This window comes from Cupriavidus sp. D39 (assembly GCF_026627925.1).
In the GTDB taxonomy this organism is placed as follows: Bacteria; Pseudomonadota; Gammaproteobacteria; order Burkholderiales; family Burkholderiaceae; genus Cupriavidus; species Cupriavidus ulmosensis.
Genome location: NZ_JAPNLE010000007.1, coordinates 740,650 through 797,601 on the forward strand (window position 1 = coordinate 740,650; position 56,952 = coordinate 797,601).

A 56,952-nucleotide genomic window follows, 5' to 3' on the forward strand; every position below is an offset into this window, starting at 1 on the left:
CGGCGCTGTTTGCCGCATACATGAGCACCCGATAGGGTTGTGTCGCAGAAAGGGCCAGCTGCCGAAGTTGGCAATGGCCGTATTGGTTACGCTGCCGGACAGGACGACGTTCGCCACGCGAGATGGCGCTGGTTTCGCCGCCGCTTGCGCCGGAACCCGCAGCACCGATTGCACCGCGCCGGCGCGCCAGCAGATGGGATGGGCGTCCCGTGCAGGCGGAAGGCCTTAACGGCCCGCGCTTCACTTCTCCACGTCGCGCCCCTGGCAGGTGGCCCGGGTTGCCAAACCCGGTTTGAGTTGAGGCAAGAATTCTGGCGATTAATTGCATTTTGATAGTCAGTGAAAGGCACCTAAACGTGATGCGGTTGTTGCAGATCGCTAATTCTGCGAATGGTGCGCACTAATACTGCGAACGTGGCGTGCCAACGAGGCTTCGGAACGACTCGCGATCCCCCGCGCGTACTGTTTCCCTACCCAACGGATCACTGCATTGAGATTTTTGAGCTGGTGTAACCTGAACGATGAGATGGCCTGGAGGCGGTGATCGTGAATTTCACAGACAGTTGCCGCCGGATTCAGCCACTCACGTTTCCAGCGAGGCGAAAAGACATCGAGGGGATTCAGAGCGAGGCACTCGAAGCAGAATGAAAGGCCGCGTCGGTCGGACACCCACGCTGCTGGTGTTTGGATCGCCACTAGTCTGTCGATGTTAACGTGAGTCAGAGCTGCGAGACGGGCAAGCACCAGCTCATCAACCGGCGGAAACAGCAGCCATCCACAGCGGGGCAAGTAGGGGAATGCCCCAAGCTGCCCACTTGCCCATAACTGGTGGACGCTGATTCGATACGTGGCTGCCAAGCGCCCCAGCCAGCCGCCAAAGGCCTCGTCGTCAAACGGACGTGGCGCCACCGGCCAAGGTCTCACACGCTCAGCACAGGAGACCTCGCGCTGCATTCTCGATGTGGCCAAGTTCGATCACCTCTCTGCCGTCGCGAATGGCGAGTTCAGTCGCGACATTGAGTACCCGCGATACCTCCCCGGTTAGTCCGCCGCTCGCCGCCAGAATCGCCTGAACCATCTCTTGCCGCGCCAGGTTCGACGGCCGTCGAAGGGGCAGAATTCGTTCAAAGGCAGCAAGGAGGCATCGGAAGGCCTCTGATTCGTTCCACCTGGGAATTTCGAAGCGTGTGAACCGGCTCACCATCTGCGGATCCGTTTGCAACGCAATCACGGCGTCTTGGGTGCCAACGAGGACGATGGAGATTCTCAAATCATTCGCCAGAAACTTCAGCAGATTCAAGGATGCCCGCTGTTCCCGGTAGCTTCCTGCCAGCAAGTGATGGACCTCATCAACAATCAGCATCCGCGGCGCCACCTTCCGAAGAAGCTCTCGGGTCAGCTTCTCGAGCGCGGAAAGCCGGGCTGTAGCATTGAAAGGCGCCCCCAGCTCGAAAAGCAGTGACGCATAGAATCGCTGCTGATCAGGTGTCGGCGGCATCTGCATGGCGACAATCTTGCACATCTCAACGCCCTTTTCCTCGTCATACTCGGGCGGATGATGACGCCGAAACTTGGAGATGATCTGCGTCTTTCCGATATTGGAGTCTCCGTGCAGTAACAGGCATGGCATACGCTCGCGCTCAGGTGTCTGGATGAGTCGTTCAAGAATCTCCAGCGCCTGCGTGGCACGCGGGTAATCGATCCATCGGTTACGGGCCAGCCCTCGAATCCGGACATTGTCATCGCACTGAGCCAATGGTCTTGCAGCAGGCAGAAGATGTGTGAGTAGCGCGCCCATTACGGATCACCATTGCTCGATATCGTACGCTATGGCTGGCTTGCTGTAGTCGACGGACGCCTCAGTAGGTTTCACCGATGCGCTTTCGCTTTGCCGAACTTGAGAACTCTCTTGCCGAGCGTTCCTTGGCACCGGATCCTTCAAGACAGTGCCTCGACGGCTTGCGCCCAATGATTGCGTTCTTGCGCGCGCAACGATCCGTCGCTGTTCATCGATGGCCTCAAACAGCATCGCCTCGCTGACGTATTTCTGTCCCTGGGCGCGCAGATGCCGTAATGCGCTGCGCTGCTCCCATAACGAAACGCGCTCACGGTGCAAGTCGGCAAAGGTCGCCCCGAGGTACCGTTTGCCATCAACGCTGACAAAAATTTTGGAGAGATCTTCCGGGTGAAACCGTGTAATGACCTTCTGCTTGGTTGCCCGCCACGCAGTAAAGATTGGGTGCCAGTATCGAATGTAGAATAGCGTGAGACCATCCGCCTGGACCGTTCGATAGGTCATCGGCAGGAACTGGATCAGGAAGCGCAAAGCCTCGGACGCCGTATCGGGAAGCAACTTCGGTGGCGTCACGCCGCCAAGAGTGGCCCACATGGAGTAGGGAGTGGCTCCGCGCAACCCCGGTGCGCATTATGGTGATAGCGCTGCGCAATCTCCAGGACCAGCCACCGCTCGAACTCTCGGATAGTCAGGGATGCCTCTCGATCAGGCGCCCTAGCCTTGCGGCCCTTTGGAGAGGATCCAGTCGACCCCGGCAAGCTGTGGACGCGCTCCATGAGGGTCCGGTTCAATCGCTCGATATGTCCGCCAAAGTATGGGCGTCCGGCGGGACGATACATCAACTCCACCCCGTACTGGCTACACCCGGAACGCAGCGCCCTGCTCTTGAACTCGGCCGCATTGTCGAGGTGAAGAACCTTCGGGATGCCGTGCATCGGCCATTCGGCACTGACCTCGAGGCTGGCGAGCCAACTCACCTTGGCGAGCACGACGCGCGTCAACAGGAGAGCGACTGTGGCCGCACTCGGGCGGTCCATCCCCACATACACTCCCACGACACATCGTGTGGCAACGTCAACAGCGAGGCTAAGCCATGGCCTACCTATGGGACGCCGATATAACTCATCCACCAAGATCACATCGGCCAGAGTGTGATCGACCTGAACGATGTCCATCGGGTAACGCGCCACGAGACTGCCAGGCGGAATTGTTGCCGCCGGTAACGCCGCCTGCAGAAGCGCCTCTTCCTTCCGATGAGCGGCCCAGCGCCGTGAAATGGTTGACCTGGCTGGTGCGGTGATGCCGGCATCTGCACAACGTTTGCGGATTTCGATGGTCAGCTCAAACAGCGGATGCGCCAGATAACGCTGCTGCGGCAGCCATGTGGTTAGTACATCGTTCACGATGTTCTCGACTTGCGCCGGCAGTCGCCCCTTTCCGGATCTCGGACCGCGGTCATACGGGCTCAGCGCGCTCGCGACTGGATCAGCAAGAAACCGTTGCCGAAGACGATAGACCGTGGACCGATGCATTCCGAGCAATTTGCCAGCGTACTCTGCTTGCTTGCGCGAGAGCGGTCCCCTTCCAAGAGGACGCAGGACTCGCGCAATGGCAAGTTCACGCTCCGTAGGCTCAGTCATGGAGGTACGCAGAACACTAACCTTCAACCCACAGTAGTCGAATTACCGGTCCGCAGAGTCACAGTCGCGGAATTTGTGGTCCTGCGCCGGAAGGTCGTTGCCTCTGCGCAACGGCACCAATCGCCTTCCACCGACAGTTTTTCATTCAGAATCAATGCGTTAAGCCAGTGTGATTGCTCGCAGATATGTGGGCGCCGCTCGCGGAATTAACGATCTGCAACACCTACCTCCACACCGAAGACGATGCGCGGCATGAGGCCACGCAGGAGCGCCACCGGATCGGCTGGACGCGCGAAGGGTGATGGGCGCCCACCCGGGCCAGGATGTCTGGTATGTGGTTTTGCCAATGTCACGCCGCAAGTAAGCGCCAAAGCGAATTGCGACGGATTGCTCTAGAATTTTGTATGATTTTTTTATGGCTGGGCACGATGGGCTTCGAACAACTGGCGGCATTGAAGGAACAACTGGCAAAGCAAGCCAAGGCCGCGCCACCGGACAAGACGCGTCGCGCATCCCCGAAGGCTTCGGCCCGCCCAGCGAAACCCGTTAAGCCCGTCGATCCGGTGCTGCAAGCTATCGTGAAGTTGCAGAAACGGTTCCCACAAACCTTTCCGAAGAATCCTGCGCCCAAGGTACCGCTCAAGATCGGCACCTTTGAGGATCTCGTCCCGCACGCGCAGGAACTTGGCCTGACGGAGCCGGCATTGCGCGACGCGATCCGGACCTGGTGCCGCGGCTGTTGCAGATCGCTATTTCGGCTAATGGCGACCTCTAATTATGCAAATGTGGGTGCCAGCCAGGATAGATGAAGGAAAAACGCTCTTCTCCTGCCGATGCTCGCGAGCGCTTTCAATGGAGATCTCCCTGACGCGCAGGTCGTGGCGTGAATGCGGATCGCAAGAATTCCCCTATTTTTCCCATCTTTCGCGAGGTCATGCGCATGGCTCTACCGAACTATCACCCTCTCCGTCCGCCCTGCCCGGCCAGCAATAGAATTTCGCCGACACCGGCTCGGCGTAGCCCGCGCTAGCCGAATTAATGATCCGCCGCGCCGCATTAGCGGAATCGTTGGACATGGACGGAAAAAGGCGTTGCTCTTGCACAACGGCCAAAAAGCGCCACTGAACGGCTGTTTCTCTATATAGATCAATGGTTTACATCCATGTGATCGCTAGCGGATATAGCGGTCACCGCTAGCGGAATTAACGATCCTCAACACCAGGTCCGGGTCGCGGTTTTGAACGGGAATTCTCGCCCCGCCGCATCTCGGCGCTCGAGATCGCCGCGTCACGTCATAGCGAATGCATCGGACCTCATCGCCAAACCGGCACCGTCACCACAGCGTGGTAAGTAGACCCGGGGAACCGCCCCCGAGCCTCTCGCGGAACCGTACGTGACACTCTCGCGTCATGCGGCTCCCGTTATCCAGCCTGCGGCGCGACCACACGCCAGTGAGCAAACAGCATCTGGTTGGTACGGCGCATCCTGTCCAGCCATTCGGCACTTCGTGGCCTGCGCCGGTGCAGGCCCTTATACTTCCGTCGGGCCCAACGCTCCAGAGCACAGTCGATGTGCCGGAAGATGCGAAGCATCGCAATCTTGTTGAACTCGCCATAGTAATTCCACCACCCCTGTATCACCGGGTTGTACAGTCTCAGCCACGTCGGCAAGCGTTACATGGGTCTGGCGGGTAAGGCGCCACCCCGCACTGCCTGCCGCATCCGCTTCAAGGCACTCTCGCTGGCTCCCGGCAGGAAGTTGGTAAACGGCCCCCCTTTGCGGGCTGCGCGCCTTCCTCGGCCTGAACGTAAAACCGAGAAACGTAAAGCTCGCATGCGGATGGCGTTCGCTGCGGTTGCTGTCTCTGCAGAACACGATCTTCGATTTCTCCGGATGCATCGTCAGCCCACAAGCTGCCAGCCGTGTTGCAATGGACCGCATCACGTATTCCGCCTGCCTGCGGCTATGGCAGTGAACCACCGCGTCATCCGCGCAGCGGGCAAACGGACAGTTGGGGCTGGTGCGGTGCATCCATCGGTCGAATGGGTAATGCGGTTCATCAGGATCGGACTGACGACACCGCCCTGGGCTGTCCCCCACGTGCGGGGCACACGTACCCCGTCCGTTGTCTCGAACGGTGCAACCAGCCACCGTTCGATGTATAACAGCATCCAGTCTTCCCTGATGTGGGTGCGCACCGCTTTCATCGGATAACGCCGGCGTATACATCAGCGGTCCTAGCGATCTGCAGGTAGAGGACGGCGCGTCGCCTACGCTCCTGGCGTGGGCGCGGCTACACGCGGTTGAGATAACCGTAGATGTATATCTTGCGCAGCACCGCTCTATCATTAATAGACATTCCGGCATAGAAAAAACCCCGCCTGCCCTAAGGTACGGACGGAGACACGGAGGTAGAAATGGGCAGGCGGGGAGACAAAAATGCTGCTGGTCCCCCCCATGGAGTGGGCGCGATGCAAGTGAATTGAGATCAGGGGCAATGTGCCTGGCACATACCCTTGCAGATCACCATTACTCGGGCACCAGTTGTCCGGCGGGTTGCACACTCTCATGCCGATCTCGCTGCGCATCGGCCGCATTGCCGGGCCGAATCCTGAACCAGATCGAGTACATGGCCGGCAGGAACACCAGGGTCAAAATCGTCCCAGCAAATGTCCCGCCGATGAGCGTGTAAGCGAGTGCGCCCCAGAACACCGAATGGGTCAGCGGAATGAAGGCCAGGATGGCGGCCAACGCGGTGAGAATCACTGGCCGCGCACGCTGGACGGTGGCTTCTACAACGGCCCTGAACGGGTCCAACCCTTCGGCTTTGTTGTGCTGAATCTGCCCGATCAGGATCAGCGTGTTGCGCATCAAGATGCCCGACAACGCAATCAGGCCGACCAGCGCGTTGATGCCGAACGGCTGCCCGAACAGAATCAGCGTTGGCACCACACCAATCAAGCCGAGGGGCTGGTCAGGAACACCATGACCATCGCCGGAATGGACCGCACCTGGAAGATGAGGATCAACAGTGTGATGGCCAGCATGATCGGGAACAGCGGCAGCATGGCCTTCGTCGCCTTGCCCGATTCTTCGATGGAGCCCGCTTGTTCAATGCGGTATCCGCTGGGCAGCTTCTCGATGATCGGCTGAAGCTGCTTGCTGATGGCTGTCGACACGTCGGGCGGCTGCAGGCCATCGGCAATATCGCCGCGCACCGTGATGGTCGGCATGCGGTCGCGCCGGCGGATGATGGGTTCCTCCATGCGCACATCGATCTTGCCCACTTGCGAGAGCGGAATGCGTTGCCCGTTGGCGCCGGCTAGCGTGAAGTCGCCAATCTTGGCCGGATCCAGTCGGATGTCGCCGGCCGAGCGCGCGGTCACCTGCACGGTGCGGATGTCCTCGCGCACCGCCGTCACCGGAATGCCGTTGAGCAGGAACTGCAATTGTTGCGCGACGGCGCTGGAGGTCAGCCCAACGGCCTGCAAGCGGTCCTGCTGCAAGGTGAAGTGCAGCGTGGGTACGCGCATCCCCCAGTCAGTGTTGACCGAGCGCATCATCGGGCCGGCGTCCATCACCAGCCGGACATCGGCCGCGATGCGGCGCAACGTCTCCGCATCCGGGCCGGTCACGCGGTAAGCGACCGGAAACGGCGAATACGGGCCGAACACCAGTTGCGTGACACGCACGCGCGCCTCGGGGGCAAGACCGTCGGCAATGGCCTGGCGCAGGCGCTGCTTCAACGCGTCGCGCTCTTCCTGGCTATCGGTGCGGACTACGATCTTGGCGAACGACGGATCGGGTAGTTCCGGCCCCATCGCGAAATAGAAGCGCGGCGCACCCTGGCCAACATAAGCCGTCACGATCCTGGCTTCCTTCTGTTTGGCGAGCCAAGCTTCCAGCTTTGCAGTGGCCACGCTGGTCTGGTTGATCGACGTGCCATACGGCATCTGCACCTCGACCAGCACTTCGGGTCGATCCGAAATCGGGAAGAACTGTTTCTTGACTACCGCCATGCCCGCGATGGCCAAGGCGAAAAGGCCCACCACCGAACCCGCGACCAACCATTTGCGTGTAATCACGCGCCCGAGCAATTGACGGAAGCGGTTGTAGCGCGGCGTGTCGTAAATCGCATCGTGGCCGCCTTCGACCTTCTTGAAGTCGGGCAGCATCTTCACGCCTAGGTAAGGCGTGAACACCACCGCGACCACCCAGGATGCGATCAACGCAATGCCAACGATCCAGAACATGTTGCTGGTGTATTCACCGGCGGTGGATCGCGCAAAGCCATTGGGCATGAAACCGACGGCGGTCACCAGCGTGCCCGATAGCATGGGCGCCGCAGTATGGCTCCACGCATAGGCCGAAGCGGCGATGCGGCTGTAGCCCTCTTCCATCTTCACTACCATCATTTCGATGGCGATGATGGCGTCATCCACCAGCAGGCCCAGCGCCAGAATCAAGGATCCGAGAGTGATGCGGTCGAAGTTCCTGCCAGTGGCGACCATTACCACGAAGACCACCGCCAGTGTCAACGGCACAGCCGCGGCCACCACCAGGCCCGCGCGCCAGCCCATGCTGACGAAGCTCACCAGCATCACCACCAGTAGCGCGGCGAAAAACTTGAGCATGAACTCATCGACGGCAGCGCTGATGTTGACCGCCTGGTCCGTCACCTTGGTCAGGCTCATGCCGAGCGGCATGTCTGCGTTGATGGCGCCGACCTCCTTGTCAAGCGCCTTGCCTAGGGCCAGCCCGTTCCAGCCTTCGCGCATGACGATGCCCAGCAGCAAGGCCGGTTGACCGCCATTGCGCACCATGAACGTGGCGGGGTCTTCATAGCCACGTTTGACCGTGGCAATGTCCGACAGCTTCAACGTGCGGCCTTGCGATACAACCGGCGTATCGCGGATCTTCTGCAGTTCGTCGAACGCGCCGTCCAGACGGACGAATACCTGCGGCCCTTTCGTCTCTACCGAGCCGGCTGCCGTCAGGGCATTCTGGCTGTTGAGCGCGGCAAACACCTCTTGCGGACTCACGCCCAGCGTCGCCAGCCGGTCATGTGAAAACTCGACGTAGATGCGCTCCGACTGCTCGCCGGTGATGTTGACCTTCTTCACGCCGGGCACGTGCAGCAAGCGCTGGCGCAGCGTCTCCGCATCGCGCACAAGGGCACGTTGCGCCTCACCCTGCGCCTTCAGCGCAAACAGCGCAAAGGTCACGTCCGCATATTCGTCATTGACCATCGGCCCGATCACGCCGGGCGGCAGGTTGGCCACCTCGTCGCTGACCTTCTTGCGCGCTTGATAGAACTCCTCCTGGACTTCCGACGGCGGCGTGCTGTCGAGCAGGGTCAACGTGGTGAACGCCAGGCCCGGCCGCGTGTACGTTTCCGTACGGTCGTACCAGCGCAGCTCCTGCATGCGCTTTTCGAGCTTCTCGGCGACTTGATCCTGCATTTCCTGCGCGGTGGCGCCCGGCCACGCGGTGATGATCGTCATCACCTTGACCGTAAACGCCGGGTCTTCCGCGCGGCCCAGCTTGAAGAAGGAAATGAGCCCCGCCAGAGAGATCAAGCAGATGAGGAACAAAGTCACGGCGCGCTCGCGCACCGCGAGCGCCGACAGGTTGAAGCGGCCTTGGCTCACAGACGCACCCCCGCGATGGCAGTGCTGGCGCCCTGACCCGCCACGCGGACTTGCTGGCCCTCACGCAGCAGTTGTGCGCCAAGCGCGACGATCCGGTCCCCTTGCTTGACCTGGCCCGCGACCCGGGCACCTTCATCGCCCAGGCGCACGATGGTGACGGATCGCCACGACACCTTGGCAGGATCTCCCTGGATGACCCACACGCCCGAACCCTTGCCTGCATCGAACAGGGCACCCAGCGGCACCTGGAGATCGCCTTGGGCGGTGGTGAGCCCATCCGGAATCTGGATCGTCACGGTAGCGCCCAGCGGCGCATTGGCCAGTTCCCCATCCAGCACATAGCGCGCTTCGAAGGTGCGGGTAAGCCGATCGGCAGCATCCGACAGTTGCCGCAGTGTCGCCGGCACGCTGGTGCCGTCTTTTCCGAACATTGTGGCTTGTGCGACAGAGCCGATCGCCGGCCGCAACGTTTCCGGCAACTGAACGACCGCCTCGCGGTGGCCTGCGTGGGCCAGACGCACAACAGCCTGCCCCGCGTTGACGACCTGGCCGGGCTCGGCCAGCGTTTCCATGACTACGCCGTCGCCATCAGCGATCAGCTCTGCGTAGCGGCTGGCGTTGCGCGCAACATCGGCCTGCGCTTCCGCCGCGCTCAACTGGGCTTTGGCCGCGTCCGCCGCAGCCTTCGCCTGGTCATAGGCCGAGGCGGAAATTGCGCCCGTTCCGCGCAGATCGCGGTAGCGGGCTTCGTCCTCCGCCGTCTGTTGCGCACGCGCTCGCGCGGCGCTCACGGCTTCTCGCTGTGCATGTGCGGCGAGCTTCAGATCGACCGGGTCGACGCGCATGAGCGGCTGCCCGCGCTTGACGGTTTGCCCCGCATCGACAAGGCGTTCCAGCACCTTGCCGGGCACACGGAAGCCGAGGTCGCTCTGCACCCGGGCAGCGACGATCCCCGTGAATGAACGCGATGCGGAAGCGGCTGGCTGGACGACCGTGGCACGCACCAACGGTGCCTCGGTGCGCGGGTCTGCAGAGGCCTTTTCGCCGCAAGCGCTCAGCGCGAGCGGAAACGCAAGAACAACGGTAGAGGTAATAAAGCGACGCGAAAGCATGAAAGCCCCATCGACGAGATGATCTGGGCTTTCATTCTGGTTCTTGTGACCACTTTAGTCAATGGTCACAAAGAAAAATCTGCGCGTCACGGGGAAAGACTCCGAAGCACGAGGCTGGAGAGCAGCCCGGGCGCGCTTTCCGTGTAGTCAAAGCTGTGCTGCAAGAGCAACGGATTCACGTACGGGCGCATGACCAGGTAGATGGCCGTCGTGGCCTCATCCAACGGCGTCTTGCGCTCGAAGTCTCCGGTCTCCCGACCTTCCTGCAGCACATCGCGCAGCACCTTCTGGATGCGCTCTTCGTAGGCGATTACCGCTTGCCAGCGCTCAGTCGCTGCCGAGGCCGCGATCTCGTACAGCTTGCGGTCGTGGGAAAACAACCGAAGGCTGGCCTCAATCAAGGCTTTGAACATGCGCCGGAGCTTCTCCGGCGGGAGTTGGCACCGGCGAGGGCGGCACTCACGTCGGCCTCGATCTCGCGAAGGCAGTTGGCGCAGATCATCTCACCAATGGCCTGCTTGGACTCGAAGAACTTGTAGATGTAGGCCTTGGAGAAGCCGATGGTCTTGGCCAGATCGGAAACGGCGGTCTTCTCGTAGCCATAGCGGCTGAAGTGCTCGGTGGCGGCGGCAACGATCTGGTCTCGCACGTCATGGTCCGCCGGGCCACGGGCGGAAACGGGGTAGGGGTGGTCTTCATAGGCTCCAGCTTACGCGAGTCGCGATAGTTGAACAACTTGTGACCAATTTGTATTATAGTCACAAAAACCAGATGGAAGACGTCCATGTTGCCAAAACACTCCCTTATGGCCCTCTTCGTTGCCAGCCTGGCGACCGGTTGTGCCGTCGGCCCCGATTATGTGAAGCCCAATGTGCCGGTTTCGCAACAATTCCAGGGCCAGACGGCAGTCGAGCAGCGGACAGCCAATGCCGGAGCCGACCTGCCTGCGTGGTGGGCTGGCTTTGGCGATCCGCAACTCACGCGGTTCGTGCAGCTCGCGCTGGAACAAAACCTGGACCTTGCACAGGCCTTCGCCCGCGTCACGCAAGCCCGTGCGGGCCTTGGCGCTGCCAATGCCGCGCTGCTGCCCTCCGGCAATGTCTCGGGCCAGGCCGCGCGTGCGTACCAGTCCGTTGAAACCCCTTTGGGCCGCGTCTTGAATTCGCGGCCCGGCTTCGACCGCTACAGCGACGCTTTTGAGGCCAATGTCAATGCAAGCTGGGAGTTGGACGTATTCGGCGGCCTGCGCCGTGGCCGCGAGGCGGCGTTTGCCGACTACCAGGCCTCCCAGGCGGGTGCAGTCGCCACACGGCTGACCGTGGCTGCACAGACTGCCGACATCTACATCGCCATCCGCGGCTTACAGACGCGCTTGAAGGTGGCCCGCCAGCAAGTACAGACGCAAGAGGAATTGCTCTCCACCATCAACCTGCTGTACGGCAAGGGACTGGCGGCCGAGCTTCAAGTCCGGCAGGCCGAAGGCGCACTCGCTCAGGTTCGCGCTTCCATCCCACAGCTTGAGGCGGGTCTCGATGCGGCGATGAACGCGCTGGATGTGATGCTCGGCTCGCTGCCGGGCACCCACCGGGCGGAGCTTGCGCAAGGCGGCAACATCCCGGCGGCTCCGCAAATTGCGATCAGCGGATCGCCCGGCGAATTGCTGAGGCGCCGCCCTGACCTCATCGTTGCCGAGCGTCGCCTAGCGGCTTCCAACGCGCGCATCGGTGTCGCCATTGCGGAGTACTACCCGAAGTTCTCGCTCAGCGGCCTGCTGGGCAGCGCCACATCGGTGGGCGCCGGCAGTCTGTTCGGCAGCGGTGCCAGTCAATTCGCCGGCGTGCTCGGCCTGCGCTGGCGCCTGTTCGACTTCGGCCGTATCAACGCACAAATCGATCAGGCCAAGGGGCAAGAGGCGGAGATGCTCGCCGCGTACCGGCTCGCCATGCTGCGCGCCACGGAAGATGTGGAAGACGCCTTCTCGGCTCTGGTCAAGCGCGAGGAGCAAGCGGCCGTGCTCACGCAAGGCGTGGATTCGCTCGGCCGTGCGCGAAATGCTTCGTTTGCCGCCTACCAGAGGGGTGTCGTCAGCCTGATTGAAGTCCTGCAAGCCGACGAAAGCCTTTTACGGGCATCAGACGCGCGCGCCCAGGCGCAATCCGAATCCGCGCGCGCCGCCGTCGCGGCTTTCAAGGCGCTGGGCGGTGGGTGGCAGCCCAACGAATCGACCGCCGTTGCTAGCAAATAGTCACTCTGCGGATGAGGCTGCGCATTCAGCACGGCTCGTCGCTCGAACCTCTACCGCAGCACCGAACCACTCATATCGAAAGAAACTGCCATGTCGAATTCCAAAGTTGTCGTCATTACAGGCGTTTCCTCGGGCATCGGCCGTGCCACCGCGGCAAAGTTTGCGTTGCGGGGCTGCCAGGTATTCGGCACCGTGCGCAACCTCGCAAAAGCGCAGCCGCTACCGGGCGTTGAACTGGTTGAGATGGATATCCGCGATGAAGCCTCTGTTCAGCGGGGGATCCAGGCCATCATCGCGCAGGCCAAGCGCATCGACGTGCTGGTCAACAGTGCCGGCGTGACGCTGCTCGGAGCGACCGAAGAAACCTCGATCGCCGAAGGGCAGGCGCTGTTTGACACCAACGTGTTTGGCATCTTGCGCACCACACGAGCCGTATTGCCACACATGCGCGAGCAAGGTTCGGGAAGAATTGTCAACATCAGCTCGGTGCTCGGGCTTTGCGCGAACCTACGCATTTCCGCAGCGTCGCAGCGCGACAGACGCTTCAACCATCGATCGAACTGCCGCGGAATTCGCCCGTCCAAGCCCTGACTACCTGCGGCGGAGAGCTGCTGGCGGAACTCGAAACGATCTACAAGGACATCCACCAGCACCCAGAACTGTCGATGCAAGAGGTTCGCACCGCCAAGCTCGCGGCCGATTACATCGAAACGCTGGGCTACGAGGTGACGCGCGCGGTGGGCGTCACAGGCGTCGTTGGCGTGTTGCGCAATGGCGAAGGCCCTACCGCGATGTTGCGTGCCGACATGGATGCACTACCCATGGCGGAAAATACCGGCTTGCCCTATGCCAGTATCGTCAAGGCAAGAGATGAAGATGGTGTGTAGGTAGGCGTGGCCCACTCCTGCGGGCACGACCTGCACGTGACCTGGTTGATGGGGACATCGCGCACTTTTGCAGAGCATCGCGACGCCTGGAAAGGCACTGTCATGCTCGTGTTCCAGCCCGGCGAGGAAGTGGGCCGGGGTGCAACGAGCATGGTTCAGGATTGGGGGCAGGGGCGCTTCCCCAAGCCGGACATTATCTTGGGGCAGCACGTGATGGTAGGACTGAGTGGAACGGTCTGCTACCGCCCAGGTGTCATCCTGTCAGCCGGTGACAGCTTGAAGATCAAACTATTCGGTCGCGGGTCACATGGCTCACAGCCGCAGACCGCCATCGATCCGGTGATCATGGCCGCCGCCACCACATTGCGCCTGCAAACCATCGTTTCGCGTGAAATCTCGCCGCTGGACAATGCAGTGTTGACCATTGGCTCGCTGCAGGCCGGCACCAAGGAAAACATCATTCCTGACGAAGCCACGATCAAGCTCAATATGCGCACCTTCGACGAAGATGTGCGCGAGTACATGCTGTCGTCCGTCAAGCGAATTTGCTGCGCTGAGTGCGATGCCTCCAAGGCCGAGCGGCCGCCCGAGTTCACCACCCTCAGCAGTTACCCACTAACCGAAAACGACGATGCCTCGACCCAGAAGATCGCGGCAGCCGTCAAAGCGCAGTTTGGCGACCAGGCCTATGAGACAGCACCGGCGTCGGCCAGCGAAGACTTCAGCATCTTCGGGCGTACGTGGAATGTGCCATACGTTTTCTGGTTCATCGGCGGTACCGACCCCAGTGTGTATGCACAGGCCAGAGGGAAAAGCAAATCAATAAGATACCGAGCAATCATTCGCCCAAGTTCGCGCCGGTCATCCACCCGACGCTGGAAACGGGGCTGCAGGCCATGCTGACGGCGGCGTCTGCGTGGCTTTGCGGTCATCGAGCGGCATGATGGAACACAGTCTCTTTGTCCTGGTCGACCTGTTCGGTACCTTCGCTTTTGCAGTCAGCGGTGCTCTTGCCGCTGAACAGAAGCGCCTCGATCTGTTCGGTGTCGTCGCGATCAGCTATATGACGGCCTGTGGCGGAGGAATCGTTCGGGATCTCTGCCTAGGCTCGTTACCGCCGGTGGGCATTTCAGATTGGCGGTATCTCGCGACCTCGGTGTTTGCCTCGGCGATGGCAATCTGGGCGCGTCCAATCGTTGACCACCTTAAGCATCCTGTCGTTTTTTTTGATTCGCTTGGACTGGGCTTCTTTGCGGTCGTTGGTGCACATAAGGCGCTGCTGCTTGGCCACAACATCGAGGTTGCCATCGTTCTCGGCATGGTGACTGCTGTCGGCGGTGGCGTGGTGAGGGATGTGGTGCTCAATCGCGTACCGATCATCCTGCAGAAGGAAATCTATGCGCTCGCCGCACTGGTTGGCGCAGCCATACAAGTTCTTGGACAATTCATGGAATGGAGGGTAGCAGTCACGCCTTGGTTTGCGGCGTCGATCTGCTTCGCAATCCGCCTGCTTGCCCTGCGCTATTCCTGGAGCCTTCCTGTTGTCCATAAGACGGATGTGGCGTAGTCAGGGCACTGTCAACTTGCCGGTATTGAAGCGGGACGATCTTGCGAGGCACGGAACAGGAACGAAGCACCCCTAAGAAGAATCTGGCTGTGGCCTAGTCACACCGCTTCTGCAACAGGATGTCCCGTTCGGCGCCGTGCTCGTCGACCGCCCGCCACTGTGGCCTCGTGAGGCGGCGGTGGCGGACCCGACGGATGAGAGCCCGTTTGATAATTCAAGGATGGGCGATTCTGCGTAGCAGCAGCCTGCCCATTGCTATATAGACCATGGCCTCGGACACATCAGAACGCCGCTCGTAGTCCCTGTTGAGGACCGTTAATTCTGGTTCTCAACACCTGGATCGAGATGCGCGCGGAGGTTCTCCGATAGCCTCAGTACGCAATGCTCGCACTTTCTGCCGGATTTGCCCTCCCTGTTTTTTTGGCTACTCCCTTGAGGTGAACGAAGCCCATCTTGGTCTCCTTCCGAATGCCATGAAGGCGCTGTTCCACCCACGAGCCAAGCCATTTCCGCAGGCGTGCCTACCCGGATAGGTCGTTCAACTCATAGCTGGTGCTGCGCCCGCCCGCATCCGATTTCCGCAATACGCCACGCGCGAGCAACTCAGTGATGTCGCGCAGCGCGGTGTCTGGCGAGCATTTGGCGATCGCCGCCCACTTGGAGCTGGTGAGCTTGCCTTCGAAGCCATCGAGCAGTCGGTTGAGCAGTTTCACTTGCCGCTCGTTCAGTGGCGTGGTCGCCCAGCGCTGCCAGAACCGGGTCTTGACCAGCACAGCATCAAGGGTGTCCTGCGCCTGATCGACGGCGCGATGCAGCGTATCGAGGAACCAGGCCAGCCAATTGGTGACATCCATCGACCGCTTCTGGGTCCGCTCCAGGATATCGTAGTAGGCCTGGCGCTCCCGCTGGATCTGCGCCGACAGGCTGTAGAAACGCTGCGGGCTGCCATCGGCGCGCGCCAGCAGCAGGTCGCCGATCGCACGGGCTATACGGCCGTTGCCGTCGTCAAACGGATGCAAGGTGACGAGCCACAAATGGCCGAGGCCTGCCTTGAGCAGAGGCGGATCGTTCGACGCACCATTGACCCAGTCGAGAAATCGGCTCGTTTCAGCTTCCAGGCGATTGGCTGGCGGCGCTTCGAAATGCACACGTTGTCGGCCGATGGGGCCGGACACCACCTGCATCGGACCGCTGATGTCGTCACGCCAGCCTCCAATCTTGATCCGGGCAAGGCCGGAGTAGCCGGTGGGAAACAGCGCGGCATGCCAGCCAAACAATCGCTCCCGGGTGACCGGTGCAAGGCAATTGGTGGTCGCGTCGAGTACCATTTCAACCACGCCTTCGACGTGACGATCGACCGGGGCTAGTGCGCCGATGTCCACGCCCAAGCGGCGGGCGATGGACGAACGCACGGATGCGACGCTGAGCTGTTCGCCCTCGATCTCGCTGGTCTTTACCACATCCTCGGTGAGCGCCGCAAGACTCGCCTGATCGCGCAGAGCCATGCCAACATCAGCCAAGCGCCCCATCAGCAGTCCTTGGGCGCGACTAACCTCGGCCATAGGCACTGCCAGGGCCGCCAGATCGTAGTGCCAGCTTGGCCAGTCACTGGCCTGCCAGATGTATGTGTAATCTCCGCTTTCCATGCGGAGATTATGATCTACTTTCTCCGCAGACGCAAGTTATTCGCCGCACCTGGTGCGGTGATAGTCCTTGATATTCACTGCAAGAAGGCAACGCTGGCTGGTCGTGCTTGAAGGCCCTTCCGTTCGGCCCTCACTCCGCGGCGCTCCTCTGGCAGGTGGCCTGTGCTGCCAAACCCCTGTTTAGGGTTGGGGGAATCCTGGCGATTAATTGCATTTTGACGATCAAGGGATGCTCGCCAGGGACAGTGCACCAGCTGTTGCAGATCGCTAATTCTGCGAATGGTGCGCACTAATACTGCGAACGTGGCGTGCCAAGGAGGCTTCGGAACGACTCGCGATCCCCCGCGCGTACTGTTTCCCTACCCAACGGATCACTGCATTGAGATTTTTGAGCTGGTGTAATCTGAACGATGAGATGGCCTGGAGGCGGTGATCGTGAATTTCACAGACAGTTGCCGCCGGATTCAGCCACTCACGTTTCCCAGCGAGGCGAAAAGACATCGAGGGGATTCAGAGCGAGGCACTCGAAGCAGAATGAAAGGCCGCGCCGGTCGGACACCCACGCTGCTGGTGTTTGGATCGCCATGTTAACGTGAGTCAGAGCGCTGCGAGACGGGCAAGCACCAGCTCATCAACCGGCGGAAACAGCAGCCATCCACAGCGGGGCAAGTAGGGGAATGCCTCAAGCTGCCCACTTGCCCATAGCTGGGGGACGCTGATTCGATACGTGGCTGCCAAGCGCCCCAGCCAGCCGCCAAAGGCCTCGTCGTCAAACGGACGTGGCGCCACCGGCCAAGGTCTCACAGGCTCAGCACAGGAGACCTCGCGCTGCATTCTCGATGTGGCCAAGTTCGATCACCTCTCTGCCGTCGCGAATGGCGAGTTCAGTCGCGACATTGAGCACCCGCGATACCTCCCCGGTTAGTCCGCCGCTCGCCGCCAGAATCGCCTGAACCATCTCTTGCCGCGCCAGGTTCGACGGCCGTCGAAGGGGCAGAATTCGTTCAAAGGCAGCAAGGAGGCATCGGCGGCGGATTTCAAGCTAGTTGACGCCTAAAATTTTTACTTTAAGCGGCAAGTTTTGACTCAACATTAGACATGCGAATGGCTGCCTCACCGGCTGCGACGGTGGTCGTCAACGAGGCGATTTGGCAATGGAAACAGCGATGAGACGCCGTCAGAAGCGCGCGCGGGCAATCCTACGAGGTCGGTCGCGTGTCGTTGCGTGGCGTTGGCCACTGGAATTTCTGGGACTTGCGATTCAGGCCGTCGCGAAACGCAAGTCCGGTAAATTCCATGCGCAGCCACTGCGTGACCAGACCGGCCGTGACGGGCTGATTCATGCGCCATGGTGCGACCGCGTTCATCGGGAAGGTCTCGACAAGCACCAGACTCAGCAGTTGGTTCAAAGTCCAGGCCATCGAGCGAATTTGCATCCACAACTCCAGCACGGTGCGCGATTGCTGCCAGAGATTGCTCACGCCGAACCAGCGCTTGAGATTGTGAAACAGCGGTTCTATGCCCCAGCGGCGCGCGTACAACTGCACGATCTCCTGGGCGCTCAAGTCCGTTTCGCTCGCGAGCAGCAGACGGGGCTTGGTCCAGGCCTGTTTCTTCGCATCGAAGAACTGGCACCAGACGGCACGCACCAACGCGCCCTTGAGGAAGCGCGCGCGGGCCTCGGCAGAGCGCAGGCGAACCTGCTGGTCTTTGCCATAGAGCGGCATGCGCAGTTCGATCGCGGGCAGTGCTTCGATGGCCTCGGCGTTCAGGCGCTCGCCATAGATGCGCTTGCGACCACGTCTGGGTGTGGTTGGCGGTGGCGGCACGAGAAACAGCGCGGTGTCGATGCGCGCCTGTCCAATCACGTGCATTTGTCTGCGCAGCAAAGGCAATACCAGGCGGGCGCGCATGAACCACGAATCGAACAGTACGCGCACCGGCTTGTTGGCCACGCCCGCCAGAGAGCGGACCAGCACCAGCGCGATTTTCAGCTTGTTGCGGTTGCCGGTGTTTGGCACCAGCCGCGAGAGAATTGGCAGCACCAGGTTGACCCCGCCGTTGCCCAGCGCGCTCACGCCCAGCGTAACCCAGCACTGGGCCCGTATGAATTGCGGCCGATTGATCTTGCGGCTGTGGTCGTGGCGATACGCGCAACCGGGCGCCTGCTCCGAGGAGCGCGGCACCAGTGTATCGTCGATGACCAGTGTCAGCACATCGCATGGCAGCACTGTGAGCACCAGCAAGAACAATTGGCGGGCCAAACGCACGGTGCGCAAGCTGCCGCGCCCGAGAAGCTTGTAGTAGGTCGTCCAGTGCCTGCGTCGCGCGATGGCGCTGATAGCGCGCGTCACCCAGCCTTCTGGCGAAACCATACAGCCGCACAGCAGCTCGACAAAGCTCCCGCGAGAGCGAATTGGCACGGCCAGAAGCAGAAGGTTGATCCATTCGGACAGACACAGTCGTACACGGTTGGACAAAGACATGGGCAATCGCAAGAGGACCGAAAACGATCCTCATTGGCCGCCGCGCTGCTTGCGCTAAAACCCGCGCAAGCAGCGCGGCGGCCACACGATCATTGCCCCATGTCAAGCATTTTTCGATTTCTTGAATCCGTTTCCAACCCGCTCGTTGAGCGGGCCTGAATGTCTAAAGTTGAGAAGTTTTGAGTTTAAGCCCTCCAATGGTTGGCGTCGCTGTTCGGTGGCGTGGTGATCGGGGTTGAGATGGACGACGAGGACCGGCTGCCAGTTACGAATCGGGCCGCTCCAGCGATGCGGGTGCCGTGCTTTTGCAGCTTCGTAGACAGCAGCGCGTTGGATGAGCAGCGCAGTGTCCAGGCCGGCATGTCGCTCCGCGGGCGTGACGAAGTTGATTGCGCTATGACGATGCTCGTGGTTGTACCACTGTACAAATGTGTCGACCCAATGCCGGGCGGCGAACACAGTGGCGAACGGCCGACATGGATGGGTGGGCCGGTATTTCATCGTTCTAAAGAGCGATTCCGAGAACGGGTTGTCGTTGCTGACCGCGGGGCGGCTGAACGAGGGCGCGACGCCCAGCGCTTGCAGAGTAGCGAGCATCGTGGCCCCCTTCATTGGGCTGCCGTTGAGATGACCGAATTCGGCCGAGTTGGCCACTGCCAACACGCGCTGGCGCTCCAGGGCGCTGAGTCGGTTTTTAGGCAGTTGCACGCGCATAGACCGCTGATCGCCTCGTTGCGTATCGCGCCGCCAGCGTTGCAAGGTGCTCTCACTTAGATTGATCGCGGTACAAGCCCGATCCTGCCGTGCCCCCATCGTCATGGCCTCTTCCAGCAAACCAATGATCTGATTGCGCTCTGTCAGGGCGGTCATCTGACCTCGTCCTCCCAGAGCGCTCGGAACTTTTTTGCAGCACCAGCAATGCCGCCGCCTCCGCTAAGGCGCGGTCTTTGCGCTGCAGCGCTCGCTTGAGCTGCTCTACTTCTTCTTTCAGCCCACGCAACTCCGGACCGGCACCGGTCGCGACACCTTTGCCATGGAGACAAAACGCGGCTTTCCACTCCGCCAGGTGATGGGCAAACAAGCCTTTTTCCCGGCACCATGCATGCAAAGCTTCCTCCGACAGACCGTGCGTCTCCTGCAGCGCCAGCAATTGCTCTTCCGCCCGCCACTCCTGCGGGCGTCTCTCATGCTGCGCTAGCGCGCCAACCTGGCCTGCCGGTTTCTTTTTCATCCAGTTCTTTAAGGTGTGATAGCTGACATTCAGATCTTCCGCCACGGCATGTACTGTCCGCTCTCCGCGGGAATACGCCTTGACCCGCGCTTGCTCTATGAATGCCGAAGAATACTTTGCTTTCATCTATGCCTCTATCTTTCTCTTGAAAGGAATTTAGAGGCGTCAACTAGTCTGCCACGGGGGTATGCGCCCGCTCTCGCTCCGTGACAATTCTCACCGCCATGCTCAAGTCCGCGGTCTTACGCACCCGAGGCGATCTATTGAGCGGAGCAACCGGCTTGGCGGAATCAGTAGACGGGCGCGGTATCCACACTTTCGCTGGAGGTGACAGCGCAGCGGTGATGACTTTGCTCATGATGGGAATCAGGAATCTGCATCAGGTGGCCAGCTCCGCCCAACTGCTGCGATATTCAGATCTGAGCCTTACCACCGTCGACGAATAGTTCAATGCCGTTGACAAAGCTTGAATCGTTGGAGGCAAGAAAGACCGTCGCCTTGGCAATTTCGTCCGGATCGCCGACGCGGCCCATTGGGATCTGCGAGGCCAGAGCGTCGAGTACTCCCTGCTGCGGTGCGGCGTCGGGCCCGGCCAGGTTAAACAAGCCTGGCGTCTTGGTGGGTCCGGGGCTGAGCGTGTTGACCCGGATACCGCGACCCTTGAAATCGAGAATCCAGTTGCGGGCGAATGAGCGTACTGCGGTCTTTGAGGCGGCATAGACACTGAATGCCTTGGTGCCGCCACTGGCGGCGGTGGAGCCAGTCAAGATGACTGATGCACCGTCCGCTAGCAATGGTAGAGCCTTCTGTACAGTAAACAGTACGCCCTTGACGTTACGGCCAAAGATGTCGTCATACTGATCCTCGGTAATATTCCCGAGCGGCATCAGCGAGCCGCCGCCGGCGTTGACGAACAGTACGTCGATCCGACCCTTTTCCGATTTCACCCGATCAAACAGCGTGTCCAGTTCGGCCATGTTCAATGAGTCGACCCGGATGCCGGTAGCGTTACCGATCGCGGACACCGCGGCGTCGAGTTCGACCTGTCGGCGACCGGTGACAATGACATGCGCCCCTTCGCTAGCAAACCGCTTAGCGGTAGCGAGCCCGATACCGGTGGATCCACCGGTAACGATTGCGATCTTGCCTTCAAGTTTGCGGGACATGGAAGTTTCCTTGGTTGGTTGTGAGTCGGAGCGAGAACCTCGACTTCGTCCTCTGGCGCCTGGGTGCACGCGCTCGCCGCTTCCAGCAGGCAGGTCGGCGAAAGGGCTCTCCACCAGCTCGTACGCTCGCAACGGGTCGAGCATTAAGGCCGCTGCCCGACCGCGCTCGAGTCGTGGCTACGCGAAGAGGCCGAGGACTTGTGCTTGATCAGAGCAACCGCGACACCGCCGATCACCGCGGCCATTGCAATGGCAAGGAAGTTCTGCACCAGCGGAAGCTTCATCGAGACCAGCAGCCCGATCACGATTGGCGCCGCGATCGCGCCGATGCGCCCGACTCCCGAGGCAAAGCCAAGTCCCGTCGAACGGATCGACGTCGGGTAGAACTGCCCGGCATACGCGTACAGCAGGATTTGCGTGCCCAGCGTCGACGCGCCGACGACGGCAACGATCAGGAACAGCGGCTGCGCGCCGTAGCCGAGCTGCGTCAGCGAGACCGCGGCGACCCCGAAGAATGCGGTCGTCACCCACTTGATGTTCAGCTTGTCGGCGAGCCATCCGCCACCGACGGCGCCGACGACTGCACCGGCGTTGTAGGCGAGCAGGAAGTTCAGCGCGGAACCGAGGCTGTAGCCGGCCATGCCCATCAGCTTGACCAGCCACGAACTGAGCGCATAGAGCATGAACAGGCAGGTCATATAGGCGACCCAGAACATCACTGAGCTGAAGCCGCGGCCGTCCAGGAACAGCCTGCCTACGGTCGGACCTTCGGCCTTGTCCTCGGCCGGAACGAGGAACTCCTCGTGCGGCTCGAGCCGCATGTCCGGTCGGATCTTCCGGATCACTTCGCGCAGATGCGTGTGGTCCTGCTGCTTGATCAGGAATGGCAGCGACTCAGGCATGTACTTGAGGATGAACGGGATCAGCACCACTGCGGCGCCCGCGGCGATGAACACAGATTGCCAGCCATAGGTCTCGATGAACTGCTTGCCGAGCAGCGCGGCGAGGATGCTGCCGACCGCGTAGCCGCAGCACATCAGCGTGACCATCACGCTGCGCACCTTCTTCGGTGAGTATTCGGTCATCTGCGCGGCCGCATTCGGGATCGCGCCGCCGATGCCGAGCCCGGCGAGGAAGCGCATCACGCTGAAGGTGATAGGGTCGTTGGTGAACCCGGCGGCCGCGGTGAAGGCGCTGAACAGAAACACGCAGATCGAGATCGCCCAGCGGCGGCCGATCTTGTCGGCCAGCGCGCCGAGCGCGATCGCTCCGAACATCATGCCGAACAGCGCCGAACTGGCCATGAAGCCCGCGGTCGAGGCCTCGACATTCATCGCCTTCATGATCGACGGAAGCGCGGTGCCGGCGACCGCCAGGTCGTAGCCGTCGAGCACTAGGATCACGAAACACCAGATCAGCACGGACCAGTGAAAGCTGTTGAACTTGGCCTCGTCGGCCAGTTTGTGAACGTCTATCCGGTGCATGCTTGAATGTGCAGGTGCCAGGTCAGGGCGGATTGGTTTCATTGACTTGTCTCCTTTTATTATCGGTTTGAGGTTCGGTATGCGGCGCAGTAGCCACATTCTGGGCCGAGACCTCACAGCCAACGCCCGCCCTTGCATAGAAAAGGGCGGTCCCCTCAGTCCGAGCAGGCTGCATCACCCTCACACGCGAGGGGCTTCGGGCAGGCGTTCACCGCCGCGCACGACGTATTTGGCGGGATACAGTGTGACGAGAACCTCGACTTCGTCCTCCGTTGCCCCCGTGCACGCGCTCCAGATCGAGCTCACTTTTTTGGCCAGCGATAGTATGGCGCCGTCGCTGCGCCCATCACGTATGTGGCAGAAGATCAGCGTTTCGGAAGTGGGCTCTCCCGAACGGTAGAGGTTGTCGGGCGTGGCTTCATGGAATACGACGCTAATCAAGTCGAGCGGCGAAAGGATGATCTCCCTGATCGCGCTCGTGAACTCGCTGGCGATCTTGGCCTTGACGCCAGCTTCGATTCCGACCTTGCATTCGCAAACAATGATAGGCATGTTATGTCTCCGTGAAGTTAGGGCTGCTGAGGCCTCAGTCTCTCGGAACGTCGCCGCCGGTGATTGCAACGGGGCGCCACCACTTGCTTGGAAGTGCCATGACATGGCGTCGTGGCCCGCCAATCCAGGCCAAGCTCGTTATCGGTGGGCCGGTGCCCCTGTGCGACGTATGTAGTGTCGCAAACATTGCCCACTCGTTTGGCACCTGCCAGATTGCACGTTGAGAGAGTCGGGCGGAGTCAACCTCCACGGTCGAGCAACTCACAGGCCACGCGCCCGGTGCGCTGACGCAGTGGCTGAACATCGCGCTATTCATGGCGTAATAGACAGATGGCCCCACAACTGCGGCCGGCGACGTCAGGTCCTCAAGTCAGCCACAGTGACGCGCCGATCAGACGCGTGAAGGCCGGCGCCACCTTGAAGCAGTTCAGGTAAGGGGCGGTATCGGTGGAGACGTCAGGCCAGCGAAGTCATATCGGTCGACGAAAAAAGGGCTGCCTGCTCGGCAAGACATGCGCGGCCGATTTGGCCTTTCGTGCAGAAAAGTCTTTCAGCGAGCACTGCCTGACCCCGATCCCCGGGGTCGCGGAAAGCATCGACCGGAAAGCGCAGCGACTCACACTCAAGAATGGATGGAGGAAACCCTTGTTGACAGGGGGTTGACGATAACATACGCTTCTTTTACTAAACGTACGTTTATTAAACGCACCTCATGTGCGGCCCCGGGCCCTCTTACTCATCCATGGAGCAATTCACATGGCAGACAAGAAAGCCATTCTGGCGATTGGAGCCGGCGACGCTACCGGCGGCGCCATCGCCAAGTGCTTTGCCAAAGAGGGCTACATCGCATGCGTTACCCGCCTAACTGTTGACAAGCTCCAGCCCCTGGTGACGAGATCAGGGCCGAAGGCGGCGAGGCGCACGGCTTCGGCTCCAACACGCGCAAGGAGGACGACATGATCTCGCTGGTGCAGCAGATCGAGAAGGACATCGCGCCGATCGAAGTGGCGGTCTTCAACATCGGCGCCAATGTTCGCTTCGGCACCACCGAGACCGCCACTCGCGTCTACACCAAGGTCTGGGAGATGGCCTGCCTCGGCGGCTTCCTGATGGGTCGCGAAACGGCGAAGGTCATGCTGCCGCGGGGTCGCGGCACCATCATCTTTACGGGCGCGCCGGCCAGCTTGCGCGGACGCGAAGGTCTTGCTGCATTCGCCGGCGCCAAGCATGCGCTGCGCGCGCTCGCGCAAAGCATGGCCTGCGGACTGGGCCGCAAGGGAATCCACGTCGCGCATCCCGCAATCGACGCCGCGAACGACACGGCGTTCATCCGCGACAACTTCCCCGAGCGTTATGCGCTGAAGGACCAGGATGGAATCGTTCAACCCAGCTCGATGGCAAATGCTTACTGGAATTTGCATCAGCAGTCCGCGATGCCTGGACGACGAGATGGAACTGCGGCCCTGGATGGAAACGTTCTGAGACCCGGACGGTGCCAACCGCAGATTTCCAGCTGCGCTTCCGCTCCCTCTTTACTGACGGAGAAGCGTTCGTCTTCCCTTGCAACGCCAGCGGCCACGTCGTCCTGGACGCATTGGTCGAGCGTCCCCGTAGCAGCTACCTCTTTGCCCGCGCCACGGTCGGCCGGTTCTATGCCCCACCGCAAATCATTGTCGCGCCGCAGTGCGAATCGGAGCCAACTTGACGAGTGCGAGGCACTTGATGCGATGGCTCCCCAGACCTCCCACAACCGCTGGGCATGTATTTCGCGGCTCAAAACCCGGCCCGCGCGTACCCCTGTCAGCGCTTCGCCCACACCCTCACGAATTTGCACGCATGACTCGGGGCCGCCGTAGCTGGCTAAGCCTTCAACGTATCACTCTTTCTTTCACAACAATTTGCCGGTTTTGACCGGTGTACGGAGACAAACCTTGGCACAAGGTCGCAGCACATTTCTCAAGTCCTCCGTCGCGCTGGCAGCGTTGCCGGTCGCCGGTTGCCGCTCGTCGTCGGATGACACCGCCGCACTGAAAGCCAACGCCGATTCCGTGCTGACCCGTGCCGTCGCATCCGGCGACACAGCCGGCGTAGCCGCCGCGGTGATCACTCGCGATGAGACCCTCTACTCCGCGGCGCAGGGAGCGCGCGCGCTCGGCGCCTCCGCAGCGATGGACATGGACACGGTGATGCTCATCGCCTCCATGACCAAGCCGATCACCAGCGCCGCAGCCATGCAGCTGGTCGAGCAGGGCAAGTTGAGCCTGGACGGTCCAGCGTCCGCGGTGATCCCCGAGCTGGGCGTTCTCAAGGTTCTGGAGGGCTGGGACACGAATGGCGCGCCCGAACTGCGAGATGCCGAGGGCCAGCTCACCCTGCGGCATCTGCTCACCCATACGTCCGGCTTTACCTACGAGATCTGGAACGCGGACCTGGAGCGCTACTACCGCACGCAGAACGTCCCCGGCATCCTAACGGGGCAGAAAGCGGCGCTGCGGGTGCCTCTGTGCTTCGACCCCGGCACGCGCTGGAATTATGGCATCGGCATCGATTGGGTGGGCCAGCTGATCGAAGCCGCCAGCGGCCTGCGCCTGGGTGACTACTTCCAGCGCAACATCACAGGACCGCTGGGCATGGACAGCACGGCGTTTAAGATCACCACGGCCATGCGCACCCGACTGGCCGGCATGCATTTGCGCGGAGACGACGGAAAATTATCCGTGATCGATCTGGGAACAGTGCAGGATCCCGAGTTCGAGTCGGGCGGCGCAGGCCTGTACTCGACCGCCAACGACTACCTGAAGTTCATGCGCATGATCCTCAATGCGGGGCGGGGCAACGGCAACCAGATCCTCAAGCCGGAGACGGTGGCCCTGATGTCGCGCAATGCCATGGGGCCGCTTCGCGTGAGCAAGCTACCGACGCAGATTCCTTTTCTCTCGCGCGACGTGGAATTCTTCCCCGGTGTGCCCAAGACCTGGGGCCTGGGCTTCATGATCAACGAGAGTGCGGCGCCCACCGGCCGCAGTGCCGGCAGCTTGGCCTGGGCGGGGCTGGCCAATACGTACTTCTGGATCGACCCCACCCTGAACATCGCAGGCCTGGCCATGATGCAGTCGCTGCCGTCCGTGGACCCGAGAACCGTGGACGTGTTCTACGGTTTTGAAAAGAGCGTTTACGCCTCGCCGAACTGATGCCTGAAGGGCGGTCACCGCCCTTCAGGATCGAGGGCGCAGGGTCTATGACATGACTCCTTCCTTCACAACACTTTACCGGTTTGACCGGCGCACGGAGACAAACATGAAAACACTGACTCGCAGACTCTTTGATGCCGCTGTTGTAGTCGCGCTTTGCTGCGCCGCCGCCGCGACGGCGCAGCCCTATCCAAACAAATCCATCCTGATCAAGGTCGCTTACCCGCCCGGGTTCGGGGTGGACGCTTCAGTGCGTCCATCCGCACCCGTGCTGGAGCGCGCCCTTGGGCAGATTCTCGTGATCGACAATATGCCCGGTGCGAACGGCTCCATCGCGGCGATGAATGTGTTGAAGGCGTCGCCAGACGGATACACGCTGCTCGCGACGGCGGGTCCGGATTTACTGGTGGCGCCGCTCACGGTCGCTTCGGCTAAGTACACGTTCGACAGCTTCAAGCTCATCGGTTCGTTCGGGATTTCGGACATGGTCCTGGTCAGTCATCCCGACCGCCCTTTCAACAACCTCACCGCGCTCCTCGAACACATGCAAAAGCGTGGCGCGAAGGAGCTTTCCATTGCCCACTGGGGCCAGGGCACGCTCGCTCATCTCGCGGCCGCTGAATTCCAGGAGCGGGTCGGCGTCAAGTTGCTGGAGGTGCCGTACAAAGGCATCGCTCCCATGGCCACGGCCGTCGCAGGTGGCGAGGTGGACCTCGCGTTTGTTCCTCTTGCGGGGCCAATCCTAGGAATGGTTCAGACCGGGCGGATCAAGGCCATCGCCTTCGCGAGCGCCAAGCGACATCCGCTCATGCCGGATGTCGCGACGCTGAGCGAGCACACTCGATTCAAGAACTTCGAATTCGGCATCTGGACGGGCTTGTTCGCGCCCGCGCGCACAACCGATGCCGTTGTCGCGCGCCTGAGCAGGGCCTTCCAGCAGTGGAACGACAGCCCGGAATTCCTCGCGCTCGCTACTGCGCAGGGCTTTCGCAAGCTGGACTCAATGACGCCGCAGCAGGCAGCGGCCTTCTTGCGCGTAGAGAACGAAAAGTTTGTCAACATCGCAAAGACCCTTAATCTGGTGGCGCAATAACGCTGCCGCGCCGGAAAGGCCCATACTATGACCGTTCGAGACTTTCACTACTACGAGCCCGCCGAGGGCCACGGGCTGAGCCACAACCCGCTCAATGCGCTGGTGGCACCGCGACCCATCGGCTGGATCTCGTCACGCGACGCGCAGGGGCGGGTCAATCTCGCGCCCTACAGTTTCTTCAACGCGTTCAACTATGACCCACCGATCATCGGATTTTCTTCGATCGCCTGGAAGGATAGCGTTCAAAACGCATCGGAAACGCGTGAGTTCACCTGGAACCTGGTCACCCGCGAACTCGGTGATCAGATGAACCAGACCTCATCACCGCTTCCGCGCGGCGAGGACGAGTTCCGGTTCGCCGGCCTCACGGCCGTGGCGGGTCGCAAGGTCAACGTCCCGCGGGTGGGCGAAAGCCGCGCGGCTATGGAATGCAAGGTGATCGACATCGTGCAATTCCGAAACACCGAAGGCGAAAAGGTAGGTGGCTGGCTCGTCTTGGGCGAAGTCGTGGCCGTGTACATCGACAAGACACTCCTGAAAGACGGCGTGTATCAGACAGCCGAGGCATATCCGATCATGCGGTCCGGCGGACTGAATGACTATGTCCAGGTCTCGCCAGAGAATGTCTTTCAGATCGCGCGGCTCGCGGGCGCTAGCAGCCCGTCGTCGCACGGCAAGGGATAGCACCGTCCGCAAGACGTCACATGCCTAGGAGATGCAACACCCCCATGCCGGCCTAGTGCTGCCGCAACCGCCGGCCATGGACATGGTAGGCCATGCGGTATTCCACCGTGGGTGAATACTTGAAATTCATCCGAATGCCCGCGATACGCCTGAACCGCTGGGTGGTCGGACGCCGATACGCTGGTCTGCTGGACGCCGCCTGAGGGCGGTCCGGGCCTTACGAATGCAACTAGAGCTTTTTAGAGAAGTCTTGACACCTGGTGCGCAAGCACGTACTTTTACATAACGATCGTTTATCAAAGGAAAGGGAGTTCATGGAACCCACTAGCCTGAAAGTCGCGCTGGTCATCGGCGCAGGTGATTCGACCGGCGGAGCCATCGCATGCCGGTTTGCTCGTGAAGGGTTCGTTGTCTGCGCCACCCGCCGCGATGCCGAGAAGCTTACGCCGCTGCTCGAAAAGATCCGCGACCAGGAAGGCAAGGCCCACGGCTTTGGTTCCCATGCCCGCAAGGAAGAAGAAGTTGTCGCACTCATCGAGAAGATCGAGTCGGAGATCGGTCCCATCGAGGTGCTCGTGTTCAACATCGGCGCCAAATGTGCCGTGCAGCATCCTGGAAGAGACCGGGCGCAAGTACTTCAAGATCTGGGAGATGGCGTGTTTCTCGGGCTTCTTGAACGGCCGCGAAGTGGCTCGCAGAATGGTGGCACGCGGCCGCGGCACAATCCTGTTCACCGGCGCGACGGCCGGCATTCGCGGCTCCGCCAACTTCGCCGCCTTTGCAGGTGCCAAGCATGCGCTGCGCGCGCTGGCTCAAAGCATGGCTCGCGAACTGGGTCCGAAGAACATCCACGTGGCCCATGTTGTCGTCGACGGAGCCATCGACACCGAATTCATCCGCAACAATTTCCCCCAGCGCTATGCGCTCAAAGAACAGGACGGCATCCTCAATCCCGAGCAAATCGCGGACAACTACTGGTACCTGCACACGCAGCCGCGTGATGCCTGGACCCACGAACTCGATCTCAGGCCCTACATGGGACGCTTCTGAGACGGACCCACTCCACAACCAATATGACTCAATCCCATGAAGACACGGATCACCGAGCTGTTCGGCATTCGACACCCCATCGTGCAAGGCGGTATGCACTTCGTTGGCCTGGCCGATCTGGCGGCCGCAGTCTCGAACGCCGGCGGGCTGGGCGTCATCACCGCGCTGACGCAGCGCACACCAGAACTGCTGGCGAAGGAGATCGCCAGATGTCGCGAGATGACGGACCAGCCTTTCGGCGTCAACCTCACATTCCTGCCGACTTTTTCCGCCCCGCCCTATCCCGAGTACATCCAGGCGATCGTGGAGGGAGGCGTGCGCATCGTCGAAACAGCAGGGCGCAGCCCTGAGGAATACATGCCGGCGATGAAGGCGGCCGGAGTTAAGGTGATTCACAAGTGTACGTCAGTCCGGCATGCTCTGAAGGCCGAGAGGATCGGGTGTGATGCGGTGAGCGTGGACGGCTTCGAGTGCGGTGGCCATCCCGGCGAGGATGATATCCCGAACATGATCCTGCTGCCTCGAGCCGCCAATGAGCTCAAGATCCCGTTTGTGGCTTCCGGCGGTATGGCCGACGCCCGTAGCCTGGTGGCCGCCCTCGCCCTCGGCGCCGACGGCATCAACATGGGCACGCGATTCGTGGCGACCAAGGAAGCGCCTGTTCACGAGAACGTGAAGCGCGCCATCGTCGCGGCCACCGAGCTCGACACGCGACTCGTGATGCGCCCATTGCGCAACACGGAGCGTGTGCTGAAGAACGCTGGCGTCGAGAAGATCCTGGAAATCGAGCGCGACAAGGGTGAGCAGATCCAGATCTCCGACATCCTTGAGCAGGTCGCAGGCGTCTATCCGAAAGTGATGCTCGACGGTGAGATGGATGCAGGGGCCTGGAGTTGCGGGATGGTCGCCGGCCTCATCGACGACATTCCGAGCGTACGCGAGCTCATCGATCGCATCATGGCGGATGCCAGCCACCTGATCGGGCAGCGCCTCGCCCGGATTCTCGGGTCCGAACAGATGCCCGAGGAAAGCGTTGCCGCCTGAGGAAACTCGACGTACACATCGGAAATCCATTAGACTCAGAAGAAAACTCATGTCCAAGACCGCGGAGTTCTATTTCGACCTCGGCAGTCCGGCATCGTACCTCGCATGGACGCAATTGCCGACGATCTGCGAAGAAACCGGTGGCACGCTTGTCTACAAGCCCATATTGCTCGGCGGCGTATTCCAGGCCATTGGCAATGCCTCGCCCGCGACAATTCCGGCCAAGGGCGCATACACCAACATCGATTACGCCCGGCACGCAAGGCTTACGGCGTTCCCTATCAGTGCAACACGTTGGTGAGTGCCAGGATCGCCTCGACGTCGAACCCAGCGTCGACCGGCGTTTTGGCGACAAGCTGGGGCCGGTTGAGGTTCAGCGCATCGAGCTCACGCTAATGCGAACCGCCACCGGCGTACAGATGAGAATGCCCGACCGGTTCCAGGATTTCCTGCGCAGCGTCTTCCATGCGTTGTGGGTCGATGCCGAGGTGAAGTCGCAACTGCGCTCGACGACGGAAGAGGCCGTCAAGCGTGGTGTGTTCGGCGCCCCGACCACTTTCGTCGGCGAGCATATGTTCTTCGGCCAAGACCGCCTCGAATGGGTCTGTCACGCGCTGCAAGGCAAGCCTCTGTGAATTGATCCGGCCGTCTCCGGCGGCCCGGCTCTGACCCGGCATCCAGGCTTCCCGTGGCAAACTCCCATCCTAGCGATTCAAGACCGACTTAATGCGTTTTCGACCGACCGGCTGACGGGCATCCGGCGTGGCGTCGAGAAAGAGTCGCTGCGTGTGCGTCGCGCCGGCAGCCTTTCCGTGACGCCTCATCGGTGGCGCTGGGCTCGGCCTTGACACACGCTTGCATCACCACAGACTTCAGCGAGTCGCAGGTCGAGTTCGTTCGACGAGCCGTAGCGCGCGATCGGAATAGCCTCATCGGACGGCAGGCCGCAGGGCATGCTCGCCCTCCAGAACATCTCGTCTCCCATCGCGCGGTAGACAAACTGGTGGTGAAAGCGCGAGAGGGTCTCGGGGACGTCCGCACCCAGCGTCAGCCCGCGCTCTGACGGCCATGTCTGCCGAGTTCAGCGGTTCGCACCTGGATTGCACCCGCTCGCGCAGCGATGCGAATCAACGTGCCTGCTCAGCTTGCCTGGTCCGATACCGACTCCGCGCTCTTCCACGGGCTCGCCGAGGCATCGCTTCGCGAGCAGGCGCGGCTCGAAGCGTCCGACGACGTGCCGTTCGAATTCTTTCGCCAGCACTATCTCTCGCCGTTGCAGTTGCAGCCACAGTGCCTGAGTTGTCGAAGCGCTGTGTTACACCGTGCACGCCTCTCGCGGCACGGCCAACGACATGGCTGATGTTCCAGATGAGCGCGGCCAGCTCGCGCGCCAACGCGACTACCGCGATGTTCCTGCTCTTGCCGCGCGCTGCCAGCTTGCGATAGCGGCGACATAGCCGCAGCTGCGCGTCCCTGCGCGATCGATGATGGCCTTCGGGATGCCTTCGTGCCGACGCTGGATCTCGAGGCTCACGCGTGCCGGGGTGCGGGTAGCTCAAGACTGCCTCGACGAGCAGCTTCCTTGCGTAGCTGTTGCCGGTCTTGGTGATATGCGGCTCAAATGCCCACGGACGAAGGTTTCATCGAGCGAATTAATGTGTCCCGCAGCAGCTTCTTCTGAAGCTTTCCCGTGGGCAGGCGCGGAAAATCGAGTACAAACGAGAAGGACCGCGGAACCCGTACCGGACCGAGCTTGCTGCGGCAAAGGGCTCTCAACTCCTCAGCTAACGCGTGAGGGGTGCCCGGTTGCCGCTCGACCTGAACCACTGCGTGTACCGCTTCCCCGTACTCGTCATCGGGCAGGCCGAAGACAGCCACGTCGAGCACGCGATCATCTGTTACGAGAATGTTCTCTATCTCTTGTGGATAGATGTTCACGCCGCCGGATATGATCGTGAAATCGCGGCGGTCCGAGAGGTATAAGTATCCCTCTTCGTCGAGATGGCCTATATCACCGTAGGTCCACCACCCCTGTTTGCTTCGGCTCGCCGCAGTTTTGTCGGTATCGTTCCAGTAGGCAAACCTGGCGTCCGACTCAAAGTACACCGTTCCTGTCGAGCCAGAAGCCACTTCGTTCTCATCGTCGGCAAGGATATGAACGATTCCCTCGACGGCACGACCCACTGACCCCTTGTGAGCGAGCCATTCAAGCGCATTGATCGCACAGGCGCCGATCCCTTCTGTTCCCGCGTAATATTCCTCCAGGATCGGCCCCCACCATTCGATCATTGCCTCTTTGATATGAATGGGGCAAGGTGCGGCGCCGTGCATCGCTAAGCGATGACTGGAAAGGTCAAACTGCATGCGCATGCCTGGGTCAAGGCGCAGCAATCGATGGAACATCGTCGGAACCCATAAGCTGTGGGTAACCCGGAATTTTTCCATGGCATGGAGAGCCTGAACTGCATCAAAGTGCTCCATGACCACAGCGGTACCGCCGAGCGCCAGGGTCGCCGAGACGTTTCGGTGCGGCGCGGCATGATACAGAGGTGATGTACAGAGATGGACCATGGACGTATCGACGCCCGGCTTGCTGGCAAACGAAGCATCGCGCGGGTCCATGTCACGGAACGATATGGGAGGAATCGGCTTGCGCACACCTTTTGGCCGCCCGGTCGTCCCGGACGAGTACATCATCTCCCTGCCACGAGCGGGATCATGGATTGATGTCACTGGGCACGCACCAAGCGCGTCCTCGAATCGCTCAAAACCGGGAATATCGCCCCCAAGGGCGAAACATGCTGCGGAACCAAAATCGGCCGCTAAGAGACCCGCGCTGTTGACGGCGGCCACTGAAACGAACACAGCGCGCGCTCCACAATCGCGCGCGATATAGCGCAGGTCGTCGGCGCTTAACTTGGTTGACGCCGGCGTAAAAACGACGCCAGCGCGCTGACACCCCCATCCCAGATACAGGAACTCGGGGCAATTCTCGACGCAGAAGAGCACAGCGTCTCCGGTCTTTATCCCGGCACTGCGGAGAAGATTGGCAACCCGATTGGCCCCCTCTTCCAGTTGGAAATACGTGATTTCGCGCCCGCCAGGTATGAAGACCGCCGCAATCTTCTTAGGCATGGTCTGCGCGTAGTGCGATGGATGCGCCATGTCGCCTCTCAAGAGAAAAGGGGGAAGCCAGGCGCACGACGCTCGAAAAAGGCCGCGAAAGCATTCTTGCGTTCGGCGGACCTGAGACGGATGGAAAACTCTGGCAGTTTGAGGTCGATAGGATCGAGCTTTCCCTCATCTTCACTTCTGCGAATGAGGGAACGCATTGCCCGAATCGCGCCAGGGTCCATCGTGTGCTCTAACGCTGTTCCCGCGAGAATGTCGATCAGGCCGCATTCAGCCTCGTCTTGCGCGGTGCAGGGCTCGCCAAGCAGAAGCAACTCAGTCGCCTTAGGCGTCCCGACGTTGTTCGGCGGCAATTGACTTGACCCGAACTCCGGGCAAAGTCCCAAGCTCGATGTTGCCTCTGAGGCATCGTCATTTCCGCTCGTGAATGCTTCTTCGCTGTCGTGTATCACCACAGCGCGAACTTCGCCGCGCCTGCCTGCGTCTCTGATTGACTCAGCAAGGGTTCCGTGCCTATCGAAAGTGATGGCATTCTTCCGGTCTGGTCTGTTAAGGCCAATGAGCATGACGCCACGGTCTGCTACAAGCTTCTATGTGCTTCATTGCGGTCTCCTAAACACCGCGCCGATTTGCATCGACTTGAGAAGGTCGCCAGCCCGTTATAGGCGACGATGGGTATTGCACGATGGATACCGAGCCATCCATGCGGGCTCGGCCTCACTCGCTTTGCCACTATTGACCAGGCGGTCGAGGGTGCTGCTCACCGTAGCCAGTCCTTTCTGGATGGCGGCTGCGCCGATGTTCGAGCAGCACCACATCGAGCCCTGCCGCTACGTCTTGACGGCATGGCGCAATCGAAGGAGGCGGCCACCTGGGCGGGCTGAGGCCGGTTCGTCGACCGTCAGCACATGCGGCTATCCCGCGGCCTTGACCATGTCCTCGACCACCTTCTTGGCGTCGCCGAATACCATCATGGTCTTGTCCATGTAGAACAGCTCGTTATCGAGGCCCGCGTAGCCGGCCGCCATCGAGCGTTTGTTCACGATGATGGTCTTGGCCTTGTACGCCTCCAGGATCGGCATGCCGGCGATCGGAGAGTTCGGGTCGGTCTTGGCCGCCGGGTTAACCACGTCGTTGGCGCCCAGCACCAGCACCACGTCAGCCTGGCCGAACTCGCTGTTGATGTCTTCCATCTCGAACACCTGGTCGTAAGGCACTTCGGCCTCGGCCAACAGCACGTTCATGTGGCCCGGCATGCGGCCTGCCACCGGATGGATCGCATACTTTACCGTCACGCCGTGCTCCGTCAGCTTCTCGGTAAGTTCCTTGAGCGCATGCTGGGCGCGCGCCACCGCCAGGCCATAGCCCGGCACGATGACCACCGTCTCGGCATTGCTCATCAGGAAAGACGCGTCATCCGCCGAACCCGACTTGACGTTGCGCTGCTCGGCGCTGCCGCTGGCCGCGGCCGTCGCCGCACCGCCGAAGCCGCCCAGGATCACGTTGAAGAACGAGCGGTTCATGGCCTTGCACATGATGTACGACAGAATCGCACCGCTCGATCCCACCAGCGATCCGGCGATGATCAGCATCGGGTTGTTCAGGGAGAAGCCGATGCCGGCCGCCGCCCAGCCCGAGTACGAGTTCAGCATCGACACCACCACCGGCATGTCCGCGCCGCCGATCGGGATGATGATCAGGACACCGAGCACGAAGGCGATCGCCAGCATCAGCAGGAACGGCTGCCAGTTCTGCGTGAGGAAGAACGCCACGCCAAAGCCGAACATCGCCACGGCCAGCGCCAGGTTCAGCATGTGCTGGCCAGCGAAGACCACCGGCGCGCCTTGGAACAGGCGGAACTTGTAGCGCCCGGCGAGCTTGCCGAACGCGATCACCGAGCCCGAGAACGTGATGGCACCGACGAAGCAGCCGATGAACAGCTCGACGCGGTTGCCCATCGGGATCGCATGCGAGCCCGCCGTGCTGATGCCGAAGGCCGCTGGCTCGGCGACTGCCGCCACCGCGATGAACACCGCCGCCAGGCCGATCAGCGAGTGCATCGCCGCGACCAGCTCAGGCATCTTGGTCATCTCGACCTTCTTCGCCACGTAGGCGCCGGTGCCGCCGCCTACCACCAGCGCGCCGAGAATCAGCGCCAGGCCCGTGCCGACCGATGACTGGCCAGCGCCGGCGGGAAGGAATTCCTGCTTGAGCTTGACGATCAGCGCCACGGTGGTCGCTGCGGCGATCGCCATGCCGGCCATACCAAAAGCATTGCCCTTGCGGGCCGAGGCCGGGTGCGACAGGCCCTTGAGCGCCTGGATGAAGCAGACCGAGGCGGACAGGTAAAACAGCGTTACCGAGTTCATGGACAGAAAGTTCATCGCGCCGCCTCCGCCACAAGGTCATCGGCCACGGACTTGGTACTAGCCTGCGGCGCAGCCTTGGGTGCCTTCTTCCGGAACATCTCCAGCATCCGCTGGGTCACCATGAATCCGCCGAACACATTGACCGCGGCCAGCGCCACGGCCAGCGTGCCCATGATGCGGCCGGTGGGGCCTTCGGTAAGGCCTGCGGCCAGCATCGCGCCGACGATGATGATGGCCGAGATTGCATTGGTCACGGCCATCAGAGGCGTATGCAGAGCGGGCGTGACCGTCCAGACCACGTGGTAGCCCACATAGATCGCGAGCACGAAGATGATCAGGTTGATTACCGTGTGGTTCACCATTTCCATTAATGTCTCCTTAACTGGCCAATGCCATCTTGTCGCGCCGGGTCATCAGGCAGGCCTCGACAATGTCGTCTTCCAGGTTGATGGAGAGCTTGCCTTCCTTGTCGATGATGAGCTTAAGGAAGTCGAGCACGTTGCGCGCGTATAGCGCCGAGGCGTCGGCCGCCACCATGCTGGCTAGGTTGGTATGGCCAACCAGCACCACGCCATGCCGCTCGACCACCTGGTCGGCCACCGTCAGCGGGCAATTGCCGCCTTGCGCGGCGGCCAGGTCGACTACCACTGAGCCGGGTTTCATCGCCATCACGGTCTCTTCCTTGAGCAACACCGGCGCCGGGCGGCCCGGAATCAGCGCGGTGGTGATCACGATGTCGGCTTGGCTGGCACGCTGGTGCACCAGCTCCGCCTGGCGGCGCATCCAGTCGGCCGGCATGGGGCGGGCATAGCCTCCCGCGCCCTGCGCGATCTCGCGCTCCTCCTCGGTCTCGAAGGGCACGTCGAGGAACTTGGCGCCGAGCGACTCGATCTGTTCCTTGACCGCTGGGCGCACGTCGGAGGCCTCGATCACCGCGCCCAGGCGCTTGGCCGTGGCAATCGCCTGCAGGCCAGCAACGCCGGCGCCGAGAATCAGCAAGCGCGCGGCCTTGACGGTGCCGGCCGCGGTCATCAGCATCGGCATGAAGCGCTGGTAGTGGTCGGCGGCTTCGAGCACTGCCTTGTAGCCGGCGATGTTGGCCTGCGACGAAAGTACGTCCATGCTCTGCGCGCGCGTGGTGCGGGGTGCCGCCTCGAGCGCGAAGGCGACGATGCCGGCCGCAGCCATACGCGCGTTGTTTTCGGCGTCGAAGGGATTGAGCATGCCGACCAGGGTGGCACCGGGCTTCATCTGGCCGAGTTCGGCCTCGTCCGGCGCGCGCACCTTCAGCACCAGTTCGACGCCGAGTGCCTGCGCGGCGGTGCCGATGCGGGCGCCCGCGGCCTCATAGGCCGAGTCCGGCTGGCTTGCCCTGACTCCGGCGCCCGCTTGGACAATGACTTCGTGACCTTGCGCGACGTATTTCTTGACCGTCTCGGGCGTGGCGGCAACACGGGTCTCGCCGGCCCGCGTCTCCTGCGGGATACCGATTTGCATCTCGTCTCCTTATGATGTTCGTTCCTGGAGTGGTACCCGGCGGGGCCAGCCTTCCATTCTAGATTTTGCTGCCCTCTTGAGAGCCATGGTTGTCGCTCACCGTGCGTGCACGCTTCCCCACCATCTTGAGGCGCCGTTGGCAACGGTTCGCTTACCTTAGTCGTGCTTTCGCATTCTCAATCTCCTCCTCCAAATCCCGCAACTGATCCTTCCCAAAAAACATCCCGTCGCCGACAAAGAAGGTCGGAGAGCCAAACGCACCGCGTTCGAATGAGTTCTGGGTATTCGCCAGCAAGATCTGCTTGACCTCGGGATCCGCAATGCGGGCTTCGAAGCCTTTTCCGTCCAAACCGGCGACATCCAGGGCTGCCGAGATGACGGCGGGATCATCCATCTTCAAACCTTGCTCCCACATGTTTGCGAACACGGAATTTACGTAGGGCATAAAGGTGCCGTTCTTCTGGGCAGCCACAGCCCCGCGCATGATCTGCAATGTATTGACGGGCCAAAATGGATTGTCCCGATAGGCGGTCAGTCCGTGCTTGGTGATGAAGCGCTGGATCTCTAAACGCCCAAACTCCGGCTTGTTCTTGATACCCGCAAAAGCCTCCGCGGGAGAACGATTCCCCGTTAGCCTGAACAGCCCCCCAAGAAGCACCGGAATATATTCGAACTGGACGTCCTGCCGTGCCTCAATACTCGGAATGACTTTGTGGCTAAGGTAGGAATTCGGGCTGCCGAAATCAAAGTGGAACTGAACTCGTACGCCGCTCATGGTGTCTCCTAATATATGACGTGGTGAAATTTGGGTGGAACGTTTAGCAAAGCCCGATTACCTGTTGCGGATCTGACGAAGGATGCTCCACGATCCCTGTCGAAATCGGCCCACGCTCTGCTAGCGCGGTCATACAGCCTGCCCAGGTACGGGACTCACCGACAACAAGTGCTGGTGAGTAGATCGGGCAGCTTCGAATTTTCCTCGCGCATCGTCTGCCGATTCCGCCGCTACCGTGATGACACCTGCCAGTTCGAGATTAGCGTTTAATACAAAGAGGGAGAATATCTGTGCTGCCTTCTGCGAAACGTCATCATTTCCAAACGCCGTGTCTTTCATTGCTATCCCCGGTTGGATCCTCTGTATGGTGGCATCGCAATCGCCGCGATACCGGTTATAGATCTGAGGTGACCGAAAACCGTGTTCCAATGGCGATTTACGCTACCTCGAACAGCCCCGCTGCCCCCATTCCACCACCGACACACATCGTGACGACAACGTATTTCTCTCCACGGCGTTTGCCCTCGATCAGGGCGTGACCCACAAGCCTTGCACCCGTCATGCCATACGGGTGCCCGATGGAAATCCCGCCACCATTCACATTCAATCGGTCCGGATCGATTCCAAGGCGATCGCGACAGTAAAGAACCTGGCACGCGAACGCTTCATTCAGTTCCCACAGACCGATATCGCTAACCTTCAACCCATGCCGCTCCAGGAGTTTCGGGACCGCAAAAACCGGGCCAATACCCATTTCCTCGGGCGCACAGCCCGCCACCGCGATGCCGCGGTAGATGCCAAGAGGCTGCAATCCGCGCCGCTCGGCCAGGCGGCGATCCATCAGGACCGAGGCCGAGGCACCATCCGAAAGCTGACTTGCGTTTCCTCCGGTGACGACGCCGCGGTCGATGACTGTCCTGAGCTTTGCCAACCCCTCCACCGTTGTGTCGGGACGGTTCCCTTCGTCGCGGTCCAGTAGCACGTCACGGAAACTGATCTCCCCTGTCTCCCTATCCTGGATCGCCATGGAGGTTTGGAAGGGTACAATTTCGGCTGCAAAGCGGCCCCTCTCCTGGGCAAGCGCCGTACGGCGCTGTGATTCCGCCGCGTAAACATCCTGCGCCTCTCGGGAAATGCCATACCGCCCCGCGACGAGTTCAGCGGTCTGCAGCATCGGCATATAGGCATGTGGAACCCGCTCAATCAATTCCGTGTCGGCCGCACTCGTCATCCATTCGACAAAACGGTCCTGAACCAACGAGATGCTCTCTTGCCCCCTGCCACCACCACGTCCATCTCGTCCACAATGATTTGCTTTGCTGCGGTGGCCATCGCCATCAAGCCAGAGGCGCATTGCCGGTCGATGGACTGACCCGCGACGTTGACCGGAAGTCCGCCGGCTAGCGCGCCAAGACGGCCAATGTTCATGCCGGCCGTGCCTCCCGGCATCGAGGTACCGATCACTACATCCTCAATCTCTTCCGCGGCGATTCCGGCACGCTGAACCGCATGCGATATGACGTGCCCCATGAGGGTCGGCGACTTTGTGTTGTTCAGCGAACCCTTATAGGCGCGACCGATCCCGGTCCGTGCCGTCGAGACAATGACTGCTTCCCTCATGCTGCCCTCTTGATGATGTGAATACCGGGGTAGACATCCCGCTATGACCGCGTCTCTCTCTGACGCATCGCTAAGCTGGGCCACCAACAGACGGAATGGAAAATTTCTTCGGATGGCAAGGCATTGCGATCGTGCGGAAGCGGTCTCTATCCCATTGGTTAGACGTTTTGATTACCAGGTCTCAGTCCAGGGACGCAGGTCGAGTTCAAAGGTCCAGGCGTCGCGTGGTTGCGAATGAAGGTACCAGTAGTTCTGCGCGATATGCTCCGGATTCAGGATGCCATCCTGGTCTTTCAATGCATAACGATCCGGAAAATTGGTGCGGATAAAGTCAGTGTCGATCGCGCCGTCCACCACAATATGGGCCACATGGATGTTCTTCGAGCCGAGTTCGCGGGCCATGCTTTGCGCAAGCGCGCGAAGCGCATGCTTGGCACCCGCAAACGCGGCATAGTTTTCCTTGCCTCGCAGACCCGCAGTAGCGCCGGTAAAGAGAATCGTGCCGCGTTGACGCTGTACCATGCGCTTGGCAACTTCCCTTGCGTTCAGAAATCCTGCAAAGCAGGCCATCTCCCAGATCTTGAAGTACTTTCGCGCTGTCTCCTCAAGGATGGAAGAAGGCACATTGGCGCCAATGTTAAATACGAGAACGTCAATTGGGCCGATCTCGGACTCAATCTTGTCGATGAGGGCGACCACCTCCTCCTCCTTGCGCGCGTCCGTGCCAAACGCGTAGGCGATTCCGCCGGCATCGTGAATGGAGTCAACCAGCGGTTGGAGCTTGTCCGCTGTACGACGCGTCACACAAGCGACCATGCCTTCCGCGGCGAAACGCTTGGCGATTGCACCACCCGTGGAGTCCCCCGCTCCGATCACGAGCGCGACCCTCTGCTCTCTGACATCCATCACCGTCTCCTTTATTAACAAACGATCGTTTAGTAACGAAAGAGTACTTCACCCCCGTGCAGGAGTCAAGGGCGACTTACCCTAACGCACCTACAACGAAAAAGTTCAGGAGCACGCTGTGCGCGGCACGCGAAGTGGCGAGGATGGTAAGGATGAAAGAAGAAAAGCCGCGACGGCACTTGGCTGTATGGCTTCGCGCGCCGGGGCCCGAAGCGGAAGCATCGACAGCACGTGCGGTGCGGCCCGGTTCGGCAGTCGAAGCCGTCGCAATGAAAGCGCGGTACCGCGGCATGCACGCACATATCTGCGCGCATCGAGAAGAACTCACAAGGGCGCAGAACTGCGCCCGGAGGAGGTGGGTGCTACATCGGCACCGCTTAGGTCTTGCTGAGGGGTTCGAGCCGTTCAATAGACCGCCCGAGAAAGCGACGGCTGGAAGCGAGAATCTGCTGCCTGGTCCGGTCGGTTTCAACCACCCGGGCCAGCAAAATGGCACCCACGCACTGCGCAATCAACGCCCAAGCCGCATCCGGATCGTCCAAACGCTGCCTCCAACTGCTCTGCAGCTTTTTCGCGCTTTCCTCCACTGAGGCGCGGACTGCTGGCCCAGACCTCGCGATTTCAGGTCCCAAGGTCGGCAGGACGCACCCTGATTCCGGATGCAGCGCATGAGAACTGCTGAGATAGCTTCTGATGCGTTTCACGAAATGATCTTCGGCCGTCTCATCCTCGCCTGCGAGCATTTCAGCGCTGTTGGTCAACTCCCGCTGGATGACCTCCGCGAACAGTTCCGCTTTAGAGCCAAAATGACTATAGAAGGCGCCCCCCGTGAGCCCGATGGCACCCATCAGGGCATCGACTCCCGTTGAATCGAATCCCCCTTTTTTGCAATCGCTTGACTACTGTTAAGGAGTTTCTCCCGCGTCTCCTGCTTGTGCGTGCTTGAGTAGCGCATTTTCGGCTCACTTCGAATTCAGGACATGGCACGAATTATAGCATGACGATCGTTCAGGAAAGTTCTGCCTCGGGTTGATGCTGCGGCGCAACGGACAGCCACTTCCCAAGATACCGGCCTGCGCTCGCCAGGGCTGGGTGCCGCGGATGCCGCCCTGTACATCGGCCGTCGAAGCCCGTCTAAGCGCTGTCTCTTCTCGGCCCGACTGAGTGCCATCCTCGGGACACGAAGGCGCCCAGCTCGCGTCCCGCTCCTATGCCGTGGGCACCAAACGGCATGCGCAGGTCAAATCACCAACCGCGAATACTTGTTGACATCACTCAGTGTGTAACCTAGCATGTTTGCAAAACGATCGTTAACTAAAGAGCCACGCGCCATCTGTTTGCGCCAGTCCCCGGCACGAGAATTCGGTCGGTAGGCCTACCAGTGAGCTGCGCGTTCGTCACGATGCTTCTCACCACACGGAGTCGATTTCATTCGGAAAGCCGTGGGGCAGATGGCAACAGAGCGAAACAACCCTGGGGTCTAACCAGGGTATAACAACTGAGAGACATCAATATGGAAGCCAGACGCTGGCATAGCTCCTATCCGCCCGGGATACCGCTTGAGATTGATGTGGACGCGACAGCGACACTGGGGTCCATGATTGCAGGCGCAGTCGCCTCGTTCGCCACGCGTCCTGCGGTAACCTGCCTGGAGGAATCACTTAGTTACGCAGAGCTCGGCATTCTGTCTGAAGCGCTTGCGACTTTTCTGCAGCAGTCGGGATTGAAAAAGGGGGACCGTGTAGCGTTGATGCTGCCAAGTTGCCCCGCTTTCCTGATAGGCTTGGCAGCGGTATTTCAAGCAGGGATGGTGGCGGTTCCAGTCAACCCACTGTATACACCGCGTGAATTGAGGCATCAGCTACAGGATTCTGGCGCCACCTGCATTATCGTCGCCGACCAACTGCAGCCGTCGCTGCAGCAAGTGCTGGAGGAAACCAGCATTGTTCAAGTGCTGACGGCACCGGTTGTTGGAATGAAACCTATTGTCGGTCAACTCGTGGCACTCGCAAAAGACGCTGGCGCTGCTCAACAAGCCGGCACGACCGGTGGTCGCACGTGCCAACCTTTAGCCCACGCGATTCTGCAGGGAAGCAGAGGCAGTCTTTCCCCGGTTGCACAGACCGCTCAGGACATCGCCATTCTGCAATACACCGGTGGCACGACGGGTGTTTCCAAGGGGGCAGTCCTCACGCACAAGTCAGTTTGCGCGAGTTTGGCGCAAATTTTGACTTGGGTTGGACCACCGTTAGCAGGCTCGGAGGCATCGATGGTGACACCGCTGCCTCTGTATCATATCTTCCCGCTTGCAACTGCACTACTGGCGCTATCGCTCGGTTGTGAGAATCGCTTGGTTCCCAATCCGCGTGAGGCTGGTTCTGTGCTTGCTGAATTGAAGCGGCGGCCGTTTCAGATGCTTGTCGGGGTCAACACCTTGTTCAACAGCTTGGTGAACACACCGGAACTCATTTCCGTTGACTTCAGCGCTACCCGTTTGGTGATTGGTGCCGGGGCGTCAATCCAGGACGCTATTGCAAAGCGATGGCTCGCGGCCGGTGCTCCCCCTGTTACCGAAGCCTATGGTCTTACAGAGACCTCACCGAGCGCCACCTTCAATCCTCCTGGGCGAAGTGGGTCGATCGGCATTCCTGTGCCTTCGACCGACGTTCGCCTAGTAGATGTAAGTGGGCACGACGTCCCACTCGGTGTTCCCGGCGAACTTCTGATCAAGGGACCACAACTCTTCGGCGGCTATTGGAATCAGGAGGACGAAACACGGAAAGCGTTCCTTGATGGTGGCTGGTTCAGGACGGGCGACATTGTGGTCATGGACGAATTGGGATTCATGACAATGGTCGACCGCAAGAAGGACATGATTCTCGTCTCAGGCTTCAACGTTTATCCGAATGAGATCGAGGCCGTCGTCGCTATGATGCCCGATGTCCTCGAGGCCGCCTGTATCGGCGTGCCTGACGACCGTTCTGGCGAGGCCCCGCACCTCTTCATCGTGCCATGCAATATGGCGCTCACCACGGAACAAGTGGAGGCACACTGTCGCTCCCATCTTGCCGCCTACAAAGTGCCACGACACATTACGTTTGTCGATGCCCTGCCCAAATCAACGGTGGGCAAGATCCTGCGTAGAGACTTGCGTTCGCGCTTGGTTGCCGAGCAAAGCAATGCATAGCGCCCCGCTCAGCCCTTCTCGATTTCTCTCCGGCCAGCCATGCGGCTGCCAGCACACCCGGACCTTATGAACTACTATCACGCCCCCTCCGCGATCTTCAGTTCGTGCTGCATGAGCTGCTCGACGTGTCCACCGGCTCCGCAATTGCCGAAATTGCCGATCCCGACACGATCAACCAGGTAATCGAAGCCGCAGGTCAGTTCGCTACAGAGATTCTGGCGCCCCTGAACGGCATTGGGGACCTCCAAGGCTGCACCATGCCTTCGTCAGGTGTGGTGACGACGCCCGAGGGATTTAAGAACGCGTACAAGCGATTTTCTGAGGCAGGCTGGACCGCACTGGCATGTCAATCGGAGCATGGCGGGCAGGGACTGCCGAACGCGGTCAATGCGGCAGTCATGGAGATATTCGCTGGTGCTAACATGGCCTGGGCGGCTTATCCGGGTATGTCGCAGGCGGCTTACACATGCCTGGCGGCAAATGGCTCGGACGCGCAGAGGGCGCTCTACCTGCCGAAGCTAGCTTCCGGCGAATGGGCGGGAACCATGTGTTTGACCGAGCCGCATTGCGGCACCGACCTCGGACTTTTGCGCACCCGTGCTGTACCGAATGCCGATGGCGCCTTCGGCATAACCGGTACGAAGATCTTCATTTCGGGAGGGGAACACGACTTCACGGACAATATCGTCCATTTGGTACTCGCCCGGTTACCGGACTCGCCCCCCGGCGTCAAGGGTATCTCCCTCTTCCTTGTTCCAAAGTTCCTGGTGTCGCCTGAAGGAGATCTGGCCGAACGCAACGCAGTCACTTGTGGCTCCCTGGAGCACAAGATGGGCATCCATGCGAACGCCACCTGCACGATGAACTTCGATGGTGCAACGGGTTATCTGGTGGGCGAGCCAGACAAGGGGCTCGCGGCTATGTTCGTTATGATGAACCACGCGCGGCTCCTTGTCGGGGTCAATGCAATCGGGCTGATGGAGGCGGCGTACCAGAAGGCACTGGGCTATGCGAAGGACCGCACACAAGGAAGGTCCCCAACAGCATCGGCCCGTAACAGCCCGGCGGATCCGATTATCGAGCATGCTGATGTGCGCCGTATGCTGCTGACTCAGAAAGCCTATATCGAAGGAACACGAGCATTCGCGCAGTGGGCATGCCAGCTGGCCGACACCCAGCACTTCGGCGATGACTCCGGGATTCGGCATCAGGCGGCAGAACTCTCTGCCCTGGTTACACCGATCGTTAAAGCATTCAGCAGCGACCTCGCCGTCGAATGTACCAGCTTGGCAATGCAAGTCCTTGGTGGACATGGCTATATCGTGGATAACCAGGTCGAACAGCATCTTCGTGACGCACGTATCATCCCGCTCTACGAAGGTGCCAACGGCATTCAAGCCATGGACTTCCTTGGACGCAAAGTTCTCCTCGACCAGGGCACACGGCTGGAGATGTTCCTTGCAATCGTCACCGAGTTCATCAACGCGAATGCCGATAATCCAGTCCTGCGGGAATTCACCGCCCCGCTTTTGAGCGCGACCGATGTGTTGCGGAATGCGACGCACGAAGTATCGATGCAAGCCAAGGCGGATCCTCACGTCTTGGGAAGCGTTGCTGCATCATACCTTCGGCTTGCCGGTCATGTCGGTCTAGCATGGATGTGGGCACGTATGGCTGCGATCGGGCTCGTCAACGCCGCCTCTGCCGACCCGATCTATGCATCGAAAGTCGCGACGGCGCGCTTCTATTTCAAGAAGCTGCTACCCGAAATACAATCTCTGGCAGCGGCGATCGCCGCCGGCTCCGGTCCGATCATGGAGCTTGATTTCGGCTAACGCCTCCACTTTCGCTATGGTCTGTTTGGCGGCAGCCGCAGCAGAATGCGCTGCCGCCATACAGAGTTTGCTGCATGCCGGGCACCGAAGAAGTTGGGCTCTACAACCAAGCGCAGCATGGGAAAATATGACAATGCCGAGTTCCAATTCTGGATATACACGGCGCATCGGAACGAAAGTGCCTCGGGTTAGCATTGCTGCCAGAGCCGGATTGAGTGTGGAATCTGCCACCGAAAATTTGAACCATACCACCAGGTGCTCATGGCGCTAGGTTCTTCCCGGGAAGTACGAATACTCCAACCCGAAAGCGCCGTCTCCGATCTGTCAATCCGCGACAACGAACTCACGCACTGAATTTCTCTTCAGCCCAAAGTCCCCACCAAGGATTTTCGCTGCGAAATTTCAAGCCAGTTGCCGTCGAAGTCCCGCACAAAGGAGACATCGTAGAGCCTGACATGCGCATCCCCCTCACGTCCACCGCGCGCCAGGACACCTGCATGCGTCTGGACCATGTCAAAGACCTGCACAGTACCGTAGCGATAGCCTGGAGCGCGCAACAGTGGATCGGTAGAAACCGATTGATCCTGATGCAGCAAGGCCCTTTTATCGAGCAGATCCTGATCTCGCGCGAAAACTATCACTAGACTCGGCCGCCCGAACTGGGCTCGTTCCCGCCAGCGTGATTCGGTGCATGACGCGACGGAATCCGTGGTAGTCGTCAATCGGGTTATGCAACATGCACCTGTTGTCCCAGAACGCAAATGCACTGCGGCTCCTATGCGAAGCGGCACGTGGATTCCGAGTAGGCGCACGAACGTGGTGGGCATCTTCCCCAACGACGCATCCATCCTGCGCCTCGTTGGCGCCATGATGATGGAAGTCGCGGTCACATTGAGGCCATCGAGCCCGTATAGGCTCAAGGTCTCGTTTGTGCGACACCGGCCGCCGGCCACGCCAACATCACAACGGCGATCATGCGGTCCAATTCGCCCCTGCTAGCACCCGCCTGCGGCAAATTCAAGATCGTTTGCATCACGCCGAGAAAATACCAAGCCAGCGCAGCGACATCTGCATCAGTTGGCAGTTCGCCATCTGCAATTGCTTCCCGAAGCAGACCTTCGAGCAGATCGCGCTGCTGACTCATCCCCGAGAGCGCCGCCTCCTGCCCTGCTGCCGGCAGATCGACTAGCTCGGCACAACTTCGTGCGAGCAGGCAACCAGGGGGCGACGGGACCCCATCGGCAGCAGCCCCCGCAGCAGCGCCTCGAGCCGCGCACGGGCACTGCCGCCCTCGTATGACTTCATCCTCCGTAGCACCCGATCCGTATAAGCTGCAAGTGCCATCTGGAACAGGCCATCTTTGTCCTTAAAACGTTGGTAAAGGCTTGAACGCGATAGCCCGGTCGCTTCCGTCAACATGTTGATCGATGTAGCCGCGTATCCGTGACGCCAGAAGGCATCCAGGGCTGCATCAATGACGGCACCTTCGTCGTATTGCGGCTTACCGCTCATTCAAATACCCTTTGACAAATTGGAACAATCGTTCCATGATGTGTGGATCGTTCGTTCCATGATACATCTTAGAGGTACTAACCATGATCAACCCCTCCAAGGCTAAGATCAAGAAACCGCGGATCGCCATCGCGGGGGCAACAGGACGCGTTGGGGCTACATTGACGGCGTTGCTTGCCGCTGACCCAATCGACCTGGTCGCGCTAACGCGCCAACCCAGCACAGCGCGACTGCCCGAAGGGGTGATCCCATTCAAGGTCGACTTCAAACGCGCGGACACGCTTGAGGAGACCCTACGCGGCATCGACCGGCTCTTCATCGCGCACGGCACCTCCCTCGAACAGGTCGCCAACGAAATCGCGTTGATCGATGCAGCAGTTGCATCAGGCGTTCGGCACATCGTCAAACTGTCCGCCCTTGGTCCCGCGACCCGACTTCTTCCCATCGCTTGGCACATGCAGATCGAAGCGCATTTGGCGCAGCAGCCGATCGCATCTACCGTCTTGCGCCCTAGCACTTTCAGCCATGTGCTCAAGCGTCTGGGGCCACACATCGCTGCCGGTTCCTGGGCCGGCGCAGCGGGTAACGGGCGTGTGAACTTCATCGATACCCGCGACGTTGCTGAAGTGGCCCGCATTGCATTGCTCGAGGAAATCGAGCCGGCGTCGCAACGTGCGTACCACCTGTCTGGTCCACGTGCGTGGACCATGAACCAGGTGGCAGAGGAGTTGGCCCGCCTACTTGGACATCCGGTTACTTACGTCGAACGTTCGCCTGCCGAGCAGAGAGGCTCTGCTCGGCGCCGGACTTGCTCCGCTCGTAGCCGATCTTTTGGTTGGACTCGACCAAATGTTCCGCGAGTCTGTGATCGCCGAAACGACCTCGACGGTCGAGGAACTGACCGGAAAGGCCCCACGTTCGTTAACGGAATGGTTGACCGACAACCTAGACGTATTTCGAGCGTGAGCTCTCCATCGGTTGGTGTCCCAGGAAGTGGGGTAAGTCTTGTGCCACTCGCTGCGCGGCAAAGCGCGTAGGGCGTAGCCCGAAGCGGCTTGCCGCGCAGCGGCCATTTCGTTCTGGGTGGCCATCGTGAAGTCTGGATTAGTTTGATGTGCGATCCACCGAACTTTGTCCTTGAAGGAAATCACGATGACCAACGCCACTACGGCACCCCGGGGCCGCTTAACGCATTAGCGCGTCGCAGCCCTGCGGAAATCGGACGGCGTGACGCCGGTCGCCTTCTTAAATGCGGTGCTGAAGTGCTGAGCGTGGCTGAAGCCGCAATCCAGGGCGACTTCAGTTGCGGTGCGACGAGGATCCAAGAGGAACTCTTTGGCCCGCTCGAGACGCAAACCGTACACAAAGCGCAATGGCGTCTGCCCGGCACTTTCGCGAAAAGCCCGCATGAAATGTCGGGGACTGACACCGGCAACTTGCGCCAAGCCCTTGATTGTGAACGGCCGCGACAAGTCGGCCTCGATGTAGTCGATAACGCGCCGCAAGCTGCTAGGTGGGAGGCCACCGCACGGCCGAATGGCGGCTCTCTGGCTGCCGTCGACCCGCGCCAGGAGGGCGAGTGCTTGCATTGCCCAGCCTTCGGCGAACAACCCGTAAAGGCTGTCTGCATTGCGCGCCTCACGGCATAGGACCGAAAGGCCACGTTGCAGATCTTCGTTGCCAAAGGCAATCAACGGCCGATTGAAGTGGCAGCCGGCTTCGGAGGCAATGGCCGGGTCAAGGAAGACCACCGTGTAGTCGAAGCACGGGGCTACGTCGAACTCGCCTTCGACTGAAATCGAGGCCGGGAACAGTGCAAGGTTTGTTCCTTGTGTTATTCCCGAGTGGATGCGGCGGCCGTCGAGTTGCAGATGCAACTCTTTGAGGCCGTTACGAAACCAGAACAGCGCGAGCCGCGGCTGACGAAAACGCCAAGAGATGGGCCCGGTCGCCCGACGCGCGAGGACTTCAACATGGGTGGTGCGCGAGTCAACAATGGTGCCGGATATGAGTTCGCCCCCAACCTCGCGGTATTCAGCTTGTGAGTCAAGGTGACCATGCATTGCTTACCTCCACTTCGACCTTGCGTCCAGCCTCATTGTGCGCGCGGCCGATTGACCTCGCAAGCGAATCAGTCGCTGGTGAATACCCCTTATGGGGAGGGTCGCTGACGCATGGACGTCAACCGCGTTCGCTTTGCCCCCGCGCATCGTGCACCTTGGCTCGACTCGTGCTGGTCTGAAGCAATAGCGATGCGATGAGCCAAGACAACGGGCCCGCGAGGGGCCCGGCATCAAGCACAGTAGATCGGCGATTTAGGTCTAGCCGACGGCGTCGCCACATCTCGGTGAAAGGCACTGCTGGCCGATTGCAGCGTCGGCCGCACCGGCGCGCCTGATCTCGGCGCTCAGCCCCATGGACCTCGCAACGCGATTTGCTTGGCAAAAACGCCGCCCCTGTTCCTTCTCTCAGAACTTGACGTTCCCAATGCCCTTCAATTGCAAGATTTCCCGGGCTTCGTTCGGGCTGGCGATTTCGAGTCCAAGCCCCTCGATAATCTGGCGCGCCTGCCGCACCTGTGCGGCATTGCTCTCGGCCAGCGTGCCCCGTCCAAGCCACAGGCTGTCCTCCAATCCGACGCGCACATTGCCGCCCATACTGGCAGACATTCCTGCAAGGCGAAGCTGATCTTTGCCTGCCCCCAGCACCGACCAGTGATAGTCATTGCCGAACAGCCGGTCGGCCGTCCGCTTCATGTGCAAGACGTCGTCAGGATGCGTGCCGATACCTCCCAGGATGCCGAACACGGTCTGAACAAAGAACGGTGCCTTGACCAGACCGCGCTCGACGAAGTGCGCCAAGTTGTAGAGGTGGCTCACGTCGTAGCACTCGAATTCGAAGCGCGTGTCATTGGCGGCACATTGCGCTAGGGCGTATTCAATATCCTTAAAGGTGTTTCGGAAAATCAGGTCACGACTGGCTTCGAGCGCTTCGCGCTCCCAGGCATGCTTAAATTCCTTGAAACGCGCCAGCATTGGGAACAGCGCGAAGTTCATGGAGCCCATATTGAGTGAAGCCAACTCGGGCGCAAAGCGCATTGACGGCTGAATGCGCTCCTCGATCGTCATGTAGGGCGAGCCGCCACTTGTGATATTTAACACTGCATCGGTGCGTGCCTTGATTTGCGGCAAGAATCGGCCAAATGCATCGGGGCTCTGGTCCGGCTTGCCCGTGACAGGATCGCGTGCATGAAGGTGAATGATCGCGGCGCCCGCTTCGGCCGCGCCGACCGAGGCTTCAGTGATTTCTTCCGGTGTGACCGGTAGATACCGTGACATTGAGGGCGTATGAATCGCACCGGTGACAGCACATGTGATGATGACTTTGCTCATATATGAATCAGGAAATCCGCATCAGGCGGCTTGCATTCGCTGTTGCCAGCTTAGGGCGGGTTGACTTCATTGACTTGTCTTCTCCTATCTTCGGTACGAGGTTCGGGATGCGGCGGGGCCGATACCTCGCCCCGGGTAGTCCGAGCATGGCGCGCGCTGGTTGAATCTAATGGCACGGCGCAAGCGCTCTTCGAGCCTCATGGCTGGCGAACCGCCGGGCGTTAGATTCACGACTCAGTTGGAGCGCGCCCGGACCGCTGCGGGATCGGCTCGAATCGCTCGGTAGTGCGGTCCGGCTGGCAGGTTCTGAGTCGCCGGCATGCAGATGCACGATGGCCGCACCTCACACGCGAGGGGCTTCGGGCAGGCGTTCACCGCCGCGCACGACGTATTTGGCGGGATACAGTGTGACGAGAACCTCGACTTCGTCTTCCGTTGCCCCGGTGCACGCGCTCCAGATCGAGCTCACTTTTTTGGCCAGCGATAGTATGGCGCCGTCGCTGCGCCCATCACGTATGTGGCAGAAGATCAGCGTTTCGGAAGTGGGCTCTCCCGAACGGTAGAGGTTGTCGGGCGTGGCTTCATGGAATACGACGCTAATCAAGTCGAGCGGCGAAAGGATGATCTCCCTGATCGCGCTCGTGAACTCGCTGGCGATCCTGGCTTTGACGCCAGCTTCGATTCCGACCTTGCATTCGCAAACAATGATGGGCATGTTGTGTCTCCGTGAAGATAGGGCTGCTGAGGCCTCAGTCTCTCGGAACTTCGCCCCTGGTGATTGCATTGGGGTGCCACCACTTGCTTGGAAGTGCCATGACATGGCGTCGTGCCGCCGGTCCTCCGCTAGACGCCCGGGCGCTGCAGGGGCGGCTGACGGCAGCTTTGGCACAAGCTGGCGGCCTGTTTTGAGGAATCGGAATTCGCCGGACTGCGTTTTTCGAAAAATCAATGACTTAACAGTTGTCCATCGGGCACGCCCGACCCCGAAGGATGAGGCGGGTCGAACTGCTTCGCTTGGAGGACGGCACCCATTGCGAGGAAGCCAGCAGCCTGGCCGAGCGCAAGCTCAACGACGTGCGCGCAAAGCTGGCCGACCTGCGACGCATGGAGACCGTGCTGTCCGAGCTGGTGTGCGCCTGCCATGCCCGCCAGGGCAACGTATCCTGCCCGCTGATCGCATCGCTGCAATCGGGAAAAGTGTGCCAAAGGGCGTAGTGCACGCGGCTACGCCGCTCCAGCTCGTTCCGGCTTCTGTTCTGCCGCTTTGTCGCAGCCGGCTACATGCGCCGTCTCGACGGGCAAGCGACCTGGCCGAGTTAGACATCGTCGCGGGGGCGCAGCGGCTCTAGTGGACACAGCGCTTGCACCGCGCGCTTGAGCAGCACGATCCAGTCGTCCAGTTCTTCTATGATGACCTCGGCTTGGTCCACGATGGTCGGACCAGTGGTTGGATACGACAATGCGGCGCCGTTGATCTGAGTATGTGCCATGCCGTGCAAGCGCAGCAGATCGTCGCGCAGCCCGGCTTGCTCACAGCAACGCGCGCGGATCGCATCGAGTTGGTCCACCACGCGCAGGATGGTGGTCGTGTCGAACGTGTCTCGAAGCGCTTGCAACGCCTCGGCGTCGACCCTGCCGTAAGGGGTATCGGAGTCAGGCATGGCGAGGCTTGCGGACGGAATGGGCGGGAGCGGCGAAGAGGCTATCGCGAATCCAGGCTTCCGGCACCCGCTCCAGGTTGAGTTTATAGTCGCCGAAGCGCTTGATGTTGCTGGTCAGGTAGGGACTCAGGAAGCCGATGTCGGCCACGTCGACCTTGATCCCTTCCTTCACCATCGCGCGCAGGGCCTGCATCATGTCCACCGTGTTCTGCAGAATCACGGCCGAGGCGATCAGGTCGTTGTAGCGCAGGCGCTTCTGCTGTTCGTCGGGGTCGTTTTCGGCCAGCACGTCACCGCCGAACGCGAACCATTTGGCAAAGCCATTGTAGGACTCGATCTTGTTGGTGGTGGCGGTGATCTCCTGGCGTAGTTCGCGGCTGCCAATCCATTCGAGCAGGAACGCCGTGCGCACGACCTTGCCGAGTTCCTGCGCCGCCAGAAACAGGCGATTGCGGCGGCTTTCCGAGCCGAACCGGCGCAGCAGGAGCGGCGAGGAGATTGTTCCGGACTGGATCGATAGCGCTACCTGCATCAGGTCCTGCCGGTGGAAGGCGATCAGGTCCCAGTCCACGTTGTCCGAGAACAGCCGGTCGATGTGCTTGTATTTGGTGTTGGTATCGGCACGGTAAAGCTTCAGATCCTGCCAGTTGCGGATGCGCGGCATCAGGTTGATGCCCAGCAGATGCGTGAAGGCGAATACTGCCGCCGACTGGCCCTGGGTGTCGGCGTGCACAGTATCGGCCTCGACGCTCAAGCCGGCCTTGAGCAGACCCTCGATCACGTAGATGGCTTCCCATACACCGGGCGGAATGAAATGCCGGAACACCGCGATGTAGTTGTCGGCCACGTGCCGGTAGGCCACCGCGCCCATCTTGCGGTAGCGGAAGTGGTAGCCGGCCAGCAGATTGTTGTCGTAGAAGTCGTACTGGGTGCCGTCAGCCGCGACGGTCTTGCCATCCCCCAGTGCTTGGGTAGGTCGAGCCGCAGATACAGCTCGATCAATTCCCGCTGCGCTGTCTCGAGGCGCTCCAGGCTCAGATGCCGGCGGTTGACGAACGACATCTGTGCGGCGTGACCCGATCCCCCATATGGCGGGCGGCCTGGGTGGGCCCCAGGTTGCAGCCCATGGCGAAGATGGCCAGCAGGTAGCGCTCGGCCGCATTGCGGATCTTGGGATCGCTGCCGGAGAGTGGCCCAAAGTGCCGGGTGAAGTGGGTCCAGTGCTCGATATTGGCCAGCACGTCCAGCAGATTGCGCGTCGGCATGCGCCGGATCAGCGCCTGTTGCAGGGCGATCGCGCTGGCCGGGATCTCCTGGCGATTGTCCGCTTGAGCACGGGTTCGCCGTCCTGCCCGATGGTGACGTGCTGGCGCTTGTCGGGAAAACTGGCATCCAGCGTACGCGCCGTGTCGGTCAGCCACTGGTGTAGATGCGCCACGAAGCCCTGCGCGTTGGCCGGCATATCCAGCTTGGCGCAGTATTCGGGCAGGCGCCGTTCGCATTCGCGCCAGGGCAGCAGGTGCGCACGGTAGTCGGCAAAGGCATCCGACCCCACCACGCACAAGTCGCCGGAACGCAGCTCGTTGACCATATGCGAGAGCACGCAGAGTTCCAGGTAGCGCCGGTTGGTGGGGGCGCCCTGGTCGTGGGGGCGGCGCACCAGCTTGCGCCATCGTTCCGAGGCGAAGCTCACATCGACGTCGGCGGCGATCCATTCGCGATGCAGAGATGCAGAGATGCAGAGATGCAGAGATGCATTGTCCAGCACCACCGCAAGTGCCGCCAGCAGCGTGCGCGACTGGCTGGTCGACTCCCATTCCAGCACCTGGGCCAGGCGCAGCATCACGGAGCGGTGCGCGCGGAAATGCCGCCATAGCAGCGGCAGGTAGTTGTTACCGCTGAAGGCCCGCACCTCGGCGCAGCTCTCGCGCAGCTGCTCCAGATCGCCGGACGGCGCGAGGAAGCGGCGCACCTGGCGGCCGATCAGCGCGTCGTCCTGGCCGTCGGCGACGATATCCACTACGCCGTCGAGCAAGGTGACCAGCTTCTCCATCTGCGCGCGCTGACGGGACTGGATGCGCTCCATCTCGTCGCGCGCCCGCTTGTGGATGGCGCCCATGCGACGGATGAACATCTCCGCGAGATCGTCGCGGGTGCGCACGCGCATATGGTTGAGCAAGGCGACGATCAGCGTATAGCGCTTCTCAGGCAGGATCTCCCGTAGATTGGCCGCGTCCAGGCTCATGGCCTGGCTGGCCAGCGAGCGCAGCTTCGAGGCTGGCACGCCTGCGATCGCGCAAGAGAAATCGCCAAGACCGTCGAGTAAGGTCAGGTGTTCTATGAGTAGGCTGAGATGCTTGCGTGATGGACGGCGCGCGTGGCGCTTGATGTTGTTGTAGGCGGTCAGGCGGTTGGTGAATTCCCGGGTGAGAAGCCGGTCCAGCCGCTGCCGTTCCTCATCCGACAAGCGCCTTGCGACACATCGAAACAGCGCGGTCTGCGTGCGAGTCTGAATCTGCTCGGCAATGTTGTCTAGAGTGGAGAACGCTGGCAGCTCGACCTGGTGCAGGATCAGCGCATCGATGGTGGCGTTGACGATGTCCACCTGCTGGTCCATCGTTTCCGCGGCTTCGCGCGCGGAGCGAATCGTGACCTTGTTGGCATCGGTGCCAATATACGCCTGGACGCCTAGAAATTCGCGCACCGCCGTGTAATGCCGGTACAGCGTGGGGGACAGCTTGCGGTCATAGCCAAACGCGGCATCTGGCGCCAGACAAGCGCTGGCGCGCACGTGGTCGATCACGACGACGGGAATGCTGTCCAGGTTGGGGAAGTAATGCAGTTGCTGAAAGACCTTCAGCAGCACCAGCAAGCCAAGTCGCGGACCTTGTCCACGGGTTGAGCGGGTGACCCACTCCAGTTCCTCGGCATCCGGCGTGTAGCACGCCTGTAGCTCCTTGGTGGAGAAAACCTTCGGGAAACGCGGGTAGGCGGTACGCTCGACGGTAGCCATACAGGATCTCGGCAATCTCTGAAGGGCCAGCCAGTCTAGCCGAGGACGGTGGCAAAATTCCAGACCAGCCTTATAAGCGATGGGAATGTTTTTGTTTGTCTATATAACCCCAAGGCTTATGATAGCCAATTGCCCGCATCTTGGCATGACCCCTTCACCGCGCGCGTTCGGTTCGCCGAGCAGGCCGGCATCCGGGCGATGACGAAGCGGCGAAGCTCTATCAATAGTATCGCGACCCACGACGAGGCGCTGTGCCAACTATTGGGCTCGGTTCGCGCCAATCCTGTATCGGGCAGCCAGGTATCTAGCAATCTGGTTACGGAAATTTCCGCCATGCGGTCTGTCTCAGCATCGGATGACTTGGTATGGCGCCGCCAACAGATTGATGTCGCAGGGTATTGAATCGTCGCCAAGATGCTGGACAACACAAATGGCGCAAGTTGCTGGGCGTTCGGCCGTCGTGATTGCGCCGTGATGGCGTTTTGCAGCGCATAACACGATTGGGGGATAGTCGGAATGGAGACTCATATCCATACTCGCCAACGGCAGTCAGGCTGCCTAACCGTGGTTTACTCCAAAGGCCACCCGGCCCTGTGGGGATCTTTACACGGCATAACAATTAAAAAGGCGGCAGCACGCCTTGATGAAGTCGCGAAAAAAACATCCGGCTAAACGCCGAAGCGAGAGGGGTCAAAATGAGAGGCATTTCCATTCGCGCTGCCGTCACCGGCCAAGCGCCACAGATTATTAGCATCCTCGAACAATGCGGGCTTGATGCTTCGGCACTCAATCTATTTGCAACCACATTCCATATCGCCATCACCGAATCCTTGATCGTCGGTTGTGCCGGCGTGGAGCGGCATGGTGACACTGCAATCATCGGGCCCGTTGCCGTGCTTGCCGATTACCGCGACCGTGGTATCGCTTCGTCTCTGGTGCAAGCTGCACTCATGCGCGCCCGAGCTGGAGGGTGTCGACAAGCAGTGATGTTAGCGATGCGCTTTGCGACTTACTTTAGTCGTCACGGGTTTACGTTGATGCCGCGCCGCGCGCTACCGGCAGAGGTACAAGCGTCACAGGCATATCAATGGCAGGCCAATCCGTCCGATGTCTGCATGAAATGCGACCTGATCTCCGGCTGACTTCCCGTCTTACGGTCACTTCCGACCCGCGTCGGGCCGGGGAGCGCCGTGATCAACGCATGGAGGCTCTATACGATCATCCCTGAAGAAGATGTCGGCGTTCTCCTCACGAGCCTGCTTGGCAATGGCAGGATACGTGTCCCGTTGCCAGCGCTCGATCTCCTCTAGGTCGCGCTGATATGCGCGCTGCAACGACTTCTGCGGCGTCAGGTTCAGATGCGCCAGCAATGAAATCAACGACTCGCTGATTGCCGTTAATCGCCCGTTGGGCGTTTTATCGCGGTGAAGCCACACCCTTATCCAGCAAGGCTTTGCAGTCCAAATTGGGCGATGTTTTCCGAATTCTGAAGTCGCCCCGTTAACCTGATTCCCGTGCCGGGCATCGGC

At 60.6% G+C, this 56,952-nt stretch carries 46 protein-coding genes and 17 pseudogenes (1 of these 63 only partly in view); 23 read left to right on the forward strand and 40 right to left on the reverse strand.

Annotation, left to right across the window (positions count from 1 at the left end):
- Positions 1–378: 378 nt before the first annotated feature.
- Genes OMK73_RS10720 through OMK73_RS10735 form a run of 4 tightly spaced genes read right to left on the reverse strand, consistent with a single transcriptional unit; the run spans position 379 to position 3,198 of the window.
- A complete protein-coding gene (locus OMK73_RS10720; RefSeq protein ID WP_267602006.1) occupies positions 379–954 on the reverse strand; it encodes a TniQ family protein in 576 nt (191 codons plus the stop codon).
- Positions 929–1,798 carry a TniB family NTP-binding protein gene (locus tag OMK73_RS10725; RefSeq protein ID WP_267602007.1) on the reverse strand — a complete coding sequence of 290 codons (870 nt, stop codon included), beginning with the start codon at positions 1,796–1,798 and terminating at the stop codon, positions 929–931. Before OMK73_RS10725 ends, OMK73_RS10720 begins: the two co-directional genes overlap by 26 nt.
- Positions 1,799–1,804: 6 nt before the next feature.
- On the reverse strand, positions 1,805–2,389 hold the full coding sequence (locus OMK73_RS10730; protein ID WP_267602008.1) for a Mu transposase C-terminal domain-containing protein: 585 nt from the start codon (positions 2,387–2,389) through the stop codon (positions 1,805–1,807).
- Positions 2,365–3,198, reverse strand: coding sequence for an integrase catalytic domain-containing protein (locus OMK73_RS10735; RefSeq protein WP_267602009.1), 834 nt, complete (start codon positions 3,196–3,198; stop codon positions 2,365–2,367). Before OMK73_RS10735 ends, OMK73_RS10730 begins: the two co-directional genes overlap by 25 nt.
- A 665-nt stretch (positions 3,199–3,863) precedes the next feature.
- On the opposite strand from OMK73_RS10735, the gene OMK73_RS10740 reads away from it, so the two are divergent.
- Positions 3,864–4,244, forward strand: a complete 381-nt coding sequence (locus tag OMK73_RS10740; protein ID WP_420715501.1) for a ProQ/FINO family protein — start codon at positions 3,864–3,866, stop codon at positions 4,242–4,244.
- 612 nt (positions 4,245–4,856) lie between these two features.
- On the opposite strand, the gene OMK73_RS39085 is transcribed toward OMK73_RS10740, so the two are convergent.
- The 5 genes and pseudogenes from OMK73_RS39085 to OMK73_RS10755 all read right to left on the reverse strand — a co-directional run bounded on the left by OMK73_RS39085 (position 4,857) and on the right by OMK73_RS10755 (position 10,897).
- Positions 4,857–5,033 carry a hypothetical protein gene (locus OMK73_RS39085; RefSeq protein WP_420715515.1) on the reverse strand — a complete coding sequence of 59 codons (177 nt, stop codon included), beginning with the start codon at positions 5,031–5,033 and terminating at the stop codon, positions 4,857–4,859.
- Positions 4,966–5,802 (reverse strand): reverse transcriptase domain-containing protein, encoded by an 837-nt coding sequence (locus OMK73_RS39090; RefSeq protein WP_420715502.1) that lies wholly within the window; start codon positions 5,800–5,802, stop codon positions 4,966–4,968. Before OMK73_RS39090 ends, OMK73_RS39085 begins: the two co-directional genes overlap by 68 nt.
- A gap of 162 nt (positions 5,803–5,964) precedes the next feature.
- Positions 5,965–9,086: pseudogene (locus tag OMK73_RS10745) on the reverse strand (efflux RND transporter permease subunit).
- Positions 9,083–10,198 carry an efflux RND transporter periplasmic adaptor subunit gene (locus OMK73_RS10750; protein WP_267602010.1) on the reverse strand — a complete coding sequence of 372 codons (1,116 nt, stop codon included), beginning with the start codon at positions 10,196–10,198 and terminating at the stop codon, positions 9,083–9,085. Before OMK73_RS10750 ends, OMK73_RS10745 begins: the two are co-directional and overlap by 4 nt.
- An 86-nt stretch (positions 10,199–10,284) precedes the next feature.
- Positions 10,285–10,897 (reverse strand): annotated as a pseudogene (locus OMK73_RS10755) (TetR/AcrR family transcriptional regulator).
- 85 nt (positions 10,898–10,982) lie between these two features.
- On the opposite strand from OMK73_RS10755, the gene OMK73_RS10760 reads away from it, so the two are divergent.
- The 4 genes and pseudogenes from OMK73_RS10760 to OMK73_RS10775 all read left to right on the forward strand — a co-directional run bounded on the left by OMK73_RS10760 (position 10,983) and on the right by OMK73_RS10775 (position 14,897).
- Complete coding sequence (locus OMK73_RS10760) at positions 10,983–12,443, forward strand: efflux transporter outer membrane subunit (protein ID WP_267602011.1); 1,461 nt, start codon at positions 10,983–10,985, stop codon at positions 12,441–12,443.
- A 90-nt stretch (positions 12,444–12,533) separates the two neighbouring features.
- A pseudogene (locus OMK73_RS10765) lies at positions 12,534–12,938 on the forward strand (SDR family NAD(P)-dependent oxidoreductase); the annotation flags it as partial.
- 65 nt (positions 12,939–13,003) lie between these two features.
- Positions 13,004–14,274: pseudogene (locus OMK73_RS10770) on the forward strand (amidohydrolase).
- Positions 14,271–14,897, forward strand: a complete 627-nt coding sequence (locus tag OMK73_RS10775; protein WP_267602012.1) for a trimeric intracellular cation channel family protein — start codon at positions 14,271–14,273, stop codon at positions 14,895–14,897. The pseudogene OMK73_RS10770 and the gene OMK73_RS10775 overlap by 4 nt, the downstream one beginning before the upstream one ends.
- Positions 14,898–14,901: 4 nt before the next feature.
- Here OMK73_RS10775 and OMK73_RS10780 read toward each other — a convergent pair.
- From OMK73_RS10780 to OMK73_RS10820, 10 genes and pseudogenes are all read right to left on the reverse strand, one after another.
- Positions 14,902–15,054 (reverse strand): annotated as a pseudogene (locus OMK73_RS10780) (IS6 family transposase); the annotation flags it as partial.
- Positions 15,055–15,111: 57 nt separating this feature from the next.
- A pseudogene (locus OMK73_RS10785) lies at positions 15,112–15,207 on the reverse strand (IS5/IS1182 family transposase); the annotation flags it as partial.
- A 211-nt stretch (positions 15,208–15,418) separates the two neighbouring features.
- Positions 15,419–16,543 (reverse strand): Fic family protein, encoded by a 1,125-nt coding sequence (locus OMK73_RS10790; protein ID WP_267602013.1) that lies wholly within the window; start codon positions 16,541–16,543, stop codon positions 15,419–15,421.
- Between the two features lie 808 nt (positions 16,544–17,351).
- Positions 17,352–17,501, reverse strand: coding sequence for a hypothetical protein (locus tag OMK73_RS10795; RefSeq protein WP_267602014.1), 150 nt, complete (start codon positions 17,499–17,501; stop codon positions 17,352–17,354).
- Positions 17,502–17,742: 241 nt separating this feature from the next.
- Complete coding sequence (locus OMK73_RS10800) at positions 17,743–19,029, reverse strand: transposase (RefSeq protein ID WP_267600424.1); 1,287 nt, start codon at positions 19,027–19,029, stop codon at positions 17,743–17,745.
- Between the two features lie 228 nt (positions 19,030–19,257).
- A pseudogene (locus OMK73_RS39095) lies at positions 19,258–19,653 on the reverse strand (transposase); the annotation flags it as partial.
- Between the two features lie 142 nt (positions 19,654–19,795).
- Positions 19,796–20,386: a transposase gene (locus OMK73_RS39100; RefSeq protein WP_420715503.1), complete on the reverse strand. Its 591-nt coding sequence runs from the start codon at positions 20,384–20,386 to the stop codon at positions 19,796–19,798.
- Positions 20,387–20,673: 287 nt separating this feature from the next.
- Positions 20,674–21,426 (reverse strand): SDR family oxidoreductase, encoded by a 753-nt coding sequence (locus tag OMK73_RS10810; RefSeq protein WP_267602015.1) that lies wholly within the window; start codon positions 21,424–21,426, stop codon positions 20,674–20,676.
- Positions 21,427–21,569: 143 nt separating this feature from the next.
- The gene (locus OMK73_RS10815; RefSeq protein WP_267602095.1) at positions 21,570–22,910 is read right to left on the reverse strand and encodes an MFS transporter; all 1,341 of its coding nucleotides are present in this window, start codon (positions 22,908–22,910) and stop codon (positions 21,570–21,572) included.
- Positions 22,911–23,090: 180 nt separating this feature from the next.
- On the reverse strand, positions 23,091–23,462 hold the full coding sequence (locus tag OMK73_RS10820) for a tautomerase family protein (RefSeq protein ID WP_045242993.1): 372 nt from the start codon (positions 23,460–23,462) through the stop codon (positions 23,091–23,093).
- A gap of 756 nt (positions 23,463–24,218) precedes the next feature.
- Here OMK73_RS10820 and OMK73_RS10825 point away from each other — a divergent pair.
- The 9 genes and pseudogenes from OMK73_RS10825 to OMK73_RS10870 all read left to right on the forward strand — a co-directional run bounded on the left by OMK73_RS10825 (position 24,219) and on the right by OMK73_RS10870 (position 31,884).
- A pseudogene (locus OMK73_RS10825) lies at positions 24,219–24,944 on the forward strand (SDR family NAD(P)-dependent oxidoreductase).
- 449 nt (positions 24,945–25,393) lie between these two features.
- A complete protein-coding gene (locus OMK73_RS10835) occupies positions 25,394–26,653 on the forward strand; it encodes a serine hydrolase domain-containing protein (RefSeq protein ID WP_267602017.1) in 1,260 nt (419 codons plus the stop codon).
- A gap of 106 nt (positions 26,654–26,759) precedes the next feature.
- Complete coding sequence (locus tag OMK73_RS10840; RefSeq protein ID WP_267602018.1) at positions 26,760–27,746, forward strand: tripartite tricarboxylate transporter substrate binding protein; 987 nt, start codon at positions 26,760–26,762, stop codon at positions 27,744–27,746.
- Positions 27,747–27,773: 27 nt separating this feature from the next.
- Positions 27,774–28,430 carry a flavin reductase family protein gene (locus OMK73_RS10845; protein ID WP_045242991.1) on the forward strand — a complete coding sequence of 219 codons (657 nt, stop codon included), beginning with the start codon at positions 27,774–27,776 and terminating at the stop codon, positions 28,428–28,430.
- Positions 28,431–28,744: 314 nt separating this feature from the next.
- Positions 28,745–29,480 (forward strand): annotated as a pseudogene (locus OMK73_RS10850) (SDR family oxidoreductase).
- A gap of 36 nt (positions 29,481–29,516) precedes the next feature.
- The gene (locus OMK73_RS10855) at positions 29,517–30,524 is read left to right on the forward strand and encodes an NAD(P)H-dependent flavin oxidoreductase (protein WP_267602019.1); all 1,008 of its coding nucleotides are present in this window, start codon (positions 29,517–29,519) and stop codon (positions 30,522–30,524) included.
- A gap of 49 nt (positions 30,525–30,573) precedes the next feature.
- Positions 30,574–31,159, forward strand: a pseudogene (locus tag OMK73_RS39105) (2-hydroxychromene-2-carboxylate isomerase).
- A gap of 66 nt (positions 31,160–31,225) precedes the next feature.
- Positions 31,226–31,431, forward strand: a pseudogene (locus tag OMK73_RS10865) (glutamate--cysteine ligase); the annotation flags it as partial.
- Positions 31,432–31,644: 213 nt separating this feature from the next.
- Positions 31,645–31,884: a hypothetical protein gene (locus tag OMK73_RS10870; RefSeq protein WP_267602020.1), complete on the forward strand. Its 240-nt coding sequence runs from the start codon at positions 31,645–31,647 to the stop codon at positions 31,882–31,884.
- On the opposite strand, the pseudogene OMK73_RS10875 reads toward OMK73_RS10870, so the two are convergent.
- The 11 genes and pseudogenes from OMK73_RS10875 to OMK73_RS10925 form a co-directional block, all read right to left on the reverse strand.
- Positions 31,856–32,134, reverse strand: a pseudogene (locus OMK73_RS10875) (IS110 family transposase); the annotation flags it as partial. The gene OMK73_RS10870 and the pseudogene OMK73_RS10875 sit on opposite strands and share 29 nt — an antisense overlap.
- Positions 32,135–32,141: 7 nt before the next feature.
- Complete coding sequence (locus OMK73_RS10880; protein WP_267602021.1) at positions 32,142–33,689, reverse strand: AMP-binding protein; 1,548 nt, start codon at positions 33,687–33,689, stop codon at positions 32,142–32,144.
- An 8-nt stretch (positions 33,690–33,697) separates the two neighbouring features.
- Complete coding sequence (locus tag OMK73_RS10885) at positions 33,698–34,108, reverse strand: enoyl-CoA hydratase-related protein (protein WP_267602022.1); 411 nt, start codon at positions 34,106–34,108, stop codon at positions 33,698–33,700.
- Positions 34,109–34,570: 462 nt separating this feature from the next.
- Positions 34,571–36,040 carry an NAD(P)(+) transhydrogenase (Re/Si-specific) subunit beta gene (locus OMK73_RS10890; protein WP_267602023.1) on the reverse strand — a complete coding sequence of 490 codons (1,470 nt, stop codon included), beginning with the start codon at positions 36,038–36,040 and terminating at the stop codon, positions 34,571–34,573.
- Entirely contained in the window at positions 36,037–36,393 is a 357-nt protein-coding gene (locus OMK73_RS10895) for an NAD(P) transhydrogenase subunit alpha (RefSeq protein ID WP_267602024.1), read from the reverse strand. The genes OMK73_RS10890 and OMK73_RS10895 overlap by 4 nt, the downstream gene beginning before the upstream one ends.
- A gap of 10 nt (positions 36,394–36,403) precedes the next feature.
- Positions 36,404–37,522: a Re/Si-specific NAD(P)(+) transhydrogenase subunit alpha gene (locus OMK73_RS10900; RefSeq protein ID WP_267602025.1), complete on the reverse strand. Its 1,119-nt coding sequence runs from the start codon at positions 37,520–37,522 to the stop codon at positions 36,404–36,406.
- Positions 37,523–37,673: 151 nt separating this feature from the next.
- Positions 37,674–38,297 carry a 2-hydroxychromene-2-carboxylate isomerase gene (locus OMK73_RS10905; protein ID WP_267602026.1) on the reverse strand — a complete coding sequence of 208 codons (624 nt, stop codon included), beginning with the start codon at positions 38,295–38,297 and terminating at the stop codon, positions 37,674–37,676.
- Positions 38,298–38,426: 129 nt separating this feature from the next.
- On the reverse strand, positions 38,427–38,636 hold the full coding sequence (locus OMK73_RS10910) for a hypothetical protein (protein ID WP_267602027.1): 210 nt from the start codon (positions 38,634–38,636) through the stop codon (positions 38,427–38,429).
- Between the two features lie 97 nt (positions 38,637–38,733).
- Positions 38,734–39,917: pseudogene (locus OMK73_RS10915) on the reverse strand (acetyl-CoA C-acyltransferase).
- A gap of 171 nt (positions 39,918–40,088) precedes the next feature.
- Positions 40,089–40,823, reverse strand: a complete 735-nt coding sequence (locus tag OMK73_RS10920; protein ID WP_267602028.1) for an SDR family oxidoreductase — start codon at positions 40,821–40,823, stop codon at positions 40,089–40,091.
- Between the two features lie 377 nt (positions 40,824–41,200).
- Positions 41,201–41,671 (reverse strand): TetR/AcrR family transcriptional regulator, encoded by a 471-nt coding sequence (locus tag OMK73_RS10925; RefSeq protein WP_267602029.1) that lies wholly within the window; start codon positions 41,669–41,671, stop codon positions 41,201–41,203.
- Between the two features lie 665 nt (positions 41,672–42,336).
- Here OMK73_RS10925 and OMK73_RS10930 point away from each other — a divergent pair.
- The 4 genes and pseudogenes from OMK73_RS10930 to OMK73_RS10945 all read left to right on the forward strand — a co-directional run.
- Positions 42,337–44,010: an AMP-binding protein gene (locus OMK73_RS10930; protein WP_267602030.1), complete on the forward strand. Its 1,674-nt coding sequence runs from the start codon at positions 42,337–42,339 to the stop codon at positions 44,008–44,010.
- Positions 44,011–44,093: 83 nt separating this feature from the next.
- A pseudogene (locus OMK73_RS10935) lies at positions 44,094–45,845 on the forward strand (acyl-CoA dehydrogenase C-terminal domain-containing protein); the annotation flags it as partial.
- 455 nt (positions 45,846–46,300) lie between these two features.
- Complete coding sequence (locus OMK73_RS10940; protein ID WP_267602031.1) at positions 46,301–46,489, forward strand: hypothetical protein; 189 nt, start codon at positions 46,301–46,303, stop codon at positions 46,487–46,489.
- A 160-nt stretch (positions 46,490–46,649) separates the two neighbouring features.
- Positions 46,650–46,724, forward strand: a pseudogene (locus OMK73_RS10945) (transposase); the annotation flags it as partial.
- Between the two features lie 37 nt (positions 46,725–46,761).
- Here the strand turns inward: OMK73_RS10945 and OMK73_RS39110 are convergent.
- Together OMK73_RS39110 and OMK73_RS10955 are read right to left on the reverse strand one after the other, a co-directional pair.
- The gene (locus tag OMK73_RS39110) at positions 46,762–47,142 is read right to left on the reverse strand and encodes a TetR family transcriptional regulator C-terminal domain-containing protein (RefSeq protein ID WP_420715516.1); all 381 of its coding nucleotides are present in this window, start codon (positions 47,140–47,142) and stop codon (positions 46,762–46,764) included.
- Positions 47,031–47,357 (reverse strand): TetR/AcrR family transcriptional regulator, encoded by a 327-nt coding sequence (locus OMK73_RS10955; RefSeq protein WP_267602032.1) that lies wholly within the window; start codon positions 47,355–47,357, stop codon positions 47,031–47,033. The genes OMK73_RS39110 and OMK73_RS10955 overlap by 112 nt, the downstream gene beginning before the upstream one ends.
- Before the next feature lie 83 nt (positions 47,358–47,440).
- On the opposite strand from OMK73_RS10955, the gene OMK73_RS10960 reads away from it, so the two are divergent.
- Positions 47,441–48,394, forward strand: coding sequence for an NAD(P)H-binding protein (locus tag OMK73_RS10960; RefSeq protein ID WP_267602033.1), 954 nt, complete (start codon positions 47,441–47,443; stop codon positions 48,392–48,394).
- A 156-nt stretch (positions 48,395–48,550) separates the two neighbouring features.
- Here OMK73_RS10960 and OMK73_RS10965 read toward each other — a convergent pair whose 3' ends face one another.
- From OMK73_RS10965 to OMK73_RS10975, 3 genes are all read right to left on the reverse strand, one after another.
- A complete protein-coding gene (locus OMK73_RS10965) occupies positions 48,551–49,420 on the reverse strand; it encodes an AraC family transcriptional regulator (RefSeq protein WP_267602034.1) in 870 nt (289 codons plus the stop codon).
- 405 nt (positions 49,421–49,825) lie between these two features.
- Entirely contained in the window at positions 49,826–50,749 is a 924-nt protein-coding gene (locus OMK73_RS10970) for a 3-keto-5-aminohexanoate cleavage protein (RefSeq protein ID WP_045243166.1), read from the reverse strand.
- Between the two features lie 343 nt (positions 50,750–51,092).
- Complete coding sequence (locus OMK73_RS10975; protein ID WP_267602035.1) at positions 51,093–51,464, reverse strand: tautomerase family protein; 372 nt, start codon at positions 51,462–51,464, stop codon at positions 51,093–51,095.
- A gap of 287 nt (positions 51,465–51,751) precedes the next feature.
- On the opposite strand from OMK73_RS10975, the pseudogene OMK73_RS10980 reads away from it, so the two are divergent.
- Positions 51,752–51,964 (forward strand): annotated as a pseudogene (locus tag OMK73_RS10980) (MerR family DNA-binding protein); the annotation flags it as partial.
- A 101-nt stretch (positions 51,965–52,065) separates the two neighbouring features.
- Here OMK73_RS10980 and tnpC read toward each other — a convergent pair.
- From tnpC to OMK73_RS11000, 4 genes are read right to left on the reverse strand one after another with little or no spacing between them, the layout of a single operon-like run.
- Positions 52,066–52,410, reverse strand: a complete 345-nt coding sequence (gene tnpC, locus OMK73_RS10985) for a Tn3 family transposase post-transcriptional regulator TnpC (RefSeq protein WP_267602036.1) — start codon at positions 52,408–52,410, stop codon at positions 52,066–52,068.
- Positions 52,403–53,500 carry a transposase gene (locus OMK73_RS10990; RefSeq protein ID WP_267602096.1) on the reverse strand — a complete coding sequence of 366 codons (1,098 nt, stop codon included), beginning with the start codon at positions 53,498–53,500 and terminating at the stop codon, positions 52,403–52,405. The genes tnpC and OMK73_RS10990 overlap by 8 nt, the downstream gene beginning before the upstream one ends.
- Entirely contained in the window at positions 53,445–53,675 is a 231-nt protein-coding gene (locus OMK73_RS10995; RefSeq protein WP_267602037.1) for a Tn3 family transposase, read from the reverse strand. Before OMK73_RS10995 ends, OMK73_RS10990 begins: the two co-directional genes overlap by 56 nt.
- Positions 53,676–53,683: 8 nt before the next feature.
- Entirely contained in the window at positions 53,684–55,423 is a 1,740-nt protein-coding gene (locus OMK73_RS11000; RefSeq protein WP_267602038.1) for a DUF4158 domain-containing protein, read from the reverse strand.
- A gap of 48 nt (positions 55,424–55,471) precedes the next feature.
- Between OMK73_RS11000 and OMK73_RS11005 the strand changes: the two genes are divergently transcribed.
- Positions 55,472–55,825: a hypothetical protein gene (locus OMK73_RS11005; protein ID WP_267602040.1), complete on the forward strand. Its 354-nt coding sequence runs from the start codon at positions 55,472–55,474 to the stop codon at positions 55,823–55,825.
- A 293-nt stretch (positions 55,826–56,118) separates the two neighbouring features.
- Positions 56,119–56,565: a GNAT family N-acetyltransferase gene (locus OMK73_RS11010; protein ID WP_267602041.1), complete on the forward strand. Its 447-nt coding sequence runs from the start codon at positions 56,119–56,121 to the stop codon at positions 56,563–56,565.
- A 75-nt stretch (positions 56,566–56,640) separates the two neighbouring features.
- Here the strand turns inward: OMK73_RS11010 and OMK73_RS11015 are convergent.
- Positions 56,641–56,799: pseudogene (locus tag OMK73_RS11015) on the reverse strand (IS630 family transposase); the annotation flags it as partial.
- Positions 56,800–56,937: 138 nt separating this feature from the next.
- Between OMK73_RS11015 and OMK73_RS11020 the strand changes: the two are divergent.
- On the forward strand, positions 56,938–56,952 hold the beginning of the coding sequence (locus OMK73_RS11020) for a hypothetical protein (protein ID WP_267602042.1). 180 nt of this gene lie beyond the right edge of the window; only the first 15 of its 195 coding nucleotides appear in the window; the start codon lies at positions 56,938–56,940; the stop codon falls past the right edge of the window.

Bases quoted from the DNA above. Each gene is read 5' to 3' on its own strand.
- OMK73_RS10720 (WP_267602006.1), bottom strand. From the start codon at position 954: ATGCAGCGCGAGGTCTCCTGTGCTGAGCGTGTGAGACCTTGGCCGGTG.
- OMK73_RS10725 (WP_267602007.1), bottom strand. From the start codon at position 1,798: ATGGGCGCGCTACTCACACATCTTCTGCCTGCTGCAAGACCATTGGCT.
- OMK73_RS10730 (WP_267602008.1), bottom strand. From the start codon at position 2,389: ATGTGGGCCACTCTTGGCGGCGTGACGCCACCGAAGTTGCTTCCCGAT.
- OMK73_RS10740 (WP_420715501.1), top strand. From the start codon at position 3,864: ATGGGCTTCGAACAACTGGCGGCATTGAAGGAACAACTGGCAAAGCAA.
- OMK73_RS39090 (WP_420715502.1), bottom strand. From the start codon at position 5,802: ATGCCGGAATGTCTATTAATGATAGAGCGGTGCTGCGCAAGATATACA.
- OMK73_RS10750 (WP_267602010.1), bottom strand. From the start codon at position 10,198: ATGCTTTCGCGTCGCTTTATTACCTCTACCGTTGTTCTTGCGTTTCCG.
- OMK73_RS10760 (WP_267602011.1), top strand. From the start codon at position 10,983: ATGTTGCCAAAACACTCCCTTATGGCCCTCTTCGTTGCCAGCCTGGCG.
- OMK73_RS10775 (WP_267602012.1), top strand. From the start codon at position 14,271: ATGATGGAACACAGTCTCTTTGTCCTGGTCGACCTGTTCGGTACCTTC.
- OMK73_RS10790 (WP_267602013.1), bottom strand. From the start codon at position 16,543: ATGGAAAGCGGAGATTACACATACATCTGGCAGGCCAGTGACTGGCCA.
- OMK73_RS10795 (WP_267602014.1), bottom strand. From the start codon at position 17,501: ATGGTTCAGGCGATTCTGGCGGCGAGCGGCGGACTAACCGGGGAGGTA.
- OMK73_RS10800 (WP_267600424.1), bottom strand. From the start codon at position 19,029: ATGTCTTTGTCCAACCGTGTACGACTGTGTCTGTCCGAATGGATCAAC.
- OMK73_RS39100 (WP_420715503.1), bottom strand. From the start codon at position 20,386: ATGAAAGCAAAGTATTCTTCGGCATTCATAGAGCAAGCGCGGGTCAAG.
- OMK73_RS10810 (WP_267602015.1), bottom strand. From the start codon at position 21,426: ATGTCCCGCAAACTTGAAGGCAAGATCGCAATCGTTACCGGTGGATCC.
- OMK73_RS10815 (WP_267602095.1), bottom strand. From the start codon at position 22,910: ATGCACCGGATAGACGTTCACAAACTGGCCGACGAGGCCAAGTTCAAC.
- OMK73_RS10820 (WP_045242993.1), bottom strand. From the start codon at position 23,462: ATGCCTATCATTGTTTGCGAATGCAAGGTCGGAATCGAAGCTGGCGTC.
- OMK73_RS10840 (WP_267602018.1), top strand. From the start codon at position 26,760: ATGAAAACACTGACTCGCAGACTCTTTGATGCCGCTGTTGTAGTCGCG.
- OMK73_RS10845 (WP_045242991.1), top strand. From the start codon at position 27,774: ATGACCGTTCGAGACTTTCACTACTACGAGCCCGCCGAGGGCCACGGG.
- OMK73_RS10855 (WP_267602019.1), top strand. From the start codon at position 29,517: ATGAAGACACGGATCACCGAGCTGTTCGGCATTCGACACCCCATCGTG.
- OMK73_RS10870 (WP_267602020.1), top strand. From the start codon at position 31,645: ATGCGAATCAACGTGCCTGCTCAGCTTGCCTGGTCCGATACCGACTCC.
- OMK73_RS10880 (WP_267602021.1), bottom strand. From the start codon at position 33,689: ATGGCGCATCCATCGCACTACGCGCAGACCATGCCTAAGAAGATTGCG.
- OMK73_RS10890 (WP_267602023.1), bottom strand. From the start codon at position 36,040: ATGAACTTTCTGTCCATGAACTCGGTAACGCTGTTTTACCTGTCCGCC.
- OMK73_RS10895 (WP_267602024.1), bottom strand. From the start codon at position 36,393: ATGGAAATGGTGAACCACACGGTAATCAACCTGATCATCTTCGTGCTC.
- OMK73_RS10900 (WP_267602025.1), bottom strand. From the start codon at position 37,522: ATGCAAATCGGTATCCCGCAGGAGACGCGGGCCGGCGAGACCCGTGTT.
- OMK73_RS10905 (WP_267602026.1), bottom strand. From the start codon at position 38,297: ATGAGCGGCGTACGAGTTCAGTTCCACTTTGATTTCGGCAGCCCGAAT.
- OMK73_RS10910 (WP_267602027.1), bottom strand. From the start codon at position 38,636: ATGAAAGACACGGCGTTTGGAAATGATGACGTTTCGCAGAAGGCAGCA.
- OMK73_RS10920 (WP_267602028.1), bottom strand. From the start codon at position 40,823: ATGGATGTCAGAGAGCAGAGGGTCGCGCTCGTGATCGGAGCGGGGGAC.
- OMK73_RS10925 (WP_267602029.1), bottom strand. From the start codon at position 41,671: ATGGGTGCCATCGGGCTCACGGGGGGCGCCTTCTATAGTCATTTTGGC.
- OMK73_RS10930 (WP_267602030.1), top strand. From the start codon at position 42,337: ATGGAAGCCAGACGCTGGCATAGCTCCTATCCGCCCGGGATACCGCTT.
- OMK73_RS10940 (WP_267602031.1), top strand. From the start codon at position 46,301: ATGCGCATCCCCCTCACGTCCACCGCGCGCCAGGACACCTGCATGCGT.
- OMK73_RS10955 (WP_267602032.1), bottom strand. From the start codon at position 47,357: ATGAGCGGTAAGCCGCAATACGACGAAGGTGCCGTCATTGATGCAGCC.
- OMK73_RS10960 (WP_267602033.1), top strand. From the start codon at position 47,441: ATGATCAACCCCTCCAAGGCTAAGATCAAGAAACCGCGGATCGCCATC.
- OMK73_RS10965 (WP_267602034.1), bottom strand. From the start codon at position 49,420: ATGCATGGTCACCTTGACTCACAAGCTGAATACCGCGAGGTTGGGGGC.
- OMK73_RS10970 (WP_045243166.1), bottom strand. From the start codon at position 50,749: ATGAGCAAAGTCATCATCACATGTGCTGTCACCGGTGCGATTCATACG.
- OMK73_RS10975 (WP_267602035.1), bottom strand. From the start codon at position 51,464: ATGCCCATCATTGTTTGCGAATGCAAGGTCGGAATCGAAGCTGGCGTC.
- tnpC (WP_267602036.1), bottom strand. From the start codon at position 52,410: ATGCCTGACTCCGATACCCCTTACGGCAGGGTCGACGCCGAGGCGTTG.
- OMK73_RS10995 (WP_267602037.1), bottom strand. From the start codon at position 53,675: ATGCCGACGCGCAATCTGCTGGACGTGCTGGCCAATATCGAGCACTGG.
- OMK73_RS11000 (WP_267602038.1), bottom strand. From the start codon at position 55,423: ATGGCTACCGTCGAGCGTACCGCCTACCCGCGTTTCCCGAAGGTTTTC.
- OMK73_RS11010 (WP_267602041.1), top strand. From the start codon at position 56,119: ATGAGAGGCATTTCCATTCGCGCTGCCGTCACCGGCCAAGCGCCACAG.